This window comes from Bradyrhizobium sp. AUGA SZCCT0158 (assembly GCF_018130065.1).
Taxonomy (GTDB): Bacteria; Pseudomonadota; Alphaproteobacteria; order Rhizobiales; family Xanthobacteraceae; genus Bradyrhizobium.
Window position 1 is genome coordinate 1 of sequence record NZ_JAFCME010000028.1, and the last position, 54,799, is coordinate 54,799.

61 protein-coding genes (1 of these 61 cut by a window edge) are annotated in these 54,799 nt (G+C 61.7%); 21 read left to right on the forward strand and 40 right to left on the reverse strand.

Annotation, left to right across the window (positions count from 1 at the left end; all coding sequences use genetic code 11):
* Positions 1–574: 574 nt before the first annotated feature.
* Together JQ574_RS28900 and JQ574_RS28905 are read right to left on the reverse strand one after the other, a co-directional pair.
* Entirely contained in the window at positions 575–982 is a 408-nt protein-coding gene (locus JQ574_RS28900; protein WP_212206351.1) for a hypothetical protein, read from the reverse strand.
* 457 nt (positions 983–1,439) lie between these two features.
* A complete protein-coding gene (locus JQ574_RS28905; RefSeq protein ID WP_212384104.1) occupies positions 1,440–2,048 on the reverse strand; it encodes a hypothetical protein in 609 nt (202 codons plus the stop codon).
* Positions 2,049–2,443: 395 nt separating this feature from the next.
* On the opposite strand from JQ574_RS28905, the gene JQ574_RS28910 reads away from it, so the two are divergent.
* Genes JQ574_RS28910 through JQ574_RS28920 form a run of 3 tightly spaced genes read left to right on the forward strand, consistent with a single transcriptional unit; the run spans position 2,444 to position 5,208 of the window.
* The gene (locus JQ574_RS28910) at positions 2,444–3,175 is read left to right on the forward strand and encodes a hypothetical protein (protein ID WP_212384105.1); all 732 of its coding nucleotides are present in this window, start codon (positions 2,444–2,446) and stop codon (positions 3,173–3,175) included.
* On the forward strand, positions 3,165–4,268 hold the full coding sequence (locus tag JQ574_RS28915) for a pentapeptide repeat-containing protein (RefSeq protein WP_212384106.1): 1,104 nt from the start codon (positions 3,165–3,167) through the stop codon (positions 4,266–4,268). The genes JQ574_RS28910 and JQ574_RS28915 overlap by 11 nt, the downstream gene beginning before the upstream one ends.
* A 37-nt stretch (positions 4,269–4,305) precedes the next feature.
* Positions 4,306–5,208 (forward strand): hypothetical protein, encoded by a 903-nt coding sequence (locus JQ574_RS28920; RefSeq protein ID WP_212384107.1) that lies wholly within the window; start codon positions 4,306–4,308, stop codon positions 5,206–5,208.
* A gap of 13 nt (positions 5,209–5,221) precedes the next feature.
* On the opposite strand, the gene JQ574_RS28925 is transcribed toward JQ574_RS28920, so the two are convergent.
* From JQ574_RS28925 to JQ574_RS28990, 14 genes are all read right to left on the reverse strand, one after another.
* Positions 5,222–5,458 carry a hypothetical protein gene (locus JQ574_RS28925; protein WP_212384108.1) on the reverse strand — a complete coding sequence of 79 codons (237 nt, stop codon included), beginning with the start codon at positions 5,456–5,458 and terminating at the stop codon, positions 5,222–5,224.
* A gap of 513 nt (positions 5,459–5,971) precedes the next feature.
* On the reverse strand, positions 5,972–6,169 hold the full coding sequence (locus tag JQ574_RS28930) for a hypothetical protein (protein ID WP_212384109.1): 198 nt from the start codon (positions 6,167–6,169) through the stop codon (positions 5,972–5,974).
* A gap of 973 nt (positions 6,170–7,142) precedes the next feature.
* Positions 7,143–9,689 carry a bifunctional DNA primase/polymerase gene (locus tag JQ574_RS28935; RefSeq protein WP_212384110.1) on the reverse strand — a complete coding sequence of 849 codons (2,547 nt, stop codon included), beginning with the start codon at positions 9,687–9,689 and terminating at the stop codon, positions 7,143–7,145.
* 98 nt (positions 9,690–9,787) lie between these two features.
* Entirely contained in the window at positions 9,788–10,093 is a 306-nt protein-coding gene (locus tag JQ574_RS28940; RefSeq protein ID WP_212384111.1) for a hypothetical protein, read from the reverse strand.
* Positions 10,094–10,105: 12 nt separating this feature from the next.
* Positions 10,106–10,303 carry a hypothetical protein gene (locus JQ574_RS28945; RefSeq protein ID WP_212384112.1) on the reverse strand — a complete coding sequence of 66 codons (198 nt, stop codon included), beginning with the start codon at positions 10,301–10,303 and terminating at the stop codon, positions 10,106–10,108.
* Positions 10,304–10,362: 59 nt separating this feature from the next.
* On the reverse strand, positions 10,363–10,659 hold the full coding sequence (locus JQ574_RS28950; RefSeq protein WP_212384113.1) for a hypothetical protein: 297 nt from the start codon (positions 10,657–10,659) through the stop codon (positions 10,363–10,365).
* The gene (locus tag JQ574_RS28955) at positions 10,659–11,009 is read right to left on the reverse strand and encodes a hypothetical protein (RefSeq protein ID WP_212384114.1); all 351 of its coding nucleotides are present in this window, start codon (positions 11,007–11,009) and stop codon (positions 10,659–10,661) included. Before JQ574_RS28955 ends, JQ574_RS28950 begins: the two co-directional genes overlap by 1 nt.
* Positions 11,006–11,362, reverse strand: a complete 357-nt coding sequence (locus JQ574_RS28960; protein ID WP_212384115.1) for a hypothetical protein — start codon at positions 11,360–11,362, stop codon at positions 11,006–11,008. Before JQ574_RS28960 ends, JQ574_RS28955 begins: the two co-directional genes overlap by 4 nt.
* A 49-nt stretch (positions 11,363–11,411) precedes the next feature.
* Positions 11,412–11,795: a hypothetical protein gene (locus JQ574_RS28965; protein WP_212384116.1), complete on the reverse strand. Its 384-nt coding sequence runs from the start codon at positions 11,793–11,795 to the stop codon at positions 11,412–11,414.
* A 257-nt stretch (positions 11,796–12,052) separates the two neighbouring features.
* The gene (locus JQ574_RS28970; protein WP_212384117.1) at positions 12,053–13,003 is read right to left on the reverse strand and encodes a hypothetical protein; all 951 of its coding nucleotides are present in this window, start codon (positions 13,001–13,003) and stop codon (positions 12,053–12,055) included.
* A gap of 83 nt (positions 13,004–13,086) precedes the next feature.
* A complete protein-coding gene (locus tag JQ574_RS28975; RefSeq protein ID WP_212384118.1) occupies positions 13,087–13,521 on the reverse strand; it encodes a hypothetical protein in 435 nt (144 codons plus the stop codon).
* Between the two features lie 4 nt (positions 13,522–13,525).
* Positions 13,526–13,666, reverse strand: coding sequence for a hypothetical protein (locus tag JQ574_RS28980; protein ID WP_212384119.1), 141 nt, complete (start codon positions 13,664–13,666; stop codon positions 13,526–13,528).
* A complete protein-coding gene (locus JQ574_RS28985) occupies positions 13,663–13,866 on the reverse strand; it encodes a helix-turn-helix domain-containing protein (protein WP_212384120.1) in 204 nt (67 codons plus the stop codon). Before JQ574_RS28985 ends, JQ574_RS28980 begins: the two co-directional genes overlap by 4 nt.
* 230 nt (positions 13,867–14,096) lie before the next feature.
* Positions 14,097–15,353, reverse strand: coding sequence for a site-specific integrase (locus JQ574_RS28990; protein ID WP_212384121.1), 1,257 nt, complete (start codon positions 15,351–15,353; stop codon positions 14,097–14,099).
* A 442-nt stretch (positions 15,354–15,795) separates the two neighbouring features.
* Here JQ574_RS28990 and JQ574_RS28995 point away from each other — a divergent pair, with 442 nt between their 5' ends.
* A complete protein-coding gene (locus JQ574_RS28995) occupies positions 15,796–15,963 on the forward strand; it encodes a hypothetical protein (RefSeq protein WP_212206349.1) in 168 nt (55 codons plus the stop codon).
* A gap of 234 nt (positions 15,964–16,197) precedes the next feature.
* On the forward strand, positions 16,198–17,244 hold the full coding sequence (locus JQ574_RS29000) for a low specificity L-threonine aldolase (RefSeq protein WP_212206348.1): 1,047 nt from the start codon (positions 16,198–16,200) through the stop codon (positions 17,242–17,244).
* A gap of 224 nt (positions 17,245–17,468) precedes the next feature.
* On the opposite strand, the gene JQ574_RS29005 is transcribed toward JQ574_RS29000, so the two are convergent.
* Positions 17,469–18,275 (reverse strand): response regulator, encoded by an 807-nt coding sequence (locus tag JQ574_RS29005; protein ID WP_212206346.1) that lies wholly within the window; start codon positions 18,273–18,275, stop codon positions 17,469–17,471.
* Positions 18,276–18,558: 283 nt separating this feature from the next.
* Here JQ574_RS29005 and JQ574_RS29010 point away from each other — a divergent pair, with 283 nt between their 5' ends.
* Both JQ574_RS29010 and JQ574_RS29015 read left to right on the forward strand, forming a co-directional pair.
* Positions 18,559–18,765: a NepR family anti-sigma factor gene (locus JQ574_RS29010; RefSeq protein WP_212384122.1), complete on the forward strand. Its 207-nt coding sequence runs from the start codon at positions 18,559–18,561 to the stop codon at positions 18,763–18,765.
* On the forward strand, positions 18,765–19,310 hold the full coding sequence (locus JQ574_RS29015) for a sigma-70 family RNA polymerase sigma factor (RefSeq protein WP_192737176.1): 546 nt from the start codon (positions 18,765–18,767) through the stop codon (positions 19,308–19,310). The genes JQ574_RS29010 and JQ574_RS29015 overlap by 1 nt, the downstream gene beginning before the upstream one ends.
* A gap of 367 nt (positions 19,311–19,677) precedes the next feature.
* Here JQ574_RS29015 and JQ574_RS29020 read toward each other — a convergent pair whose 3' ends face one another.
* From JQ574_RS29020 to urtA, 16 genes are all read right to left on the reverse strand, one after another.
* Positions 19,678–21,336: an HWE histidine kinase domain-containing protein gene (locus JQ574_RS29020; RefSeq protein ID WP_212206342.1), complete on the reverse strand. Its 1,659-nt coding sequence runs from the start codon at positions 21,334–21,336 to the stop codon at positions 19,678–19,680.
* A gap of 368 nt (positions 21,337–21,704) precedes the next feature.
* Positions 21,705–22,343 carry an urease accessory protein UreG gene (gene ureG / locus JQ574_RS29025; RefSeq protein WP_212206340.1) on the reverse strand — a complete coding sequence of 213 codons (639 nt, stop codon included), beginning with the start codon at positions 22,341–22,343 and terminating at the stop codon, positions 21,705–21,707.
* A 184-nt stretch (positions 22,344–22,527) separates the two neighbouring features.
* Positions 22,528–23,265, reverse strand: a complete 738-nt coding sequence (locus JQ574_RS29030) for an urease accessory protein UreF (protein ID WP_212384125.1) — start codon at positions 23,263–23,265, stop codon at positions 22,528–22,530.
* Positions 23,246–23,845: an urease accessory protein UreE gene (gene ureE, locus JQ574_RS29035; RefSeq protein WP_212206333.1), complete on the reverse strand. Its 600-nt coding sequence runs from the start codon at positions 23,843–23,845 to the stop codon at positions 23,246–23,248. Before ureE ends, JQ574_RS29030 begins: the two co-directional genes overlap by 20 nt.
* Before the next feature lie 5 nt (positions 23,846–23,850).
* Positions 23,851–24,150, reverse strand: a complete 300-nt coding sequence (locus JQ574_RS29040; RefSeq protein ID WP_212206325.1) for a putative quinol monooxygenase — start codon at positions 24,148–24,150, stop codon at positions 23,851–23,853.
* Positions 24,151–24,176: 26 nt separating this feature from the next.
* The gene (locus JQ574_RS29045; protein ID WP_192737171.1) at positions 24,177–24,476 is read right to left on the reverse strand and encodes a putative quinol monooxygenase; all 300 of its coding nucleotides are present in this window, start codon (positions 24,474–24,476) and stop codon (positions 24,177–24,179) included.
* A gap of 50 nt (positions 24,477–24,526) precedes the next feature.
* Positions 24,527–26,239, reverse strand: a complete 1,713-nt coding sequence (gene ureC, locus JQ574_RS29050; RefSeq protein WP_212206317.1) for an urease subunit alpha — start codon at positions 26,237–26,239, stop codon at positions 24,527–24,529.
* Between the two features lie 157 nt (positions 26,240–26,396).
* Positions 26,397–26,852 carry an endonuclease domain-containing protein gene (locus tag JQ574_RS29055; RefSeq protein WP_212206315.1) on the reverse strand — a complete coding sequence of 152 codons (456 nt, stop codon included), beginning with the start codon at positions 26,850–26,852 and terminating at the stop codon, positions 26,397–26,399.
* 83 nt (positions 26,853–26,935) lie between these two features.
* Positions 26,936–27,241, reverse strand: a complete 306-nt coding sequence (locus JQ574_RS29060) for an urease subunit beta (RefSeq protein WP_212206313.1) — start codon at positions 27,239–27,241, stop codon at positions 26,936–26,938.
* A gap of 173 nt (positions 27,242–27,414) precedes the next feature.
* Positions 27,415–27,717: an urease subunit gamma gene (locus JQ574_RS29065; protein WP_192737167.1), complete on the reverse strand. Its 303-nt coding sequence runs from the start codon at positions 27,715–27,717 to the stop codon at positions 27,415–27,417.
* 63 nt (positions 27,718–27,780) lie between these two features.
* Positions 27,781–28,617 (reverse strand): urease accessory protein UreD, encoded by an 837-nt coding sequence (locus JQ574_RS29070; protein WP_212206305.1) that lies wholly within the window; start codon positions 28,615–28,617, stop codon positions 27,781–27,783.
* A gap of 42 nt (positions 28,618–28,659) precedes the next feature.
* On the reverse strand, positions 28,660–29,355 hold the full coding sequence (gene urtE, locus JQ574_RS29075; protein WP_212206304.1) for an urea ABC transporter ATP-binding subunit UrtE: 696 nt from the start codon (positions 29,353–29,355) through the stop codon (positions 28,660–28,662).
* 87 nt (positions 29,356–29,442) lie between these two features.
* The gene (urtD, locus tag JQ574_RS29080; RefSeq protein ID WP_212206303.1) at positions 29,443–30,204 is read right to left on the reverse strand and encodes an urea ABC transporter ATP-binding protein UrtD; all 762 of its coding nucleotides are present in this window, start codon (positions 30,202–30,204) and stop codon (positions 29,443–29,445) included.
* Positions 30,205–30,208: 4 nt separating this feature from the next.
* Positions 30,209–31,372: an urea ABC transporter permease subunit UrtC gene (gene urtC, locus JQ574_RS29085; protein WP_212384123.1), complete on the reverse strand. Its 1,164-nt coding sequence runs from the start codon at positions 31,370–31,372 to the stop codon at positions 30,209–30,211.
* Between the two features lie 232 nt (positions 31,373–31,604).
* Positions 31,605–33,218: an urea ABC transporter permease subunit UrtB gene (gene urtB, locus JQ574_RS29090; RefSeq protein ID WP_212384126.1), complete on the reverse strand. Its 1,614-nt coding sequence runs from the start codon at positions 33,216–33,218 to the stop codon at positions 31,605–31,607.
* Positions 33,219–33,329: 111 nt separating this feature from the next.
* Entirely contained in the window at positions 33,330–34,646 is a 1,317-nt protein-coding gene (urtA, locus tag JQ574_RS29095; protein ID WP_212206297.1) for an urea ABC transporter substrate-binding protein, read from the reverse strand.
* 561 nt (positions 34,647–35,207) lie between these two features.
* On the opposite strand from urtA, the gene JQ574_RS29100 reads away from it, so the two are divergent.
* The 3 genes from JQ574_RS29100 (at position 35,208) to JQ574_RS29110 (ending at position 37,426) form a co-directional block, all read left to right on the forward strand.
* Entirely contained in the window at positions 35,208–36,638 is a 1,431-nt protein-coding gene (locus JQ574_RS29100; RefSeq protein ID WP_212206296.1) for a DEAD/DEAH box helicase, read from the forward strand.
* Between the two features lie 23 nt (positions 36,639–36,661).
* Positions 36,662–36,946 carry a translation initiation factor IF-1 gene (infA, locus tag JQ574_RS29105; protein ID WP_211999774.1) on the forward strand — a complete coding sequence of 95 codons (285 nt, stop codon included), beginning with the start codon at positions 36,662–36,664 and terminating at the stop codon, positions 36,944–36,946.
* Positions 36,947–37,213: 267 nt separating this feature from the next.
* Positions 37,214–37,426: a cold-shock protein gene (locus JQ574_RS29110; RefSeq protein ID WP_002714433.1), complete on the forward strand. Its 213-nt coding sequence runs from the start codon at positions 37,214–37,216 to the stop codon at positions 37,424–37,426.
* Between the two features lie 124 nt (positions 37,427–37,550).
* Here the strand turns inward: JQ574_RS29110 and JQ574_RS29115 are convergent, their stop codons facing one another.
* The 5 genes from JQ574_RS29115 to JQ574_RS29135 form a co-directional block, all read right to left on the reverse strand.
* Entirely contained in the window at positions 37,551–38,129 is a 579-nt protein-coding gene (locus JQ574_RS29115; RefSeq protein WP_409363377.1) for a TadE/TadG family type IV pilus assembly protein, read from the reverse strand.
* Between the two features lie 63 nt (positions 38,130–38,192).
* Positions 38,193–38,726, reverse strand: coding sequence for a TadE/TadG family type IV pilus assembly protein (locus tag JQ574_RS29120; protein WP_212206292.1), 534 nt, complete (start codon positions 38,724–38,726; stop codon positions 38,193–38,195).
* 115 nt (positions 38,727–38,841) lie between these two features.
* Positions 38,842–39,657, reverse strand: coding sequence for a Flp pilus assembly protein CpaB (gene cpaB, locus JQ574_RS29125; RefSeq protein ID WP_212206290.1), 816 nt, complete (start codon positions 39,655–39,657; stop codon positions 38,842–38,844).
* Positions 39,658–39,813: 156 nt separating this feature from the next.
* The gene (locus JQ574_RS29130) at positions 39,814–40,641 is read right to left on the reverse strand and encodes a sterol desaturase family protein (protein WP_192737156.1); all 828 of its coding nucleotides are present in this window, start codon (positions 40,639–40,641) and stop codon (positions 39,814–39,816) included.
* A gap of 205 nt (positions 40,642–40,846) precedes the next feature.
* Positions 40,847–41,677: a sterol desaturase family protein gene (locus JQ574_RS29135; RefSeq protein ID WP_212206282.1), complete on the reverse strand. Its 831-nt coding sequence runs from the start codon at positions 41,675–41,677 to the stop codon at positions 40,847–40,849.
* A 308-nt stretch (positions 41,678–41,985) separates the two neighbouring features.
* Between JQ574_RS29135 and JQ574_RS29140 the strand changes: the two genes are divergently transcribed.
* The 9 genes from JQ574_RS29140 to JQ574_RS29180 all read left to right on the forward strand — a co-directional run bounded on the left by JQ574_RS29140 (position 41,986) and on the right by JQ574_RS29180 (position 50,340).
* Positions 41,986–42,150: a Flp family type IVb pilin gene (locus tag JQ574_RS29140; protein WP_192737154.1), complete on the forward strand. Its 165-nt coding sequence runs from the start codon at positions 41,986–41,988 to the stop codon at positions 42,148–42,150.
* A gap of 220 nt (positions 42,151–42,370) precedes the next feature.
* Positions 42,371–42,895 carry a prepilin peptidase gene (locus JQ574_RS29145; RefSeq protein WP_212206280.1) on the forward strand — a complete coding sequence of 175 codons (525 nt, stop codon included), beginning with the start codon at positions 42,371–42,373 and terminating at the stop codon, positions 42,893–42,895.
* Positions 42,896–43,022: 127 nt separating this feature from the next.
* Positions 43,023–43,352 carry a hypothetical protein gene (locus tag JQ574_RS29150; protein WP_212206278.1) on the forward strand — a complete coding sequence of 110 codons (330 nt, stop codon included), beginning with the start codon at positions 43,023–43,025 and terminating at the stop codon, positions 43,350–43,352.
* A 17-nt stretch (positions 43,353–43,369) separates the two neighbouring features.
* Positions 43,370–44,854, forward strand: coding sequence for a type II and III secretion system protein family protein (locus JQ574_RS29155; RefSeq protein ID WP_212206276.1), 1,485 nt, complete (start codon positions 43,370–43,372; stop codon positions 44,852–44,854).
* Between the two features lie 9 nt (positions 44,855–44,863).
* Positions 44,864–45,613 carry a CpaD family pilus assembly protein gene (locus JQ574_RS29160; protein WP_212206274.1) on the forward strand — a complete coding sequence of 250 codons (750 nt, stop codon included), beginning with the start codon at positions 44,864–44,866 and terminating at the stop codon, positions 45,611–45,613.
* Complete coding sequence (locus JQ574_RS29165; protein WP_212206272.1) at positions 45,610–46,881, forward strand: AAA family ATPase; 1,272 nt, start codon at positions 45,610–45,612, stop codon at positions 46,879–46,881. Before JQ574_RS29160 ends, JQ574_RS29165 begins: the two co-directional genes overlap by 4 nt.
* A 22-nt stretch (positions 46,882–46,903) precedes the next feature.
* Complete coding sequence (locus JQ574_RS29170; protein ID WP_212206270.1) at positions 46,904–48,373, forward strand: CpaF family protein; 1,470 nt, start codon at positions 46,904–46,906, stop codon at positions 48,371–48,373.
* Positions 48,373–49,350, forward strand: a complete 978-nt coding sequence (locus JQ574_RS29175; RefSeq protein ID WP_212206268.1) for a type II secretion system F family protein — start codon at positions 48,373–48,375, stop codon at positions 49,348–49,350. The genes JQ574_RS29170 and JQ574_RS29175 overlap by 1 nt, the downstream gene beginning before the upstream one ends.
* 9 nt (positions 49,351–49,359) lie before the next feature.
* Positions 49,360–50,340, forward strand: a complete 981-nt coding sequence (locus JQ574_RS29180; protein ID WP_212206265.1) for a type II secretion system F family protein — start codon at positions 49,360–49,362, stop codon at positions 50,338–50,340.
* A 219-nt stretch (positions 50,341–50,559) separates the two neighbouring features.
* Here the strand turns inward: JQ574_RS29180 and JQ574_RS29185 are convergent, their stop codons facing one another.
* The gene (locus JQ574_RS29185; RefSeq protein ID WP_212206256.1) at positions 50,560–51,387 is read right to left on the reverse strand and encodes a tetratricopeptide repeat protein; all 828 of its coding nucleotides are present in this window, start codon (positions 51,385–51,387) and stop codon (positions 50,560–50,562) included.
* 213 nt (positions 51,388–51,600) lie between these two features.
* Between JQ574_RS29185 and JQ574_RS29190 the strand changes: the two genes are divergently transcribed.
* Together JQ574_RS29190 and JQ574_RS29195 are read left to right on the forward strand one after the other, a co-directional pair.
* The gene (locus JQ574_RS29190) at positions 51,601–52,983 is read left to right on the forward strand and encodes a M17 family metallopeptidase (protein WP_212206254.1); all 1,383 of its coding nucleotides are present in this window, start codon (positions 51,601–51,603) and stop codon (positions 52,981–52,983) included.
* Positions 52,976–53,818 (forward strand): NlpC/P60 family protein, encoded by an 843-nt coding sequence (locus JQ574_RS29195; RefSeq protein ID WP_212206252.1) that lies wholly within the window; start codon positions 52,976–52,978, stop codon positions 53,816–53,818. The genes JQ574_RS29190 and JQ574_RS29195 overlap by 8 nt, the downstream gene beginning before the upstream one ends.
* 56 nt (positions 53,819–53,874) lie before the next feature.
* Here the strand turns inward: JQ574_RS29195 and JQ574_RS29200 are convergent, their stop codons facing one another.
* Positions 53,875–54,799 carry the 3' portion of an ABC transporter ATP-binding protein gene (locus JQ574_RS29200; protein WP_212206250.1) on the reverse strand. 701 nt of this gene lie beyond the right edge of the window, so 925 of the gene's 1,626 nt are visible here — the last part of the coding sequence; its start codon lies beyond the right edge, outside the window — the gene reads right to left on this strand; the stop codon is at positions 53,875–53,877.

A 54,799-nucleotide genomic window follows, 5' to 3' on the forward strand; every position in this document is an offset into this window, starting at 1 on the left:
TGAGAGGGCGCAGGGAAGACCGGGTGCGCGCTGCACCCGCGGTCTCGTGTGCGAATAGTGCAAAGAAAGCTGCACACGAGCATACAGGGCAGCGGAGAACACCCGGCCTTCCCTGCGCAATGGCTTTACGGCTTATGCCGTGCTCTCCCCGGAGACGAGTTCTTGGTTTGACTCCGTCGCTGCCGTTCCCGCTTGCGCTTCTCCGACAGCTTGACACCTGCAACGGGTGCCAGGACCACACGGTTTTGCCGTACGCTCATCCACGCCGTCGTCGAGGCGTAAACCAGCGTCCACCGCAACCCGCCCAACGTCCGTGACGACGGCCGACGCCCTTCTGACCAGGACGGGATGGCGATAGATGCGCACTGATTTGGGTCGGCCGACAACAGAAATATTTTTGATTTACGGAAATTTTCTACTTGACACGATTTCTGAAACTCAGAACTGATTTGCCCGTCGGGTTGTTTTGTCGCACTCAACCGTCATTGCGAGGCTCGTGCCAAGCGGCGCGCCCTCAGATGCGCAATCGCGCATCGGGGAATGACGACGCAAGAGAGATGGCGACCAACACCGCTTACGTCACGCACCGCCCGGGCTGGAGCAGCTTGGCTACATCGGTCAAGACGCTGACCGGCGGCTCGCAGGCGATGGCGATTTTTCTGGGCGGGGGCTTGGTCACCGGCGGTGTCGGGGCCGGGTTGCGCGTTTCGTTGCGCGCCGCTTTGGCGACAGGCATGCGGACCAGCACCGAGGTATCGGCGACGCCGTCGTGCCGCAGCGTAATGGTCTGGGTTTGCCCGGGCGAGGCGGGAACCGATGCGCGATCGGACTTGCCGGCGCGATTGACGCCGGTTTCGGGCGCCGCAGCCGTAACCTGGCGACTGCCGATCAGGTCGTGGGCGAAGGCGAGCTGGACCGCGCCCGCGCCTAGGGTCAGGGCGATCGCGAGCGAACCGAAAATTCCCTTATGAATCTGTGACATGTTGGTGTGTCCCTCGCCCCATGGCGATCATGAACACAACACGAACCAGGCCGTGCGGGTTCGGCGGACAACCGATCACTTAACCGTGTACGAAAATATTTGAAAGCGCCTGGAACGACTCTCTGGCTTGTGAGTCTTTCCAAAAGCCGGTCATTCCCCCTGCCCCATAGACCGGTGATGTGGGGCGCGACCGTGGTGATGCCGGTCGCGCCCCGCTTTTTATCTATTTGATATTTAAGTCTTTTTGCTTGATCGCAATCCCTATCGGTTGACTTTTGGTCCCCCGGCACCCGATGGACCGTTCTAAGCCCCGTACAGCGGCCATTCGTTCGACCCATCCAACCCCTGCGCCATGACGCCGCCAGCGCATGGACGGGGCTCGCGCCACTGTGCATCGTGACGAAAAAGGCGGCCCGTTCTGGACCGCCTTTCGCCGCCATGGCCGGGGGAGTGCAAATCAACCCGGTCGGTCAGCCCGGAACGCCTTCAGCCATTCGCCCGGCTTATAGTCGTGAAGCTCAATGTCTGCGTTGGGGTCATCGGTCCAGTTTCGAATCACCATCACGCTGCGGCCGACAGCTTCGATAGTCAGCGACGGCCGCCGGTCGGCGTTCACGTCGCATAAGAACACGCCGTCATCGCTGACAAGCGGCAACATTTGCCCCCGTTCGGAATAGTCGATGCGCAAGCCGTGGTGTCTCGCCGTCACGTCACCGGGCGCATTGACCGGATTCGATTTGCCGCGCTCGCGCAAAATCTGCATCGCACGGCTGCCGGTAGAACGAACCTGATTCCATTCGTCGTCCGACATTTTGTCCGGGACCGACATTGGCGCAATCTTCGCTGTTCGTATCATCGCTTCGACTCCATCGTTGGGGTCCGCCGATATACGCCACGACCCGCACGAGCCGAACCGATATCTCACGCGGGCATCATCGCTCCGCATGACGATTCGCTTGTTAACCTTTCCACAGCCGCCGCCGGTCGCGGCGCGATGCTGTTCCGGGCGCAAGGGATGGTGTGATTCGCGAGTCTGGCGCGGCTGCGGTTTGATGGCCCATGCCATGGCGGAAAAAACCGAACTCGCGACTCCGGTATTGGTCCGGCGGGACGCCGACGACCGCGAAGGCGGCTGGCTTCAAATCTATTCTTGTCTATTGCGTCGGCCCGCCTGTCGGCGACCCTCGCGAACGTTGCTGGCATTCGTCGGTCGTGAAATTGGACGACCTGCCGGAATGGGATTGGGCTGACATACTGGCGCACCTGAAATGTACGAAGTGCGGAAGCGTCGGCTGGATCGATCCGCGTCCGAACTGGGGCGAGGTCATCGACTATGATCGCGGTGTGAGGGGGTGAACTGGGATTCCGTGTTGACCGCCGGACTGTCTAACGCAATCATAACGTGTTGAACGCTTCGCGAGTCGCGCGTTCCGCAGCCGTGTCAAGAACAAGAGAACCGCGATGGTAAAGACAGGCAATTCAATTCCCACTCTTGTGGATTTATCAGTGCGCATTCCGAAGAAACGGGAGGACGAAACCGAGGAGGAAGTTCGAGTCGAGCTTCGAGTCCACCCCGCTCAGCTTGACGGCCCCAACGATCTAGAATTTTCCGTTGGACTCAAGCGAATGACGCTCAGCATGGACCTAAGCGGAGTCGAGCCTGTGCCCGGTTCAAGATATGGCGAACCGACGAAGGATAACGTTGCCACTCACGAACGGACGCTCTCGACTGAAGTGTCAGTGGAAAGCACGGATGCAGGGGGAGGCAGCGTCAAACTGGCGATAAACCCAGAACTGACACTGAAGGCCGACACAAGTAGCGTGCTGAAAAAGAAGAGTAACGTGTCCACAACCGAACGCAAAGTTCACCATCGTGTCCGAGCGCGTGGGAATTTGCTTTGGGAGATAACTGAGCCCCCTTGGGAAGACCCGACCCTAGATTTGACATACATGAAGGACGAACCACTTTGCAAAATCGCTCCGATTGACCGCGCTAATTCCAAGTCTGTCGAAGTGAGTGCGTACGCGAAGCAAAAAGATCTTATTTTCGATTGCAAGAAATCTCCGATCCCGTTTCGAACCCCTAATCATAAAAAGCTTTTAAACATACTTCTGTCCAAAGCGCTTTCGCCTGATGAACCATTCGTCGGAGTCGTCACCTTTTCAAGATCGGCTTTGTCATTTGAAGACTGATGAATCCCTTGAAGAAAGAATTTCGGCGGCAACTCTAGAGTTGGCGGCCCGCTTCCTTTCGGTGGAGGAGACGAACTTCCATGAACAAATCAAGTTCTTAGGGCTCAATCCCAAGACCGATTTCCGACACGCGGACCTGTCCTATATGGACTTCTCGCATTCAGATTTGCGCGGATTTGATTTTACGGGCGCGGACCTGCGCGGGACCATTGGTGTCAACGTCAGGTGGGACTCGACGACCAAGCTGTTTGATGCCGAAACGGCTGACTCGTTGTTCGCGTACGCGATACAGAGGCAGGATTATTTTAGATCGAACGTTGAACAAGCTGAGCGAGTCGAGCGCCTTGCAACAGACTATTGGGCGAACACAATTATAACTATCGCCACAATGCTCGAGTCCGAAAAGGATAAAGCCGCATCGCTGCAAATTGCAAAGGCCGTCTTTGAAGACACGAAGAATTCAACTGTACGCTTTAGCATCCTTATGCATATGGGGGCCGTGACGGATTCCAGAGAAGAGCAAAAAGCTTTTATCTATAATCTACTCGCCAAGTTCGGAGACGATCCATCCGTACTGCGGCCCGCACTAAGCACGCTTCGATACCAATACTTTAATGATCTTGATGCCTTCAACATGATGGTAAAATTTCTAGACCATTCCGATAGCCAGGTTAGGTCGGCCGCAGTTTCTGGCGTGTTGTCATCATCTCACTTTTTCTCTTCGTTGAAAGAAGTATGGGACCCAATTGTGACTTCCACAAATCCGATGGCGCGCCGCGCCTTAGTCGGTAGGGTCGCACGCAGAGAACTAAGAGATAGTGCGCTCCTGCTAGAGGATGATGGAGTCGTCAACTATGTGGATTATCGCGAACCCTTGACGGCACTAAGGCTAATGTCCATGGCGCGCAGGTCGTTCAACCGGGTGACCCGGCCCGAGGCTGATCGGTTAGGGCGCCGCCTCAATTTCGATTCGCAAGTCTATGACTCTGACGAAGAGATCGAAAGAGCTAGACTCATTCGGCACTCTCTGAAGTTCATCCGCGACAAGTACAGCATTCCATTCCAAATCTACGACGGTGAATTCGTTAAGTAGCGCCGAATCGGCCGCGCTTGAACGAAACGAGGATGCAATGACGGGCGCGTGTGAACTCTGCGGTAAGACAGCGCCGTTAATGCAAAGCCATGTGCTGCCCGCCTTTGTGTTCAAATGGCTGAAAAAGAGCGGCCACATTAGATACGCCGAGACTCCAAATCGACGGACTCAAGATGGCATCAAGCAAGATTGGCTATGTCGAGATTGCGAAGATTTGTTCAATTCATTCGAAACCCCATTCGCAGGTCAAATTTTTCATCCGTATGACGCCAACCCTTCAATTCGAGTTCGGTACGGCGGATGGCTACTCAAATTCTGCGCCTCAGTATCTTGGCGCAGCCTGCTATATTTGAAGCGGGAAGGCCATCTAACTCAATTGAACGAACGCCAACTTGCGTCCGCTGATGATGCCCTTCTGACGTGGTCACGCCTCCTGCGCGGCGAGTACAAACATACGGGCGCATACGAAGTTCACTTGTTGCCACTCGGAGAGATCGAGGATAGTCGCGGCATCAATTTCCCGCCGAATATAAATCGTTACCTAGCGAGAACGGTCGATATAAACCTTGGAGCAAGCGAGTCGGTTTGTTTCACGTTTTCGAAGCTTGGCCCGTTTGCCATCTTTGGCTTCATCGAGTCGCTTTATCCGCAGCAGTGGAAGGGGACGAACGTTCTATACAAGGGTGGTTCGTTCGGGCCAGGAAAGTACACGCTTCCAATCCAGCTAGTTGATTATCTGATCGATAGGGCGGCACGCACCAAAAGCGCAATGGAAAAAATCTCGCCGATCCAACAGGAAAAAGTCGCAGAAAGTATTAGAGCCAACCCTGTCCGATTTCTGCAATCTGGACTCTTTAAGGCGATGCAGCGCGACGTTGAAATGTTCGGGTCTGACGCATTTGCAAAGTTCAATTCCGTTGATGTCGCGGATGATGAGTGAACGTTCTAACCGGCTAGCGCCAGTGTCGGCGGTCGGCCGGGTTCATCCATTCCGGCTTCGTCGCGCGCGGCTGTCCATACTCCCAAGCTTCGACGATGCGCGCGATGCGAGCGCGGCGGGGACACTCTTCCAAGTCCTTCACGACGATTTCGTTTTCATGATCCAGTTCGACCCCTGCAAACTGCGCCATGTAGTGAGCCTTGCGACACGCGCCGCCGCAATACTTCTGCCGACTGCTCTGCGCGTTCATCGGACTCGCGCATTGCATGCAGGTCAGTCGAGGCGGCTTCGGCGGCGGGCGGTCGGTGCGCGAGCGGGCAACAGCGCGATCTTTGCACAAGCGCGAGCAATAGATTTTTCTAATGTAGTTAGAATCATACAGGTCGCCACAATGCGCGCAGGTTCGTTGTCGCTTCGGCTGTTCCAGCCGCGCCGCTCGCTCGCGGCCGTTGCGCGCCTGTCGGCGTTTGGCCGACGAGTCATAAGTGCGCTGACGTTCGGTCCGACAGGCGTCCGAACACAACAGCCGGTTATGGTGCGGCGGCTCGAAGGGTATGCCGCATGTGACGCAGGGTCGGGCTGTCATCGTGCGATGCGCGCCCTTGCGACCTTGAGTCCCACGTCCAGAAGGTCGCGGATGATCGATGGACGACGGCCGGGAATGTATCCGCCCATGCGGTTTATCGCGGAAAATTGCCGACGCGTTAGTTTGGTCGTAACGTAAATTGAATCCGCGCCCAACACGTTAGGGCGTCCACCTTTGTTACGCTGCTTGCTGGACACGTTGGCCTCCTATGGTGGTTCGGGCGAGCCATGCCGCGAATGCGCCGACTTCGATTTCGTCACCATCGCAGGGCGCGCCGCGCTTGATGTACTGGCGCGTCGCGCCGGTCGTGAGTCCGAAGGCTGATGCGGCTTCGGCAAAGGGCAAGCGAACGGGGGACGGCTGACGCTTCGACATGTGAATTCCTCTCGGGTTTGATGACGGCCGCGAATGTATCGCAGTGGCGACCGGACTCAAAAGGAACGAATCAAATTGCGCGAGCGCGCATCATCGCGCCGTCGTCGCGCATCGCATCAGCGGAGTCGCGCATCATCGCGCGCCGCTCCATCGGGGAGTCCTTTCGGTTTTTGCGTTTCGGAAGCCGGGGCTTCCGAAACGCCGACGCCGCTTCATTGCGGTCGATACCAAAAGGCCGGTTCGCGAAGTTGTGGAAGCCGGGGCTTCCACAACTTAGGAAGCCAGTCGGCGTCGCCGACTATATCGACGCCGACGATTTCAGTATGGGGCGAAGCGCGGGAAAAATTCCTCTGGGTTAACGCTACACATTTCGCAGGGAAAATATTTCTCCTATGCTACGGGTCGCGTTCTGCGCTCCGTGTTTTCCCTCATAGCGTTTTTCTGCCCCCAAGGACCCGGAAATATTTCTTAACCTGCATGCCTAGAAGCTTTTTCGAATCTGCGTGCGTCGGAGATTCGATTCCTCATTATTGATTCAGTGAATCGATTCCGAGTCCGGCCATGCCTCTATGACTATGCGCTTGATGCTGGGACCACGGTGCAAGGGCATGCACTGCTAGCATCATTCGTTATTGATCGAAGTATCGTTGCGGACACTGGCCCCTAGTGCAGGGAGAGAATGAGAAATAAACCATTGGTCGATTAGGGGATATACGCAAGATTGCCCGATAGCCTGTCCAGCACGTCGGCCGGGCCATTTGTCACCAATAAGAGAACGCGCGAGCGCTCGAAGCGTCAGGCATGGGTCTGCGGGTATGCGGGGCTTGCGGGTACGATTCCAGCCTATGCGGGTATGTGATACATAATCATTCTAGATTCTATTTTGAGAAATAAAGACAGAATCACAGAGTGGAATCGAAAAGCCCGGTAGGCTGGAATCGTACCCGCAGGCCCCGCATACCCGCAAACCCTATCAGGACTCCCGGACCTGATATTTCCATGTCTTTAGGTGCGTGTCGTATCGGCCCATCAACCGCAGCCCCTCCAGTATCTTGCCGTTGCGGGCGTGCAGGTATTGGCCGAACGTCTTGGGCGTCGGTCGTCGAACCGCGTTCTCGATTGCGTCGGTCAACACGCTGTCCGAAGTGTCCTCCCCCATTTTGATTAGCTCGCTCGCCGTATGCTCTTCCCCGCCCGCATTGTCCCTGATCGCCGCCATCAACTGCCCAAGGTCGTTTTGCTCGGGGTCGTCGGTCGCGATGAACGACCGCGTCTTGCACGGGTCTGGCTCGCCTAGCCATACCAGCGCGCCGCGCACAAGGTTCGACCAATCTTCGAAGCGACCGAACGGCGTTAGCTTATCAAGGCCGGGGCGACCCGCGACGACGAACGCACGGAGCACGGTCAAGCCCGCGACGACCAAGGCAACCCGGTGTTTCGGAACCCACGTCTTCAGGTCAATCTTGAACCGGCGAGTCTCGGGCTTTTCCATCTTCGCATCCATGCGGCACAACAGCGAACGCGTTGTCATGTCGCCTTTGAACGTCAGGTTATTGCCGCTCGCCAGCATCAGCGCGTTAGTCGGGACTTCTACCTTTCGACTCTCGCCAAGGATTCGTGACTGCCACGTCGATTGCGTCAGCACGGTGCAGAGTGCGTCGCCTTCAATGGGGCGCTTCACGTTGTCGATTAACAGAATCAAATCGTTTTGCAGCAGCACGCTAAAGAGTCTCTTTTCGTCTTCCTCTTCGTTCGCGCCTTGGCTCATTGCCGTTGTTAGGCGGCCCGTGGCAATCAGCGACACAACGTCGATTGCCAGCGTCTTGCCCGTCCCCATGGTCGGCGCGCTAGTGCCATGCATCGGCGCGGAATGCAGGGTCCGCCGGACCAACGCAGTCAGCGCGGCCGACAACATAACCGACCGGCTGGCGCTTTGGCCTTTGGCATTGGTGACGAACGGAAAGCCCGCGAACGGCTCTTTAACCAGCGCGAGCGCTTCGAGCGCCTGCGCACGTGATGGCCGGTCCGGTATCTCCGGGAACTCAACGCCGCCCATGTCCAGCAGAAGTCCCGACTTCCCATCATATCCATCGCAATCAATAATGGTGCCATCCCGGCGCAGCGTCGGCGTTTCAATCACGCCGCTGATGTTGGGGACACGCCACTTGTCGCCGCGCGCCAGATAGTGCGCAGCGAACCCCATCGGCGCGGCGTATTTCGTTGGCTTGCCCTTTTTGTCCAGCTTGTGAAACGGCACATTGTCGATGACGTATTCACGCAAGCGATGCTGGTTCACTTCGCCGATTGTCAGCGACCCAGCCTTGCGCCGAATCGATTCATCGTCGGCCGAGTCTTTGTCGGCGCGGACGGGATGCACTAGACGGCCGCCCATCTGATACAGTTGCGCGCCCTGTTCAATCATGCAGGCTTCCGCGAAGTCCAGCAGAGCGGGAAGTTTCGTTTCCGTATAAGCGCGCGACTTCGGCGGCTCTTTCTCACCTTCAAGCCATCCGTCGTCGTCTTCCATCGCGTCGAATTCATCGGCCGCGCCCGGTTGGTCGTCCGGGAAGTCGTCAACGGCTTCCACCTTGTCGCGTTCGCCGAACACGGAATCAATCGCGCCCTGTCCGACTCCATGCGCCTTCAGTATGTAAATGAACGTCCCGACTCCTTTGCCGCCCGGCTTGTCGTTGCGGTAGGACTTCCAACGGGGGGCGGGGGATTTTTGAGACCCGTCGCGCGCCAGCCAATCCAGAATGTATGCTTCGGCGTCGGCGTCGGCGCAGGCTTTCTTAGCGGCCGGGGCGAAGTCTTCGAATGCGTCATTGTCCGGCACGACCTGCGCCGGGTCCAGCTTGTCAAGCAGACATGCAGCCCCTTCGGCAGTCATCTTACCGCCGCCGCTGTCGTCACCATCGCTAGGCATGTACTGGATCAACCGCAGCAACGCCTTCGGGGCTTTTCGGACTCCGTCCTCAATGCGTGGACGCCCTTCGCCATCGTCGAACGTGTAGGCTTTGCCGGTCGCATGATGCAGCGACCCGGCGGCGACGACCTGTCGGCCAATCGTCTTGAACTCAATGCCGGGGTAGTCGGGCAACGTCTCATGCGTTGGCATGTCGGCGGGTTTCTTCATGTACAGATGGAATCCACCATCGCCCCGGCCGGATATCACCTTCACGAACCTGGACTCGTCTAGCGGCGCGTCGTGGCATAGCTGCGCAAAGCTTTCGAGTCCGCCGTTGCGCGGATCAATATCCAAAACCAAATCTTCCCGGCCAAGCCGCCAGCCGACATTGGAGTTGTCTAGGACGCAGTTGTGAATCACGTTGGCGCTGACGTAGCTCTTTTCCGTCCAGCCCTTGCGGGGAAGCTTCCCGGTCGCGTTGCCCTCGCTGTCTTTAGCCAAGTAGTGGCGCAGGGGAATCAACGTCTGATCGGCCCCGTACCGTGCAAGGGTCTTGGCGTCGATTTTAGGTTCTGGCGTTCCTTTGCCTTTTCGGGCGGACCTGCTAGACATGTCGCTTCCTGACTTTGTTACTCGCCCCGACCGCGTTGACTGCGCGGCCGGGGCTTTTGTTTGCTTCATCGTCGGGGAGACGCTGCCGGTAGATTCCTTTAGCCGAACATTTCGAACAGTTCTTCGCGATCATCGCGCCGGGCGCGGTCCTGCGCGTCAGCACGACGCCAGTATTCCAGCGCGGCGGCGTTCCAATCGTCGGCATTGTCGTACAGGCGTGCGGCCTTCAGTTCTTCGAAGGTCATCAACCTGCAATGCGTCGGCGAGCCATCGACCCAACTGAAAAGCTGGACGGCGTAGCGGTCCCGTTCATCACGGCGGACGACTTCGAACTGCCAGTTGATCGCGCCACGCTTCAGCGTATGCCCGAACAGTCCAACGAATCCGGCGGCTGCGCTCTTCATCACGCGGACTCCTTACGCTGTTCTGCGCCGGTCGGTACGGTTCGCGAAATACCGCGCGACCTGACGCATGTCATAGACCTTGGCCTTACCAACGGTGTACAGCGGCGCGGGGAAGCCCGCTTCGGCGGCATACTGATAGACTCGGTTCTGGCTCAGGCCATCGCCGAATTTTTCAGTGATATCTTTGATGGTGCCTTCGTGCTTGTGCATCGTCCTGACTCCTGTCTGATAGTAGAAACACAATTCCAGAATAATCCCAAAGGAACGAATCAACGGCGGCGGATTCTGCGCTTCACGCGGTGAAGCGTCGCGACCGCTTCGCGCAGGTCGCGGCCGTTGTGAAGCACTTCCACCATGGCCGCGTTGACAAGCCCAACGATGTAGGGCGACAGGTCGGCGGGCCATCCCCATTGTTCGACCGCACGTTCAATTGAACCCATGAACATTCCCGCGTTCGCGACCATTGCCCGAATCGGATTCCCTGCGACGCTCGCACGATGGAGGGCCAACGCACGAATGGCGAGAGCTTCGATGTATTCGTTCGATGGTTGCGTACGAAGGGGCATCACGCAATCTCTTCATCGAAGGCTTGTTCCAGCGCCTCTTCCTGTTCGATGCGCAAAAATTCGAGTTCACAACGGCAAGAGTTCGCGAAGGTGGCGGCCGTATGTTCCAGTTCGCGCAACGCCTCGGCTTGCGACTCCGGCGAGATATCCTCGAAGAAGACCGCGCCAAAGTCGTCTCGGCAAATTGTGTCGAAGAGCCTTGCGCGGTCTTGATTGTGGTACTCAACAAGTTCGTCAAATGCCGCACGTTTGTCGGCCGGGACTCCCTCGGGCGTTTCAGAACCGTGAAGCATGCATAGCAACGTCAGTCTGTATTGGTTCATCGCAGTGAACGAATCTCGCGGAGTCATGACTCAATTCCCTCTTCTTTTTCGAATCCCGGATTCAAAAGCGTTGCGCGGATGCGGGCGCTGTTTCGTATAAGCGCAGGATACTGAAGGGCCTCGCGCGCATGCGATTCGAAGAATTCATAATCTTCGACGATGGCTTGCTGCGCGAAATGACCTTTTGCCGTCGCTTCAAAAGTTAGACGCCAGTGCTCGCGCTCGAATCGGATGCGCGCAAGGCAGCGTTGCCGGTCATGCGAGTTGGGGATTCCGTCTACTGTTTGGTTGTCGTCCGGCGCGCCGAATGCGACGGCGATGAAACGCACGCGCCAGTCGGAAATGGTCGGCGGGGGGAAGCTTGCTTTCGCTTTTGGCATTGTAGCACCTGTTCTGAATTGGGGGTTGGGAGCGCTGCCCCGCGTCGCGTTAGTCTTCGTTTGGCCGCTTGCTTGCATTCCAGCGCGAATAAATCTCGCGCGGGTTGATCTGCGCAACAGGCTTCGAGTCGTCGTCATCGTCTTCGTTAGCCCCGAACGCTTCGGCGCGGATGGCCCGAAACACTTCGTCCTGATCGGCGATCACGTCACGCTTCGGCCGCGCGTCGCCGTGCGCCGCCGCCTTCGCCATCGCCATCGAGATATGGCCTTCGCCGATCAGGACGCGATTCAGCGCGGCGGTCAGGCCATCGCGTCTCGAAATCGGCACGTCGTCAACGCCTGCGACTCCCCCGAACGCTCGCGCAATAGCTAAGGGTAGGTCGTTTCCGAACTTAGCGACGGCGGCTGCGTAGGTGTTTTGTAGTTTCGACATTTTACTCTCCAAGTGTTGCAACAGTTGAATTCAAACAGCGTCGGAGTCGCGTTGCGTTCGTGTTCATACCCGCAGGGCCGTGCCCCGACTTCACAAGCAACGCGACTCCTTCACTGCCCACGCGAGGATTGCGCGCAGTAGCCCGGCCACAAGGTCAAAGAATGCTTGCACCGGAATTTCTTGCGACGGGACGCCATCCCCGGAAAGCCTCCCGTCGCGTTCGTCCGCATGGGTTAGGATCACGCAGACGAAACTTGTTAGGCCAAATCGAGAATCGCGCGCGGGTCTTGCGTCCAGCGGGGGCCGCCTGCGATGTTCTTCGCCCGGCACACGCGAATCCAAAATTCGCCGCGCCGGTCGTTGGCGAGAATTTCCGCGTCCACGGCGTCAAGCGCGGCTTCGCGGTCGCCCCGATTCATTGCCCCGCTGTCGTCGCGTTCGCCGTTCATTGCGAGCGCGGTAAGGCGGTCCGTGATTTCTTCCGGGAAGAGCAGACAGAGCAGGCCCATGGCGTCGGGTATGGACAACGCTTTGCCAACGCCATCGAAGAGCGCGACGTTCGGCAATTTGAACGGCCGCTGTTCGAACTTGTCGCGGTCCAGATTGTAATCGAGGAATCGCACGCTCCGAACATTCAGAATGGTCTTCTGTCCCATGCGTTCGACTGCGGCGGCGATCACGGCTGCGGTTTCGGCGGTTGTCTGCGGTGTTTTGAGAATGGCGGCGCGCTTGGCTTTCAGCGGCTTGTCCAACTCGCGACACATGTCCACGACGCCGCGTTCGGTCATGCCCGCCGGAAGTTCTTCGAAGTAGTTGAACGCCGTCTGATGCGTCTTCAGGTCCAGCCGAATCCACGGTTCAAGGATGCCAACCGCCGAAGGCGTCGCGTTGTTCATGTAGTCTTTGTCGCGCGCCGCCTGTTCGGCATCTTCAGCGGCCCATCTGTCTTTGATTTCCTTAATTTGTGCTTCTAGGTCGCGCTCTATCGCGTTGTCGCGCTTCGGCGACTGAATCGCCGCTTGCAGCGATGTTTGCAAATGCTGAAGGTCGGGCAGTTCGGCTTGGCGAGCCTCGCTGCGTTGACGCCTTTCTTCACCTGTCGCGGCGGCGCGCTGGACTTCCTTCGCGAAAAACTTCTGCGAAGGGGGCGGCAAGAATCGTTTGATCTTCGCGCTATTGTCGGGGCTCTTCACTGAAACGTTTGCCATTGTCGTTACTCCGATGGGGTTAGTTTGAATTCGATGATTGATCTAAGTCAGGCTTTCGCGGCGTCGAAAACCCGGTTTGTTGGTCAAGCTTTCTTGACCCCGATAGCCGCGCGCAGAATTTCCAGACGCCGCGCCTTGCGTCGTGGACATGCGCAAATCAGGTTTTTGATTTCGAGCGCGCCCGCGTTGATTCCACGTTTGAGTCCTGTGCCGGTCGCGAGTCGGTACGCCTGCGCCGGAATTTTTCCGCCGTACTTTTCATCGTTGAAATAGAGCGTCGCGATGCAAGCCGCCTTCACTCGCGGGTCCGTCACGTTCATTTCAAGATGCATCAGCAGCGCATCGGCGCGGGCGCGAATGTGCATTTGCAATTGCGATGGTTCGCCGCCGAACGGCATGTCATGCAGCCGCTTGGCTCTTTCGGGATGCGTCGCGAACAGCAACGCGGCAACCGCTTCCATTGTGCAGCTGCATTCCGCTTCGTCGATGGCGTCGGCGAGTTGTTGGGGAGTGAGCATGGCGTCACCGCCTGCGCCGCTGTTCGTCTTCGAGCGTCAGGCGCAAGCGTCGGCGTTCGTTGACTGTCAGCTTCGCCAGTTCACGTTGAACCAACTCTTCAACGACGCGGCGACGCGCGATTTCGAGCGTGCGGAGCGTGGTCATGACGACACCCCGCGAAGCTCGTTGATGGCCTTGCCGGTAGCGCGGCGGGCGCGGCCAAGCTTGAACGTCTTCAGCTTGCCGGTCGCGATAAGCTCGAAGACCGTGGACTCGGCGCAGTCTAGAATCTCGGCGATGCGCTTAGGCGCAAAGCTTTGCTGTTCGAACGGGATGGGGACTTCGGGATCGGATACGGCGGACATGGGTCTGCGCTCCAATAGATGAAGCGCTGACGCTCTCGGCGTTGGTAAAACCTACGGACTAGGCGGGTCGTGGCCCGGCTTCGGGAGACGCCCTTAACAGCAAAAGGTCCGAACTGTCGTGGCAGGCGAACAACCTGTAAGCATCGGGTCGCCTGTCACCGAGGAACTAGTCCCGGCGCTGCTAGGATGGGTACAGCGCCGCCGGAATACAAGACGGGCCGGAAAAGTTCTTAACGATTGGTTAATGCGGCGATGAAGTCGCCCAATGACCGAGTCCCGGTGACGTAGTCGGCCCAATCGTTCATTAGGCTGCGGCGTTTGATGAAGGCGTCACGGCGACGGTATGCCCGTTCGACAGCGCCGCCGACGCGATGGCCTAGGACGTGTTCGGCTATCTCGCGCGGATGGTTCGTGTAGTCGCCAACCCAATCCCGAAGCGAGCTTCTGAATCCGTGAACTGTGATTCCTGGCCGGACACGGGCGAGCGCATGATTAAGCGCGTTCATACCAAGCGCCGACCCTGCGCCGTCGATACCCCGGAAGACGTACTTCGTGGCATAGTTGCGCCGTTTGTTGAGGATTTCCAGCGCTCGCGGCGACAGCGGGACTTTAAAGCTTCCGTCGTCTTCGGAGTCGTCTTCGACTTTGAGGGCTTCGCCCGGCACCGTCCACACGGCTTCGTCAAAATCGACTTCCACCATTCTCATGAACCGAACGCTTCCGGTGCGGACGCCGGTCAGGATTGTGAATTCGAGCGCTTCGCTAGTCAGGTCGAACGGCGACGGGTCCGCGCGAATCTCAGCGACGACGGCGGGCACGTCTTCAGGCTTGGCGGCCGGTAGCGGCCGAACCTTGCGCTTGCGGTCCGCCGATTTGAACTGCGGCAAGTGTTCCATATGCCCGGACCACGCGGCGGGATTCTGTTCGTCGGGTCGATGCTTCAGCACCTTCGCCGCGTCTAGCAAGGTCTTAATCCGGCCCCGGATTTCTCGCGCCGTCTTCGCCCGCGACTTCCATATCGGTTGCAGCACGGCAACGACATGGGGAGTCGTGATCGCATCGACCTTCAGCGGCATCAACGCCGGAGCGTGTATCTGTAGCGGGCGCATCCATTTTGTCCGGGCATCGTCGCCGCCCTTGAAGGTCATCAAGGCGACTTGTTCGCGCATGAAGTCGCCGAACGTCGGCACGTCGGACCCGGCCGTCTTGGCGGCCTTCTCCGCGAGCCGGACCGCCTTCGGGTCCATCCCATCCCGGCGGCCCTTGCGCAGCGCGTCAGCGGCATCGCGAGCGGCGTCTAGGGTCACGTCCATTCCGCCAAGGCCGACTTCCGTCACCTTTGCCCCTACCCGGTATTTGTACGACCACGACGCCGTACCTGACGGCCTGATGGTCAGATAAAGCCCCTTGCCGTCAGCGTGGCGGCCGGGGGTCTTGGCGGCGATGATCTTGGCGACGGCGGCGTCGGATAGAACGTGCATCGGCATGGGACGAACTCCGGTCAGGGCGCGAGCGGCAAAGGGCTTCCGGTCGCGCCCTCGCTTTAGTCCACTGCGCGAGCGGAGAACAGCGGAGCTTGGCAGAGTAGTTAAGGGCGAAGAAACGCCTGCGCCGCAGTGCTTTCCTAGTTGTGCGGTGAACGGCGGAGTTGGGCGGAGTTTACGCGTCGTCGGGGTGATGCCGGTCGCGCCCCGCTTTTTATTTTGCGCCTGACAACGAATTGTCCGGCTGGCATTCCGTTCCCCCTGATCGTTGCGGCAAACGCTGGCCGATCGATTTCCGCTTTGTACCCGGCCAAGTACTCAGCCAGGTCGGGCGCGGGGCTTGTTCCCCAGGTAACAGCTTTCCGGCTCGGCAGCGGGCATTCTCCAAATCGAGGGACAAGGGGACGCGGTGGTCGCGCCCCACCTCGCAAACAGGAGAACTGCCATGAACGTGCAGATCAACGACGCTTACGCAGCTCGCTTCGAAGACAGTGCGCTCTCGGACAACGAACTCGACATCGTGTCCGGTGGCGAACGCCATCAGGTATCAAAAGCCCAATACGAAATGCTTCTGGCGGTGCGGATGGTCGTCGCCGGGACGTACAAGGGTTGATCGGTGCTCGGAAGGTCGCGTAGGCCGCCACGGCCCGCGCGAGAGGTAATGCCAGGGAAGCCCGCCACTCAACCCGGCGGGTTTTTCGTTGAAAGCCATGCGAACACGGCCTGGTTTCGTCGCAAATGATGCCCCCCGTCGGCAAAGCCGCCTTGCAGCCTGATAAAAAACCTTGGCAAAAGGTGCCGAGCCGGCTGCCCGGTTGCAGATCTCCCGACGAAAGCGATCCCAGCGATGACCCCCAATCCCCAGCAGTTTGCGAGCGACAATTATGCCGGCATTTGCCCGGAAGCGTGGGCGGCGATGGCGGAGGCCAATCAGGGGCACGCGACCGCCTATGGCGACGATCCCTGGACCCAGCGCGCTTCTGATGCGTTCCGGGCGTTGTTCGAGAAGCCGGATGCCGAGGTGTTTTTCGCCTTCAACGGCACCGCCGCCAATTCGCTGGCGCTGGCGTCGCTGTGCCAGTCCTATCACAGCGTGATCTGCTCCTCGTCGGCGCATGTGGAGACCGACGAATGCGGCGCGCCGGAATTCTTCTCCAACGGCTCAAAACTTCTGATCGCGGCGAGCGAGGACGGCAAGCTGACGCCGGAGCAGGTGGTCGCCCTCGCCACCGGTCGATCCGACATTCATTTCCCAAAACCGCGCGTGGTCACGATCACGCAGCCGACCGAGACCGGCCAGGTGTATTCGCTGGCTGAAATCCGCGCGCTGTCAGCGACCTGCCGCGAAATCGGCCTGCGGCTGCACATGGACGGCGCCCGCTTTGCCAACGCCTGTGCGTCGCTGAATTGTTCGCCGGCGGAGATGACCTGGAAGGCCGGAGTCGATTTGCTGTGTTTCGGCGGCACCAAGAACGGCATGGCGGTCGGCGAAGCGATCCTGTTTTTCGATCCGCGTCTCGCCGAGGATTTTGACTATCGCTGCAAGCAGGCGGGGCAGCTTGCCTCGAAGATGCGCTTCCTTGCAGCCCCCTGGGTCGGCATGCTGCAGGATGGCGCGTGGCTGCGCAATGCGCAGCATGCCAACGCCGGCGCCGCCCGGCTCGCTGCCGCGGTCGCCGACCTGCCGGATTTCAAGCCGATGTTTCCGGTGGAGGCCAATGCGGTGTTCCTGCGCGCCTCCGCCGACCGGCTGGAAGCGCTGCGCCAGCGCGGCTGGCAATTTTATACTTTCATCGGCGGCGGCGCGCGTTTCATGTTCGCCTGGGACGCCGATCCGGACAGGGTCGATGCGCTGGCGCGGGATATCAGGGAGGTGTGTGGGGCGCGCAAGTGAGTGGCGCAGCTCAACTCTATCCTCCGTCGTCCCCGGCGAAGGCCGGGACCCATAACCAACCACCGGCGGCAATTGTTTGCGCGCTGGTCGTTATCTTTCTTTCCAACAATTCCGGCCGCGGCGTATGGGTCCCGGCCTTCGCCGGGACGACGAAAGAAAGCCGGAGCGACGACAAAGAAAAACGGCGCGCTGTGAAGCGCGCCGTTAAGCGATAGCCTTACGAACTAACCCGTCGCCGCCCGTGGGGCGCGATTGCGGGAGTTACGCTGGAAGAACAGCGCCTGGCTCGCCACCGCCGAGACCATCGCGGGCTGGAACGGTTTGGAGATCAGGAACGCCGGCTCCGGACGCTCGCCGGTGAGGAAGCGCTCGGGGTAGGCGGTGATGAACACCACGGGGACCTCGAACACCTTCAACAGCTCGTTGACCGCGTCCAGACCGGACGAGCCGTCGGCGAGCTGGATGTCGGCGAGGATCAGGCCCGGCTTCTTGTTCTTGGCGAGCGCGACCGCATCGGCATGGGTGCGGGCGACGCCAATGACGTTGTGGCCGAGGTTCTTCACGAGGCTTTCGAGGTCCATCGCAATGAAGGTCTCGTCCTCGATGATGAGAACGTCGGTGGCGATTTCCGCCGCCATCTCGCGGCCGGCGGCGTCCGCAAGCTTGCGGGTCTCGGCGATGTCGGTGCCGAGGATGAACGAGACTTCTTCTTCGGAAAAACCCTCTAGCGACAGCAGGAGGAAGGCCTGGCGCGGCAACGGCGTGATGTTCGAGAGCCGGCGCTCCGACGGCAGGGCCAGCGTCGCAACATCCGGGTTCTCGTTGACCGAGACTGAATTCCAGATCTGCGTGAACAGCCGGAACAGTCCGGCGCGCGGACCGTGCTTTTCGTCGAGCAGCGAGCCATCCTGCAGCAGGGCCTCCAGCATGGCCCCGACATAAGCGTCACCTGACGACTGGTTTCCGGTCAGCGCGCGGGCGTAGCGCCGCAACAGCGGCAAATGTTCAGCAACGAGCTGTGATCGGGACATCCCCACTCCATCCTTGTCTGAGGCCCGTGCGGGCCACATCTGGGTCGAACCTGAACGCCTGGTCCGGCGTAGCCTATCCTGAAACGGGGCGACCCGGTTCCCCTGTCATCCCCGAATACGCCTGAGCGGCGAAAAAGTTCCTTCAAACAGTTCCCCAATTTCGGAACTTTTCGGGACCCATCGCATTAGGATTTGACCAAGAGCGCGGGCGGCCAAGGCCTAATTTCGAGGAAAAGTCTTGAAATACAAGGTACTTAACACTCGGGGAAGCGTGGATGACATCATGAAAGAAGCAAAGAAGCAGGGCGGTCTCAATGCAGAGATCCAGTCTAGAATCGGCCACCAGCTGCGCGCCATGTATGACGACGTGGTGCGGCAAGGGGTGCCAGACCGCTTTGCGGAGCTGATCCGGAAGCTCGACGGGCCCGAAGCGGCGGTGGCTCAAACGGCCCAACCGGACCAAGCTGCAAAAACTGACGGGAGGGAGTAATGCCTCTCACAGATTCACTTCGCGACGACATCCTGGCGTCGGTACCGTCCTTGCGCGCGTTCGCGATCTCGCTCAGCGGCAATGGCGACCGTGCGGACGATCTGGTGCAGGAAACGTTGCTGCGCGCGATCGCCAACATCGACTCGTTCCAGCCCGGTTCGAACCTGCCGGCCTGGCTGTTCACGATCCTGCGCAACCTGTTCCGCTCCGACTATCGCAAGCGGCGGCGCGAGGTCGAGGACGCCGAGGGCAATTACGCCAAGACGCTGAAGACCCAGCCGGCGCAGAACGCGCATCTGGAGTTCGAGGAGTTTCGCGTCGCGCTCGACAAGCTGCCGCAGGACCAGCGCGAAGCCTTGATCCTGGTCGGCGCCTCCGGCTTCTCCTATGAGGACGCTGCCGCCATCTGCGGCTGCGCGGTCGGCACCATCAAGAGCCGCGTCAACCGCGCGCGCTCGAAGCTTTCCGCCCTGCTCTATGTCGACGGCGCCGAGGATTTCGGCCCCGACAACACGGTGCGCGCGGTGATCGGCGGCAACAACTGACATGCACCGGTTCGCATGACGAAAAGGCGGCCCGACCGGGCCGCCTTTTTTGTTGTCGGGAAGTTCTGGGTTTCTAGTTCAGGCCGCCGAAGGCGTAGATCAGCACGAGAATCGGCAGAGGTATGCCGAGCATCCATAACAGCAGATAGCGTCCCATGGTGTGTCTCCGTAATTGCGATGATACGGATAAATGCGCGGGGGTCGCGGGCGGTTCCGGATGGATCGACTCCCTCGCCCCGCTCTTGCGGGGAGAGGACTGGGGTGAGGGGCTCTCACCGCGAACGCTCGTGCCAATTGATAGACCTGTACCCCCTCACCCAGCGCTACGCGCCGACCCCTCCGCGCAAGCGGGGCGAGGTAAGCAAGATCACTTCACCGGCCGCACCGGGGCGGAGAGCTGTTCGGTGCGGTCGCGTTCGGTCATGTCGACGACGGTGACCATGGGCGCGGTCAGCTCATAGACGTAGCTGACGTCCGTGAAGAAGCGCTTGGCGGTGCCGCCGAGCGCTTCCGGCGCCACGCGGTCAAGCAGGATCAGGCCGAAATCACTGTCCTCGCGCCGCGTCGCCGCTGACGTGTTGAACTCCTCCCAGCGGAAATGGAAAACCGTATCCGGCTCCTCGCCCGATATTTCCCAGTTCGCAACGATATGCGGATGCTTGCCGACCAGCGACAGGCCCTCGTCGGAATGCGACGCCAGTTCGAAGAACAACAGCGACAGCGATTGCGCGGCGCGCGCGCTCACCGCGATGTCAGGACCGTTGACCGCGATGCGATCGGCATGCGGTATCGCGCGCGCCTCGAACAGCCCCTTCAGCTTGACGCCCTGCCACTGGCTCTCGCTCAGCAGCGTGACCACGTTCGACATCGCGTGAATGCGGCCGATCAAAAGCTCGCGCGAGACGTCGATGTCGGAGCCGTGGCGCAGCGTTCGCGTCACGATCGACTGGATCACCGCGAGGATGTTCTTGACCCGGTGGTTGAGCTCGTCGATCACGGCCGTCAGCCGCCGCTCGAAGCCGATCCGCACCTGGATCTCGCGGCTGAGCCTTAAGTTGTTGTAGGCGACATAGCCGAACAGGCCGCAGACGATGCCGGTCAGCGCCAGCCCGATCGCCGCCACGATCGCCGCCGTCTGCTGCGCCCGCACGGCCACGTTGGACTTGGCGTAATAGCCGAGCGACCAGTCGCGGCCGCCGAAGGTCACGGTGCGAACCATCGACGGCGCCGGACCCTCGGGCTTGACCGGCTGCAAGGTGACGACACCCTGGTCGTTGGCGACGAATTCGTCATTGACGTCAGTCGGGTCCTTCAGCACCACCGCAAACAGCGACTGGTCGTCATTGGTCAGCATCAGCGTCGCCAGTTCGTAGGAAAAGGTGACGAAGCCAGCGGCATCGCTGGAGCCTTCCTGATAGACCGGCGCGGCGAGCACGATTCCGACCGGACCATCCTTGCGCAACAGCGGGATCGGGTTCGACGCGACAGGCTTGCCGCCCTCCATCACCTGCGTCAGCACCGGCCCGATGATCGAGTGGCGGTCGTAAGCGCGGCCTGGAAAGCTCAGCGTATCCGCGCTGCGCGGCTCGAGGTCCATCAGCACGTTGATCGGCTTGTCGATCGCCTTCATGTCCAGCGGCTGGTCGTCGAAATCGCGAATCGTCGGATCGGTGAATCCCGAGCTCTTCAGCACCGCGCGCGCCGCTTCCAGTTCGTCCGGCTTGAGCCGCGCGATCCAGTTGGCGACCACGAAATCGGTCTTGAAGGCGTAGATCGACGCGCGCAGCGGCTGCAGCATGTTGGCCTTGAGCACCGACGGCGCGCGAAACAGGCCGGAGGCGACGCGCGCCAGCAGCTCGCGCTCGGTCAGCCGGTCCTGCACCAGACTGGCGTGGACGTCGATGGCGCGCGCCAGCGCGATGCCGTCAAGGGTCACTTCCTGTTCATGGACGCGATAGGCCGCAAGACCGGAGAGCAGAACTCCGATCAGCGCGATGAAGCCGATAATGAAACCCAGCCGGACCACTCGCTTACTCGGGAATAAAGTGTTGGCGCAGAGAAGAAAACATTCGAGGTCTGCCGGGACGGCAACAAATGTAAACCGGACGACGGCCGATCGCGGGCGAATATGAATGAGCGATCATCAGCACGCAACTAACGGGTTGGCAGCGGGCAACAAGTGGCCGCCGCTAACGCTGATTTCGCGGGGCCAGAAGATGCTAATGAAGCCGGACCCGTTTGGTTCCAGGCATCCCGGCAATATCTTGCGAAGCGACATCCTGTCAGCCTCGCGCCCCGGGATGGCGGATTTAAGAAAGCGCGCCGGCGCAGGGCGGTGGGCCGCGGCCGTTAACCACATCCGGCGGCGTTAACCAGCCTCTACCCAGCCTTGCTCTACCCAGCCTTGGCCTTCGGCGCCGGCCGCAGGCCGCCCTTGGTCTCGATGAAGCCGATGATGCGCTCGAGCCCCTCGCTCTTCTTCAGATTGGTCATCACGAAGGGGCGCTCGCCCCGCATCCTTTTTGCGTCGGTATCCATCTTTTCCAGCGACGCGCCGACATGCGGCGCGAGGTCGATCTTGTTGATGACCAAAAGGTCCGAGCGGGTGATGCCCGGCCCGCCCTTGGACGGGATCTTGTCGCCGGCGGCGACGTCGATGACGTAGATCGTGAGATCGGCGAGTTCGGGCGAGAAGGTGGCGGCCAGATTGTCGCCGCCCGACTCGATCAGCACCAGATCGAGATTGGGGAATTTGGCGCGCATGTCGGCGACGGCGGCGAGATTCATCGAGGCGTCCTCGCGGATCGCGGTATGCGGGCAGCCGCCGGTCTCGACGCCGGCGATGCGGTCCGCCGTCAGCGAGCCCGAGCGCACCAGGAACTCGGCGTCCCATTTGGTGTAGATGTCGTTGGTGATCGCGGCGATGTCGTAACGCTCGCGCATCGATTTGCAGAGCAGGTCCATCAGCGCGGTCTTGCCGGAGCCGACGGGACCGCCGACGCCGACACGCAGGGGGCCGTGAGATTTGGACATTTAAAACATTCCCTCGATTGTCGTCCCGGCGAACGCCGGGACCCATACCGCGTGATCTTTCAGTCGGGCACGATGGCCGACGCTCTTCCGCAACAACCATCGCCGGTGGCTATGGGTCCCCCGATGCGCAATTGCGCATCTGAGTTCGCCGGGACGACGTTTGGAGGGAGAAGTGCCCTGCACATCATGACCGGAACAGCCTCGTATACTGCGTCTCATGCCGAAGACTGGCGAGATCGGCGCGAAACGTTGCGCTGCCGAGATCGTCGAGCGAGGCCTGCAGCGCGCGCTGCGCGGTGGCGACCACCACCGGCTCCAGTGCGGCCAGGATGCGCTGGCTGTCGGTCTGCCCCAATGGCACCAGTCGCGCGCCTGCGGAAATCCAGTTCGAGACCACCGCATGCAGGAACGCATGCATCGCCGGCGCCAGCGGAATTTTGTGCGCGGCGCTGACGAGGCCGACCGCGACGGGATAGATGGTGACGCCGCCGCAAGCTGAAACCAGCTCGTCGAGGCCGTCGCAGGTCCAGGCCGCGCGCGCGATGTCGATGAAGGCGCGGCCCTGGGTCGAGGTTTCGAGCTGGCGCTCGCGCGACGGCACGAAGGCCGCGGCAAGCTCCGTGATCTCGCGCAGCACGGCTCTGTCGTTTGCAGTCGCCGCCCGGTGCGCCTGCGCCAGAAACACGCCGTCGCAAAAGCCCGAGCCGTCGGCCAGCATCGCCGTCAACCACGCGCGCAACGAGGCGGCATCGGTGATGTCACCGGCCTCCACCGCCCATTCGATGCCGCTGGAATAGGAGAACGCGCCCACCGGAAAGGCCGGCGACAGCCACGTCATCAGCCGGTACAGCGCCGCTCCCTCGTCTGCCGTCATCCCGTCCTGGACGTCAGCCGGGACGGGCTCACTTGTGGTCATGAGCATGGGAGTGATCGTGGTGGTGATGATCGTGGTCGCAATGCTCGTCATGATGATGGTGGTGGTCGTGATCGTGTGAATGACCGTGCGAGGCATGGTCATGCGAGGAATGGTCGTGGCCGGTATGCCCATGCGCGGCTTCCGGTGCGTGGGCATGACCGGCATAGGCGCCGCCTTCGGGATCGAACGGCGCCTCGATCTCGATGATGCGTGCGCCCAGCCCCTTCACCATCGCCTCGATAACGTGATCCCTGCGGATGCGCAGCCCCTTCGGCATGATCTGGGTCGGCAGATGGCGGTTGCCGAGATGCCAGGCGACGCGAACCAGATGCAGCGGATCCGTGCCGCGGATCTCGATCAGCGGCTCGGGAGCGGCGACCACCTCGATCAGGCGGCCGTCTTCCAGCACCAGCGCGTCGCCGCCGCGAAGCGCGATGGCGTTTTCCAGGTCGAGCAGGAATTCGAGCCCGCGTGTGCCCGTCATCGCCATGCGCCGCCGGTGCCGATCGTCGAAATCGAGCACCACGGTATCGGCGGCGGCTTCCGTCCAGCGATGCTGGCCCTGAACGCGAGTTGCGCGGATCATCTGAGTTACAGTTTCTCCACCTTGCCGTCGCTGATGATCTCGATCACGGTCGGCGCCGTCTTCATCTGCGACGAATATTCCCGCCACACCTTCATGTGCGGCGCCTTGCCGTGCGCATTGAGGTCGTCGCGGGTCTCCCAGCGCTCCACCACCACATAGAGATTGGGATTGTTGACGCTGACATGGCCTTCATAGGAGAGGCAGCCCTTCTCCTTGAGCGTCTCGGCGGTGCAGGCCTTGTGCCCCTTGATGAAGTCGTCCTTGTTTTCCGGCTTCATCGGCGTGGTGGCGATGACGTAGATCATGGATTTTCTCCCTTTACGTTTCTTGATTAGCGGGTTTCGACTTTTTCGGGGGTGATGTACTCGATCTTCGGCGGCGCGCTCATGCATTTGACCGCGACGCGGCCGAAGGTTTTCATGTGCTCGGCGGTCCGGTGCGGCCCCAGCGCTTCCATGTTTTCCCACTGCTCGACGAACACCATCTTGGAATGGTCGGTGACGCTTTCATGCAGATCATAGGCGATGTTGCCCGGCTCTTTCCGGGTTTCCATGATGCAGGCGGTGGCCGCCGCGATGAAATCGGCGCGCGTTTCAGGCTTGATGGTCAGCGTGGCAACGACGTAAATCACGAAGAATCCTCCCGGATTTTTGTTCTGGCTAAGACTGCCTGGGAGAAACCCTAGTACATGAAATAGCGCTGCGCCATGGGCAGTACCTCGGCCGGCGCGCAGGTCAGAAGCTCGCCGTCTGCGCGTACCTCATAGGTCTCGGCATCGACCTCGATCTTGGGCGTGGCGCCGTTATGGATCATGCTCTTCTTGGAGATGCCGTCCCGGGTATTTTTCACCGGATAGAGCTTTTTGGCGATGCCGAGCTTGCGCGCCAGCCCGCCTGTGATCGCGGCCCTGGAGGTGAACACCACGGATGAAGCGGTCAGCGCCTTGCCGTATGCCGCGAACATCGGCCGGTAATGCACGGGCTGCGGCGTCGGGATCGACGCGTTGGGATCGCCCATCGGAGCTGCCACGATCGAGCCGCCCTTGATGATGCAATCCGGCTTGACGCCAAAGAACGCCGGCGACCACAGCACGAGGTCGGCCATCTTGCCCTTCTCCACCGAGCCGATCAGCTTCGACACGCCATGCGCGATCGCGGGATTGATGGTGTATTTGGCGATGTAGCGCTTGACGCGGAAATTGTCGTTGTTGCCCTTGTCCTCGGGCAGCGAGCCGCGCTGCTTCTTCATCTTGTCCGCAGTCTGCCAGGTGCGGATGATGACCTCGCCGAGCCGGCCCATGGCCTGCGAGTCCGACGACATCATCGAGAGCGCGCCGAGATCGTGCAGAATGTCTTCCGCCGCGATGGTTTCTTTCCGGATGCGGCTTTCGGCGAACGCGAGATCTTCCGCGATCGACGGGTCGAGATGGTGGCACACCATCAGCATGTCGAGATGCTCGTCGATGGTATTGCGCGTGAACGGCCGCGTCGGGTTGGTCGAGGACGGCAGCACGTTCTTCAGGCCGGCAATTTTTATGATATCCGGCGCGTGGCCGCCGCCGGCGCCTTCGGTGTGGAAGGCGTGGATGGTGCGGCCCTTGAAGGCCTTCACTGTGTCTTCGACAAAGCCGGACTCGTTCAGCGTGTCGGAATGCAGCATCACCTGGACGTCGTAATCGTCGGCCACCGACAGGCAGTTGTCGATCGCCGCCGGCGTGGTGCCCCAATCCTCGTGCAGCTTGAGCGCACAGGCGCCGCCCTTGATCATCTCCACCAGCGCCGCCGGGCGCGCCGCGTTGCCCTTGCCGGAAATGCCGAGATTGACCGGAAATGCGTCGAACGACTGGATCATCCGCCCCATGTGCCAGGGGCCGGGCGTACAGGTGGTGGCAAAGGTGCCGTGCGACGGGCCCGTGCCGCCACCCAGCATCGAGGTGACGCCACTCATCAGCGCGTGTTCGATCTGCTGCGGGCAGATGAAATGGATGTGGCTGTCGAAACCGCCGGCGGTGAGAATCTTGCCTTCGCCCGCGATGATGTCGGTACCGGGACCGATCACGATGGTCACGCCGGGCTGGATGTCGGGATTGCCGGCCTTGCCGATCGCGGCGATCATCCCCTCCTTGATCGCGACGTCGGCTTTGACGATGCCCCAGTGGTCGACGATCAGCGCGTTGGTGATGACGGTGTCCGCCGCGCCCTGCCGGTTGGTGACCTGCGACTGGCCCATGCCGTCGCGGATCACCTTGCCGCCGCCGAATTTCACCTCCTCGCCATAGATCGTAAAATCCTTTTCGACCTCGATGATGAGATCGGTATCGGCCAGCCGCACCCGGTCGCCGGTGGTGGGCCCGAACATGTCGGCATAGACGGAACGTTTGATTTTTACGGACATGTTATTGCTCCACCAAATGCAAATAGTTCAGCGCTAGCTCGCGCACTCTCTTCCGCCTGTGTGTGCGGCTTACCCCTCTCCCCAACCCTCCCCCGCAAGGGGGGAGGGAGCCCGGGCACCGTGCTCACCTCACGTCGCGCAACTCCTGCACGAAGCATCACGGCTCCTCCCGGAGGTCGTTCGCATCTGTCAGGGACGCATTAGCGGAAGGGTTCCCTCCCCCCTTGCGGGGGAGGGTTAGAGAGAGGGGTGACGCTTGCTCCGCTGCTTCCGCGATCGTGAGGACAACACCCTCAAGATTTTTCATGACGTCGTCATTGGTGAACCGCAGCACGCGATAACCGCGCGAAGCAAACCACTCATCCCGCCTGGCGTCGTAACGGATACGTTCTTCGAAATCATGGCTCTCGCCGTCGAGTTCAACGACAAGCTTGCAGGAATGGGCGACGAAGTCCGCGATGTAGTGCCCCATCGGGCTCTGTCGGCGAAATCCGAGTCCGGCGAGTCGATTTGCTTTCAAGTGACGCCATAACAATGTTTCGGCACGTGTCATCTCGCGCCTCAATTGCTTGGCGCGGGTACGCTGAATCTTGCTGACCTCGTCGTGTGGCATCCCCCTCTCCCCGACCCTCCCCCGCAAGGGGGGAGGGAGCGCAGTCAGTGTGCTCACCTCACATTTGATGGCGATACCAGCGATCACAGCTTGCCCTGTACCTCGCCGCGAAAGCCGTAGACCACACGCTTGCCCGCAAGCGCGACGAGCTGCACGTCGCGGGTCTGGCCGGGTTCGAAGCGGACCGCGGTGCCGGCGGCGATGTCGAGGCGCATGCCGCGGGCTTTCTTGCGGTCGAACTTCAGCGCCGGATTGGTTTCGAAGAAATGGTAGTGCGAGCCGACCTGGATCGGCCGGTCGCCGGTATTGGCGACCGTCAGCGTCACGGTCTTGCGGCCGGCATTGAGTTCGATCTCGCCGTCCTGGATGAAGCGTTCACCGGGGATCATGATTTGCTACCTCGTAACATTTTGCAGCGTCATGGCCGGGCATAGCCGTCTGAAGGACGGCGTCGCTTCCGCTCGCCTATGTCCCGGCCATCCACGTCTTACTTTCTGTTTCAAGAAAGACGTGGATGCCCGGCACAAGGCCGGGCATGACGAAATGAAAGATCTCGCACTACTCACCTTATCGGCTCATGCACGGTGACGAGTTTGGTGCCGTCGGGAAACGTCGCCTCGACCTGGATGTCGTGAATCATCTCGGGAATCCCATCCATGCACTGCGCCCGCGTAATCACCTGCGCGCCGGCCTGCATCAGATCGGCCACTGTGCGGCCGTCACGTGCGCCCTCGACGATGAAATCGGAAATGATCGCGATCGCTTCGGGATGGTTGAGCTTGACGCCGCGCTCCAGCCTGCGGCGCGCCACCATGGCGGCCATTGAGATCAGGAGCTTGTCTTTTTCGCGGGGGGAGAGATTCATGCGGGCACTCGAGTAATTGGATCGATCTTAGTTGAGCCAGAGACGTTAGTTGAGCCAGAGACGTTAATTAAGCCAGAGTCTTGGCAGCGGCACGCCGGAGGCGCGGCCGAGCACGGTCATCATGTCGGCGCGGAGCCGCGCCGCATCTTGGGCACAGAAGCGCGCCATTGCAAATCCATTCCACGCGGAGATTCCGACCTCGCCGCCGAACGTGTCAGCAGCTTCGCGGATCCGCTCCACTACGGCTTCATCGCCGGGCACGATCAGCGCGGTGCCGATTGCAACGCCGCCTTTGGCGATGGCGGGTTGCGCGAGCTTTGCGCCGATATCGCCGGCGAGCCGGATGGTTTCGGCAAACACCAGCCGGCCACCGCGGCGCAGCCGCCAGCGATCGACGAACTCGCCATGCAGCATCCGCTCGCCCATCGCGGCGCGGCCGAACACCACGATTTCGCACAGCAAAAGCGAGGCGTCATCCGCTAGGTCGATATCGATACGCCGCAAGATCCGCGCACGGTCGAACAGGATGGTCTCCTGTGGCAACCAGGAAAGGTGCGCCCCCGCCTCGGCCCTGAGCGCAATGTTGAGCTGGGCCGCAGGTCCCGGCGCGCGATAGACCTTCTCGGCCGCCGCGGTCGTCAGCGTCAGCCGCGCGCCCTCACCGGCCGCAATGTCGATGTCGAAGCGGTCGCCGCCGGCGATGCCGCCCGCCGTGTTGACGAACACGCCGGACAGGCCGTCGTCTTCGGGCGAGGGAAACCGCACGCGCAGCGAGCCGGATTCATGCAAAGTCCCGCGGCGGGTGACACCATCCTGCAGCCGCACGTCGAATTTGACCGCGCCCCGGGCCCGGTTGTCAGCGAAAGTCGATGAAGCTGCGCCCGTCGTTTCGGTCCGCATCCGTTCCCCAAACCGGCCGCCGCGGCTCAATCCGTTTTAAAGTTACAGCGCCATCTGGCGGCTGATCTCGGCGGGATCCATCGCGCTCCGCTCGCACGCAAATTTCACCGCGCCCCGGTCCATGACCGCGAAATTGTCGCCGAGCTCGCAGGCAAAGTCGAGATATTGTTCGACCAGCACGATCGCCATGGTGCCGAGGCTCCGCAGATAGGAGATGGCGCGGCCGATATCCTTGATGATCGAGGGCTGGATCCCCTCGGTCGGCTCGTCGAGCAGCAGCAGTTTCGGCCGCATCACCAGCGCCCGGCCGATCGCGAGCTGCTGCTGCTGGCCGCCGGAGAGGTCGCCGCCGCGCCGGCCGAGCATCGAGTTCAGAACCGGAAACAGCGAGAACACGTCGTCGGGAATATTGCGGTCGTCACGCTTCAGCGGGCCAAAGCCGGTCTTGAGATTTTCCTCCACCGTCAGCAGCGGAAAAATCTCGCGGCCCTGCGGCACGAAGCCGATGCCTTTTCGGGCCCGCTCATACGGCTTGAGGCCGGTGATATCGTCGCCGTTGAGCGTGATCGAACCCGAGGCAATCGGATATTGGCCAACCATCGCGCGCAGCAGCGAGGTCTTGCCGACGCCGTTGCGGCCGAGCACGCAGGTCACCTTGCCGGGCTCGGCCTTGATCGAGACGCCGCGCAGCGCCTGCGCCGCGCCGTAATAGAGGCTGATGTTGTCAACGTTTAACATGCGATGCCCTTTTCGGGCGAATGGCGCGTAGCGAATGGCGAATAGTAAAAAGAACCCATTCGCTATTCGCCATTCGCTACTCGCCCTCTACCTTCCCAGATACACTTCGACCACGCGATCATTGCGCGAAACCTGGTCGATGGTTCCCTCCGCCAACACGGTGCCTTCGTGCAGGCAGGTCACCTTGACGCCGAGTTCGCGTACGAAGGTCATGTCGTGCTCGACCACCATGATGGTCTTGTCCTTGTTGATTTCCTTGAGCAGCTCGGCGGTCTGATGGGTCTCGACGTCGGTCATGCCGGCAACGGGCTCGTCGACCAGCAGCAGTTTCGGATCCTGCGCCAGCAGCATGCCGATCTCGAGCCATTGTTTCTGGCCGTGCGACAGGCTCCCGGCGAGCTTGGTCCGCGAATCCTTCAAGCGGATGGTTTCCAGCACGCGCTCGATGCGCTCGGCGTCGGGCTTGCTGCCGCGCCAGAACAGCGTGCCCTTGACGCTGTGATCGACATTGAGCGCCAGCAGCAGATTGTCCTCGATGGTCTGGCTCTCGAACACCGTCGGCTTCTGGAATTTGCGGCCGATGCCGAGTTCGGCGATGCGGGTTTCATCGAGGCGCGTCAGGTCGGTGACGCCGTCGAACAGCACCACCCCCTCGTCCGGCTTGGTCTTGCCGGTGATGATGTCCATCATCGTGGTCTTGCCGGCGCCGTTGGGGCCGATGATGGCGCGCATCTCGCCCGGCTCCAGCGTCAGCGACAGATTGTTGATGGCGTGGAAGCCGTCGAACGAGACGTGCACGCCGTCGAGATAGAGCAGCGCGGACGTCGTCCTGGTATTCATCGCGTTCATGCGCTCACTCCGCCGGCTTCGGTGCGCTGATGCCGTCTTCGCGCGCGGCACTTTCGGCGTTGAGGCGCCTTGCGCTCCACGGCTCATACCAGGCATTGAAGGTGCCGATGATGCCCTTCGGCAGCAACAACGTCACCAGGATGAACAGCGCGCCCAGCATGAACAGCCAATACGGCGCCAGCGGACCCGAGGTGAACACGGTTTTCGCGTAATTGACCACGATGGCGCCGAGCGCAGCCCCGATCAGCGTGCCGCGGCCGCCGACCGCCACCCAAATCACCGCCTCGATCGAATTGCCCGGCGCGAATTCGCCGGGGTTAATGATGCCGATCTGCGGCACATACAGCGCGCCGGCGACGCCGGCCATGCAGGCCGACAGCGTGAACACGAACAGCTTGTAGGATTCGACGCGGTAGCCCAGAAATCGCGTGCGCGACTCGGCGTCGCGGATCGCGATCAGCACCTTGCCGAGTTTCGACGTCACCACCGCGCGGCAGATCAGGAAAGCGATGATGAGCGCCAGGCAGCTCAGGATGAACAAAGCGGCGCGGGTGCCGTCGGCCTGGACGTTGAAGCCCAGAATGTCCTTGAAGTCGGTCAGGCCGTTATTGCCGCCGAAGCCGAAATCGTTGCGGAAGAACGCCAGCAGCAGCGCGTAGGTCATCGCCTGCGTGATGATCGACAGATAGACGCCGGTGACGCGGGAGCGGAACGCCAGCCAGCCGAAGCAGAAGGCGAGCAGGCCCGGCACGACCAAGACCATCAGCGCCGCGAACCAGAACATATCAAAACCGTACCAGTACCAGGGCAGCGACGGATAGTTCAGGAACACCATGAAGTCCGGCAGGATCGGATTGCCGTAGACGCCGCGGCTGCCGATCTGTCGCATCAGGTACATGCCCATCGCGTAACCGCCGAGCGCGAAGAACGCGCCATGGCCAAGCGAGAGAATGCCGCAATAGCCCCAGATCAGATCAATCGAGAGCGCCAGAATGGCGTAGCAGACATATTTGCCGAACAGCGCCACCAGATAGGTCGGCACCTGGAACATCGAACCTGACGGCAGCAGCAAGTTCGACAGCGGGATCAGCACGCCGAGACCGGCGACGATCAGCAGGAAGACGGTCGCGCTGCGATCTAGCGAGCGGGTAAGGACATGCGGCGTCATAGGTGGTCACCTCTCCCGCTTGCGGGGGAGCATAGGTCGCCTACGGCGACCGTTCTTAGCCGAGAACGCCGAAGCGAAGCTTCGGCTATGGCGCTCGTCAGAGCGCGGCGGGTGGGGGTGTCTCCACTAGGCGACGGCGCTCGTGGAGAGACCCCCACCCCAGCCCTCCCCCGCAAGCGGGAGAGGGAGTCAGAGCGCAGCGCGGTGAAGCATCCCATTGCAACATGCGGCGTCATGCTTCGATCGCCCGTCCCTTGAGCGCGAACAGGCCGCGCGGCCGCTTCTGGATGAACAGGATGATCAGCACCAGGATCGCGATCTTGCCGAGCACGGCCCCCGCCACCGGCTCCAGGAACTTGTTGGCGATGCCGAGCGTGAAGGCCCCCACCAGCGTGCCCCAGAGATTGCCGACGCCGCCGAACACCACCACCATGAAGCTGTCGATGATGTAGCTCTGGCCGAGGTTGGGGCTTACATTGTCGATCTGCGACAGCGCCACGCCGGCGATCCCGGCGATGCCGGAGCCGAGGCCGAAGGTAAGCGCGTCGACGCGCGAGGTGGCGATGCCCATCGACGCCGCCATGCGGCGGTTCTGCGTCACCGCGCGCATCTCGAGCCCGAGCGCCGTGTAGCGCAGCATCGCGAGCAGGATGGCGAACACCGCCAGCGTGAAACAGAGGATCCAGAGCCGGTTGTAGGTGATGGTGATCTGGCCGAGTTCGAACGCGCCGCTCATCCAGGAGGGATTGCCGACTTCGCGGTTGGTGGGGCCGAACGCGGTGCGCACCGCCTGCTGCAGCACCAGCGAGAGACCCCAGGTCGCGAGCAGGGTTTCCAGCGGGCGGCCGTAGAGGAAGCGGATGATGCTGCGCTCGATCAGGACGCCGATCGCGCCCGCAACAAGGAAGGCCGATGGCACCGCGATCAGCAGCGAATAGTCGAACAGGCCGGGATAGCTGGTGCGGATGACCTCCTGCACCACGAAGGTGGTGTAGGCGCCCAGCATCACCATTTCGCCGTGGGCCATGTTGATGACGCCCATCACGCCGAAGGTGATCGCAAGCCCGATCGCCGCCAGCAGCAGCACCGAGCCGAGCGACAGGCCGTACCAGGCGTTCTGCACCATCGACCACATGGCAAGATTGCTCTGGATCGCGGAGATCGCACCGGCCGCGGCCTGCGCCACCGGCGGCGACGCATCGCTGCCGAGGCCCGTCAACAGCGCGAGGGCTTCCTGATCGCCGCGCGCCTTGATGATGGCGATGGACTCCAGCTTCTCCGCGTCTGACGCATCCGACTTGTAGAGCAGGATGGCAGCGCGGGCCTCGGCAAAGGCCGCCTTCACCGCCTTGTTGGTCTCTTTGGCCAGCGCGCCGTCGATGACCGGAAGCGCGGCCTCCTCATGGCTCTTGAAGACCGATTGGGCGGCCGTCAGCCGCTTGGCCGGATCTGGCGACAGCAGCGTCAGACCGCCGAGGGCGGCCTCCACGGTGCGGCGCAGGCGGTTGTTGAGGCGGACAGCAACGGCACCCGCGGGCAGGCTGGCCACCGCAGCCCCGGTCGCCGCATCGATGATCTTGCCGTCGGCCCCCGTGACGAAAACTTTCTTGGATTCCGGATCAGCCGACAGCCGGCCATCCTGCAGCGCGCTGATGATCGGAAAAGCCAGCGGATTGCCCGAGGTCGCGACCGCGCCGATCGCCTCGTCGGTGTCGGAGAACTCGTCATTGGCGAATTTGGCGACCGCATCCTCGAACGGTCCCGCCAGCGCCGGCACAGCGAACGCTGCGATCAGGAAAAATGACAGAACAATAGCGCGAAGACGGTCAAAGAAATTGGCAGGCACGTTACAACCCCGGCAGGAGTAAGTGGAAGGCGGCGACATCGCCGCCTTCCGGGTCTTCTCTTGGAAGTTTCTTCTTGCAGTCAGACCATGATCCTTCGGATCATATCGGGGTCAGGAACCCTGACCGCCGCACTTGTTGGTCTTGGTGTTGTAGTTGCCGCACTTCTTGCCAACCCAGTCGCCGATCAGGTCCTTGGAGCCATCGAGCTCCTTCGACCATGCATCGCCGGCCACCAGGCCCGGGGTCTTCCACACCACGTCGAACTGGCCATTGGCTTTGATTTCGCCAATGAACACCGGCTTGGTGATGTGATGGTTCGGAAGCATCTTCGAGGTGCCGCCGGTCAGGTTCTTGGCTTCGATGCCGGGCAGCGCGTCGATCACCTTGTCCGGATCGGTCGACTTCACCTTCTCGACCGCCTTGACCCACATCTCGAAACCGATGACGTGTGCTTCCATCGGGTCGTTGGTCACGCGCTTCGGGTTCTTGGTGTAGGCCTGCCAGGCCTTGATGAACTTCTCGTTGGCCGGATCCTTGATCGACTGGAAGTAGTTCCAGGCGGCCAGATGACCGAGCAGCGGCTTGGTGTCGATGCCGGCGAGCTCTTCTTCGCCGACCGAGAACGCGACAACCGGAATGTCGGTCGCCTTGATGCCCTGGTTGCCGAGCTCCTTGTAGAAGGGAACGTTGGCGTCGCCGTTGATGGTGGAGACGACGGCGGTCTTCTTGCCGGCCGAACCGAACTTCTTGATGTCGGCCACGATCGTCTGCCAGTCACTGTGACCGAACGGCGTGTAGTTGATCATGATGTCTTCCTGCTTGACGCCCTTCGACTTCAAGTAGGCTTCGAGGATCTTGTTGGTGGTGCGCGGATAGACGTAGTCGGTGCCGGCCAGCACCCAGCGCTTCACCTTCTCGTCCTTCATCAGATAGTCGACGGCCGGGATCGCCTGCTGGTTCGGCGCCGCCCCGGTGTAGAACACGTTGCGCTCGCTCTCCTCGCCCTCGTACTGCACGGGGTAGAACAGGATCGAGTTCAGCTCCTTGAACACCGGGAGCACGGATTTGCGCGACACCGAGGTCCAGCAGCCGAACACGACAGAGACCTTGTCCTTGGTGATCAGCTCGCGGGCCTTTTCCGCGAACAGCGGCCAGTTCGACGCCGGGTCGACCACGACGGCCTCGAGCTTCTTGCCGAGTATGCCGCCCTTCTTGTTCTGCTCGTCGATCAGGAAGAGGACGGTGTCCTTCAGCGTGGTTTCGCTGATCGCCATGGTGCCGGAAAGCGAATGCAGCACGCCGACCTTGATGGTCTCCTGCGCCTGCGCGCTGCCGAATGCGGCCAGGCCCAAAACCAGGCCCGCGGTCGCCGCCAGCCAGCGGCGGCGGCTCAGCGTCGCTATATCGTGGGTAAGTTGTGTAAGCATGAAATGTCATCTCCCTGACGCAGGCGTGAAACGCTGCGAAACGGCCCCAACGGCCGCCTGCGTTAACGGAATCGCAAGAAGCGTGCCACGGCCTGAGCACAGGGTAAGTCTATAGAATCGCAGTATAATCTTCCGCTTGCGGGGAAATCGCCGAGAAGTCCGCCTATTTTTTGGGCCAACAAAATGTATTCTTTTACGGCAAACAGTCTATTTTTTAGGCAAAATAGGCCATTTGTCTAATTTTACGGCACGAAAATTTGGCGATGCAGGCCAACGAGAGTGCACCGGAACTTGCGAATTTCCGGCTGTTTCTTAACCGCGCCAAGCATATCCGGCGATTTACCTTGAAAGCGCCGCGTTCATGTTCCATATGAGCCCCGTGACCTAGAGAATCATCAGGTCCTTGCGAGCCGCGTGTTCTGATCCCGTTCAACGGTTTCTGGCTTGCCCCTTCAGCCTAGCAAAACCGACGCCCCAAACACGCGGGTGTCTCAGACACCCCTCGCGCGCTCCTGGCTGTATCGGCCGGGCGCCTGCCTTTTTAATGGAAAGAACCCTCTTTTGACCTCCTTTCAGGATTTCGGCCTTGCCGATCCCATTTCGCGTGCCCTCAAGGAAGAAAATTACCTCACCCCGACGCCCATCCAGGCCCAGACCGTCCCCCTCGCAATGACCGGCCGTGACGTGGTCGGCATCGCCCAGACCGGCACCGGCAAGACCGCAGCCTTCGCGCTGCCGATCCTGCACCGCATTCTGGAGAACCGCATCCGGGTGCAGCCCAAGAGCTGCCGCGTGCTGGTGCTCTCGCCGACCCGCGAATTGTCGGGTCAGATCCTCGACAGCTTCAACGCCTATGGCCGCCACATCCGCCTCTCCTCGGCACTCGCGATCGGCGGCGTGCCGATGGGCCGTCAGGTCCGTTCCGTGATGCAGGGCGTCGAAGTCATGGTGGCCACCCCCGGCCGCCTGCTCGATCTGGTGCAGAGCAACGGCCTCAAGCTGGGCCAGGTCGAGTTCCTGGTGCTCGACGAAGCGGACCGCATGCTCGACATGGGCTTCATCAACGACATCCGAAAAATCGTCGGCAAACTGCCGATCAAGCGGCAGACGCTGTTCTTCTCGGCGACCATGCCCAAGGACATCGCCGAGCTCGCCGAAGCGATGCTGCGCGACCCCGCCCGCGTGGCGGTGACGCCGGTGGCCTCCACCGTGGAACGCATCACCCAGCGCATCATCCAGGTCGATTTCGCGGCCAAGCAGGGCATACTGGCCCAACTCCTGAAGCAGGAACCGGTCGACCGCGCGCTGATCTTCACCCGCACCAAGCATGGCGCCGACAAGGTGGTGAAGGCGCTTGCCAAGTCCGGCATCAACGCCAACGCCATCCATGGCAACAAGTCGCAGAACCACCGCGAGCGCGTGCTGGCGGCGTTCCGCACCGGCGAGATCCGCACCCTGGTCGCCACCGACATCGCCGCCCGCGGCATCGACGTCGACGGCATCAGCCATGTGGTGAATTTCGATCTGCCGAACGTACCGGAAACCTACGTCCACCGGATCGGCCGCACCGCGCGCGCCGGCGCCGAAGGCGTTGCGATCTCGCTGATCGCAGGCGCCGAGGAAATGGGTTATCTGCGCGACATCGAGCGGCTGATCCGCGTGGCGCTGCCCCGCGAAGACCGCCGCACACCGGGCACCCGGGATGCAGCTCCCGCGCCGTCCCAGAACCGGGGCGGCCGGTCCGCACCGCGCGGCCATTCCGCCCACGGCCATGGCCATGGCGGCCGTTCCCATGAGCAATCGCCGGGCTCAAAAGGCCCTCGCCGTCCCCGCCGCGGTGGTGGTAATAATGCCGCGTCGCAGCCGACCCGGCATGAGTCGCCGCGTCCGGCGCAGGGTGGCAACAGCGAAAGCATTCAAGGCGTCGCCTTCTTGCATCGCGAGAGCCGCCCGAATACCCAACCCAACCGTACCCATCGGCCGCAGCGCTAGCCTCGATCGATCTGGAGACAAATATGGCTAAAGAAGAGCTGATCCAGTTCGAAGGACTGGTGACCGAAATCCTCCCCGACGCGCGCTACCGCGTGCAGCTCGACGCAGGACACGAAATTGTTGCCTACACCGCCGGTAAAATGAAGAAGAACCGGATCAAGACGCTGGCAGGCGATCGGGTCACGATCGAAATGTCGCCCTATGATCTGGAGAAGGGCCGGCTGATTTTCCGTCACAAGGATGAGCGCCCCTCGAGCGGTCCCCCGCGTGGTGCACCGCCGCGTGGCGGCCAGTTCCGCCGCCGGTAACGGGCTTCCAGCGACTGATTGCCATCGTGCCCGACAGATGATGTCGGCGCGCGATGGACCGGGCTTGCCCTGATCAAAAAATCGTGCACGTCAGGATTGTTTTGGACCCCTTGATCGAATAATATTGGGCATCGATTTTCGGCCGGACGACATTAGCTATCCACCGGTACAGCCGGTTTAGACGCTGACGACCCTTCCAAAAATTCGATCTCACCAGCCCATCGAGAGGTGGGCTACGACTAGTATATCTGAGAAGGGACTACCCCCGTGAGCATGGGAACCGTGAAGTGGTTTAACGCAACCAAGGGCTATGGCTTCATCCAGCCGGATGACGGCGGCAATGACGTGTTCGTGCACATCAGCGCTGTCGAACGTGCCGGTCTTGGTACGCTGCGTGAAGGCCAGAAGATCAGCTACGAAATCGTGGCCGATCGTCGCTCTGGCAAATCTTCGGCCGACAATCTGCGCGCCGCTGGATGAGTGATTTTTCAGGACGCCCGGCGCGCCCTTGAAAATTGCTTCGAAATAACGAAAGGCCGCGCCCAAGGCGCGGCCTTTTTTCGTACCTCAGATTTATCCCGCGCCATTGATCTGCGCGACGGCGTTACGACTTCGTGCAAACCGTGGTGTTGTACATCACGCACAGCGATTGGCGCGGGCGCGTATAGGTGAAGTCGGTCAAATTGATCCCCGCCTTCGCCATCACATAGCCGATGGCCGGGACGTATTTGTAGCTGACCTCGCTGTAAATCAGATAGGTGTCGCCGACCTGCAGCGCGCTCGGAATCGCCACCGTGCTTCCGGTCCCGCGCGGCACCGCGCCCTTGCTCCACTGCACCCGGGCGATCTTGGTAGTGGGATCGACATACAGTTCCGTGATCGTGGAATTGAGCGGCGCGGCCGAATAGGGCGTCATGATGCCGGTGGAGGCGTTGAAGATGTTGGTCAGCTGGGCGTCGGTGACCGAGACGTTCTGCGACGTCAGATCCGACAGCGTCCGCGCCATCAGCGTCACCTTGCGGTCGACCGCGACGCCGGACGAGAACTCGACCGTGCCGAAAAACAGCACCAACATCAGAGGTACGACCATGGCGAATTCGACGGCGGCCAGACCCCTGGTATCGCCGGACAGATCGAGCGCCGAGCGCCGCATGCGAAGCCAGATTCCACTCATCAGACTCATCGCCTTGCCTATCTTGTCTTGACGCGTTTTCTCAACGCAAACCGGGTCGCTTGAAAAATGCTTCTAGAAAGGTTCATTCTGGAACGCCGCGGTCGCGCTCAACAGCCGCTTGCTGCCGCTGAGATTCGAGATGTCATAGCCGAACTTGGTGACCAGTATCGGCCATTGATAGAACAGCCGCACCACGACGATGTCGCCGGGGCCGCCGGGGCTGTAATTGTTCGTCGGCACGAAATTCTTGCTGGCGTCGATCGGGTTGCTGACGTTGACGCTGCTGAACTGGGGATAGCTCTGCACGTCGACGGAGATTCCGTTGCAATCGAACAGCGCGGCGACCTTGCTGCAGACATAGGTCTTGAACTGCGCCTGGGTGTAGGCGGCGTTCTGCGCCTGACCGGTCATGATCATGCGCGCCGAATCCTGCGTCACGGTCTCGAGCACCTGGCTGGCAAAGAACATGAACGCCGTCTCGATGATCGCGAACAGCAGCGCAAAGAACATCGGCGCGACCAGCGCAAACTCGACCACGGTGGAGCCACCGCGATTGCGGCAAAAACGGCGCAACAACTGGCTGAAGGAGCGGATATGCGACGGCATCGAAGCGACCTCAGGCGCAAGCGGAACTGCCGTCATGAGTAGCCGAAACAGATTGTCGAAGTGTTTCGCCGGATAGAAGCAGAACGACCCGCGCCGTTAAGCGGACGTTAACCCTCTAGCGCCGGGCACAAAGTGGCGTGCAGCTCAGCACGTCGGCGCTGGTGCTTCCGCGGTAAACCGTGACCAGTTTGCTGTTGCCGGTTGAAGCAACGGCGGTCGTTTTGCTGTCTGCGATGCTGCGCAGCGCCAGTGACAAACTCCCGCTCAGGCGTGCTTTTCCCAGAACCTCGACTTCATCAGGCGTCATTTCCAGCGTCGCCGTTTTTCCCAGCACCGCGTTTTGGCCCTCTTTTTCCTTGGGGGCCTGGTCGATGGCGAGAACGCGGACATTGGTCAGAACGGTCTGGGAGGAGATGATATCGGGCGGCTGCCCCGCGCCATCGATACTCTGCTGCTTCTCGCGCTTCGACAGAATCACGTCGACGCGGTCGTTCGGCAGAATGAAGCCGCCCGCCCCGGTTTCGGCCGAGATTTCAGTCGAGACGGCCCGCATTCCCGTCGGCAGGATCGCCGCCATGAACCCTGACCCGTTCGCCTTGACCAATTTCTGCTCGCGAATCGGTTCTCCCGCGATGAACGGCATGCGGGCGATGGAGCCAACGATTTGGGTGATGGCCTCGGGCCGGTCCTTCTTGCGAATGAAGCTGCCGCTTGAAGACGACTCGGTCCAGGTCTGCCACTGCAGGTTTTCGGCGGCGACAGTCTGGCCAAGGCCGATGTCATCCTTGGCCACGAGCACATCCACCGTCGGCAGTTGCGGTACTGCTGCGACCGGTGCGGGAGCTTCTTTGTCGATACCGCTCGCAAGGTATGCGGCAACACCGCCAGCACTGATTGCGATGGCCAGAACGATAATTCGGGCGGTGTTCATACGCTTTTACTCATACATGACGCAGCGACGCTTCCGGCGCTGAAGCGAGTCTAGCCAGACATAGGTCAAAGCAAGGTTAAGGGAGCGCATCGAAGTCGCGTTAACAAGCCTCGTAGTCGGGAACCGGACTGACGCCCGACGGTTCGCGTTCCGAGCCTATTTCCGGAATGGATAGGCCAGTTGCCCGGCGATCTCGCGCGGGAAGGTCGACTGATCGTCGACACCGTAATTGTCCGGCAAACGGTCTTTGGGCATCCGGAAGGTTCCGAACAGGATGTCCCAGAGCGGAAAGGTGCCCGCGAAGTTGGTATTGCCGCCCTCTTCCTGCGCGGTGTGATGCCAGCGGTGGAAGACCGGGGTGGCAAGCACGTATTTGAACGGGCCGAGCGTCCAGTTCAGATTGGCGTGAACGAACGCCGAATGGAAAATGTTGAAAGGGCCAAGCCACAGCATCACGTTCGGCGAAATACCCGCCATCAGCAACGCGACGTCGATCCCGATGGTGCCGAGCAACAGGTTGACGGGGTGAAAGCGCGCCGCCGAAATCCAGTCCACATCCTCGGAGGAATGATGGATGGCGTGGTATTTCCAGAAGCCGCCGCCATGGAACATGCGGTGCAGCCAGTACATCATGAAATCAGCGAGCACCAAAAACAGCACCGCCTGCAGCCACAGCGGCAGCGTCGACAGCGGCCCATGGCCATTGTCATAGAAGGCGATCAGTTCGTCGGCGTCATGAATTTGGAACACCAGGGCGGCGCCGAGCACCAATAGCCCGATCCGGAACACGCGGGCGAACAGCGGCACCAGGAACCAGTAGGCGAGATCGGTCACGAGTTCGCGCTTGCGCCACCACGGCCGGCCGGGATTGCAGGCCCAGAAATGCGCCAGCACCGAAAACACCAGCGCCAGCGCGATCGTCACCGGCACCACAATGGCCATCGTCTGGCCAAGCATCTCGACGATTTCCAGGCCCAGGAACATTGCCGCTTCTTAGCACCTTGCGCGATCTGGCGTCTCGGCAGAACCGGATTTCTGCAAGACTCAAGGCGCGCAGCGTGCCGCGATCGGATTGGGCGGTCAATTCGGTCGTGACGAAAACTTCCGGCGGGAGGACCTCCAGGTCCCCGCTCTGGATACTTGACGCGTCTTGCTTGCGCGAAGCGGGTCGTGCTGGCTCGAAAAGGCGCTACTGGCGAAACGGATAGGCTAACTGCCCACCGATTTCGTTCGGCACCGACTGATCGGCGTCGACGCCGTAATTATCCGGCAGCTGGTTTTCCGGCATCCGGAACGTTCCGAACAGAATATCCCAGAGCGGGAAGGTGCCGGCAAAATTGGTGTTGCCGCCCTCTTCCTGCGAGGTGTGATGCCAGCGGTGGAACACCGGCGTCGCCAGTACATATTTGAACGGGCCGAGCGTCCAGTTCAGATTGGCGTGGACGAAGGCCGAGTGGAAGGTCGTGAACGGCCCGACCCAGAGCATGATGTTGGGCGATATGCCCGCCATCAACAGAATGACGTCCACCATGATCGTTCCGATGAACAGGTTGACGGGGTGAAACCGCGCCGCGGAAATCCACTCGAGATCTTCCGAAGAATGATGGATCGCGTGGTACTTCCAGAAGCCGCCGCTGTGAAACATGCGGTGCAGCCAATACAGCATGAAGTCGGAGGCAACCAGGAACAGCAGTGCCTGCACCCAGAGCGGAAGCGCGGCCAGCGGCCCGTGGCCATTGTCGTAGAATGCGACCAGCTCGTCGACATCATGAATGTTGAAGACAACACCGGCGCCGAGCACCAACAGCCCGATGCGGAGCACACGGGCGAAAACGGGAACGAAGAACCAGTAGCAGATGTCGGTGATGAGTTCGCGCTTGCGCCACCACGGCTTGCCGGGATTGCAGGCCCAGAAATGCGAGAGCACCGTGAACACCAGGGCGAGGCCGATCGTAACCGGCACCACCTTCGCCATGGTCTGGCCCATCATCTCGATGACTTCCAACGGCATACCCGACATGACGGCCTCGCTTGATGGGGAGATCCAAGGGGGTATCACCCTCGCGCTTAAGGAGCGGTGAATCCGGCACTGACCCGGGCCTGCGCGGCTGCGACAACAAGGCCCGCAATACTAAGCGCATTTTATCAATTGGCTTAATTCCGCGTTTACTCTGAGTGAGAACAGCGAGTTCCCCCCGGTTTTGCGCAATCGAATTAACTGCGCCGCAATGGTCCGGTTTTAGGGTGGCGTCATGGTCACGGTGCTGAGAACGCCGGCGAGACCAAATGATAGTTCGACCAGCCACGTGTACACAGGAGTTATCTATTATGAAGAATCTCGTTTCGCGTTTCGTCAAGGATGAGTCCGGCGCGACTGCCATCGAATACGGCCTGATTGCCGCCGGTATTGCGATCGCGATCATCACCGCCGTTCAGGGCGTCGGCGGCAAGCTGTCGACCAACTTCGGCACGATCTCGACCTCGCTGAAATAAGCGATCGTCGCAATCTGCTTCAAAGGCCCCGGGGTCACCCGGGGCCTTTGTCGTTTGCGCGACTTGAGGGTCGTTTTCGAGACCCGGGGTTTTTGCGGGTCCGTCTCGTGCGGGCCGTTTTCCGATTGTTCACTTCTCGTCGATAGGTTCGCCGGATGCTGGAACGTCTTCTTTCAGGTCTTCCCGGCCTTCGCGTTGGCAGCACGGGCTGTGTGAATCCATGATCCTCGATATTGCCCGCCTCATGCTGTTTCCGGCCCTGATGGCGTTCGCGGCCGCGAGCGACCTTTTCACTATGACGATTTCGAACCGGATATCGCTGGCCCTGGTGGCCGGCTTTCTGGTTCTGGCGCCGCTGGGCGGAATGGGCCTGCACGATTTCCTGATGCATCTCGGCGCCGGCGCCGTTGTCCTCGTCGTGGCCTTTGGCTGTTTCGCGATGGGCTGGGTCGGCGGCGGCGACGCCAAGGTCGCGGCCGGGGTGGCGCTCTGGTTCGGCTTCGATCACCTGCTCAACTATCTGCTCTATGCCTCGCTGCTCGGCGGCGCCCTGACGCTGCTGCTGCTCTATGCCAGGCAATGGCCGCTACCCCGGCCGCTCACAGGCCAGGCCTGGCTGCTCCGCCTCCACGACAAACAGACCGGAATCCCCTACGGCATCGCGCTCGCGATCGGCGCGTTGATGGTCTATCCGGAGACCGAGTGGATCAAGTCGATCGACGTCACGCACCTCGCAATGCACTGATCCTTCGAACGGTAACGCACCGTTAAGGCAATTTACTCACGCCTCATTAACCATGCTTTGACGAATAGCTGGTCAACTCCCATCACGGCGGCGGAAGCGTCGCGGCGTTATGTGGAAAGTGAAGCGTATGAATACCGCTCGCATTGTCGTTTTGACCATCGCCATCGGCGCTGGCGGCATTGCCGCAGGTCTGGCCAGCGGATCCGACCACCAGCCTGTCGCGCCGGATCCGGTCGCGGAGCTGCAGACCATCGATATTCTGGTCGCCAACGGCGACATCGGCCTCGGCCAGTCGCTCAAGGCCAAGGATATGCAATGGCAGACCTGGCCGGCCGCGAGCGCCAGCGACAGTTTCATCAGCAACGCCAACGCGATGACACTGGCCCGTGCGCGCCAGAGCGGCGCGCCGTCGCTCGTCGGATACGGCTTGGTCAGCCAGCAGTCGGTGCAGACGTGACCGAAAGGACGCTCGTTATGAAGTGCAGGGGAAATCAGCCGATGCTGCGGACATTCATCGTCCGCGCCCTGTCGTTCTCGGCGGTCGCAGCCCTGACGCTCAATCCGGCCCTGACGCCGGTCAAGGCAAGCGACTATCGCGCCGCGGCGCCGGCGGCCATGGACGGGCAGATGAACGCGCGCACGGTTTCGCTCGGGATCGGAAAGTCGATCGTGATCGACCTGCCGCGCGACATCAAGGACGTGTTGGTGGCCGATCCGAAGATCGCCAACGCCGTCGTCCGCTCCTCCCAGCGTGCCTACATCATCGGCGCGGCGGTGGGCCAGACCAACATCGTATTCTTCGACTCGGCAGGCCAGCAGATCGCGGCCTATGACATCGCGGTCAAGCGCGACCTCAACGGCGTGCGTGCGGCGCTGAAGCAGACGCTGCCGAACTCGGACATCCATATCGACGGCGTCGGCGACGGCGTGGTGCTGACCGGCACGGCGGCAAGCCCGATCGACGCGCAGCAGGCCTTCGATCTGGCCTCCCGCCTCGCCGGCGGCACCGACAAGGTCGTCAATTCGATCGCCGTCCGCGGCCGCGACCAGGTGATGCTGAAGGTGACGGTTGCCGAAGTCGCGCGCAACATCATCAAGCAGATGGGCATCGACCTCACGGCCAGCATGACCTACGGCACGGCGGTGGTGAACTTCAGCAACGCCAACCCGTTTACCGCCTATGGCCGTCCGCTGGTCCCAGGCAACGTCGCATCGGGAACGTTCGGCGGCGGCAACGTCCCGTCGGTGACGGCTACCCTTCGCGCCATGGAAAGCGCCGGCGTGGTGCGGACGCTGGCCGAACCCAATTTGACCGCTATTTCCGGTGAGTCCGCCACCTTCATCGCCGGCGGCGAGTTTCCAGTTCCCGCAGGCTATTCCTGCGACCCGATCACGCGCGTTTGTACGACCCAGATCCAGTTCAAGAAGTTCGGCATTTCGCTCAATTTCACGCCGGTCGTGCTGACCGAAGGCCGCATCAGCCTGCGCGTGATGACCGAAGTATCCGAACTGTCCAACGACAACTCGATCACGTTGACCCAGTCGCTCAGCTCCGCGGGCACCAACTCGCTGACCATTCCCTCGATCAAGACCCGCCGTGCGGAGACGACGTTGGAAATCCCGTCGGGCGGCGCGATGGCGATGGCCGGCCTGATCCAGGAGCAGACCAAGCAGGCCATCAATGGCTTCCCGGGTCTGGCGCAATTGCCGGTGCTCGGCACGCTGTTCCGCAGCCGCGACTTCGTCAACAGCCAGACCGAGCTGATGGTCCTGGTCACCCCCTACGTGGTTCGCGCGGTGGCGCAGAAGGATCTTTCGCGCCCCGATGACGGGTTCGCCAACGCTTCCGATCCGCAGACCGATCTGCTCGGCAGCATCAATCGCGTCTACGGCGTTCCGGGCCGCAGCAATGAGCCGGGACGGAAATATCGCGGCACCTACGGCTTTATTACGGACTGAGGCGGGACGATGACACGACAAAGCACATCCGCAATAACCGCCGACCGCAAGCGCGCTCTCCGCCTCGCGGGAGCGCTGATCGGTCTTGCCGTAGTGCTGGGCGCCTGCAAGCACACCGACCCGGTGGCGACGGCAAGCGTGCCGGACGATTATCGCCTGCGTCATCCGATCGCGATTCAGGAAGCCGATCGCACGGTGATCGTATTCGTCGGCCGTGGCCGCGGCGGACTTTCCGCGAACCAGCGCTCCGATGTGATGGGAATGGCGCAGACCTGGCTCAAGGAGGGCACCGGCGGCATCACCATCGACATGCCCACCGATACGCCGAACGCGCGAGCTGCCAGCGAATCATTGCGCGAGATCCAGGCGACGTTCGCCGCTGCCGGCGTCCCGCCGCGCGCGGTCGCCATACGCCAGTATCGTCCCGAGGACCCCCGGCACATGGCGGCGATCCGGCTGACTTATCCGAAGATCTCAGCCACCGCCGGGCCCTGCGGCCTGTGGCCCGACGACCTCGGACCGTCCGTCAACAACCGGGGCTATTTCGAAAACAAGCCCTATTACAATCTCGGTTGCTCCAATCAGCGCAATCTTGCCGCGATGGTCGATAATCCGTCGGATCTCGTGCAGCCGCGCGAGGAGACACCCGCCTATACGCCGCGGCGCAACATCGCCTTCGACAAATATCGCAAGGGTACGTCAACCACGACCGCTTATCCCGAAGCCGACAAGGCCAAACTCAGCGATACAGGCAAATGATCAGCTACTCGCGCCAGACCCCCGAACAGCAGCCGGACGGCCCGCCGCCGTCGACGGAAGATCATATCGCGCCGGCGCCGCGGGTGTCCGTCCAGGCATTCTGCGAGACGGTGGAAACCGCCGCGGCTGTGCAATCGGCCGGCGAAGACCGCCGTCTCGGCAAGGCTCATTTGAAGATCCAGATGGGCGGCATGGCCGCCGCCATCGAGGCCTATCGCTCCGCGCCGACACCGAACGTGATCATCCTGGAAACCGAGGGCCGCAACGATATCCTGCTCGGTCTCGATCAGTTGGCCACCGTGTGCGACGCCGGAACCCGCGTGATCGTGATCGGCCGCATCAACGACGTCACGCTGTACCGCGAGCTGGTGCGCCGCGGCGTCAGCGATTACGTGATCGCCCCCGTCACCGCCATCGACGTCGTCCGCGCGGTCTGCAACCTGTTCTCGGCGCCCGAAGCCAAGGCGGTCGGCCGCATCATTGCCGTGGTTGGCGCCAAGGGCGGCGTCGGCTCGTCCACCGTCGCGCATAACGTCGCCTGGGCGATCGCCCGCGATCTGGCGCTGGATTCGGTGGTCGCCGACCTCGACCTCGCCTTCGGCACCGCCGGCCTCGACTACAATCAGGACCCGCCGCAGGGCATCGCCGACGCCGTGTTCTCGCCCGACCGGGTCGATACCGCCTTCATCGACCGTCTGCTGTCGAAATGTACCGACCATCTCAGCCTGCTCGCGGCGCCAGCGACGCTCGACCGGGTCTATGATTTTGGCGCTGACGCTTTCGATGCGATCTTCGACACGCTTCGCACCACGATGCCCTGCATCGTGCTCGACGTCCCCCATCAGTGGTCGGGATGGACCAAGCGCGCGCTGATCGCAGCCGACGATATTCTGATCGTGGCGGCGCCCGATCTGGCCAATTTGCGCAACACCAAGAACATCTACGACCTCTTGAAGGCGTCGCGGCCGAACGACCGCGCGCCGCTCTACTGCCTCAACCAGGTCGGCATTCCGAAGCGCCCCGAGATCCCCGCCAGCGAATTCGCCAAGGCCATGGAGAGCCAGCCGATCGCCACGATCCCGTTCGAGCCGCAGATGTTCGGCTCGGCCGCCAATAACGGCCAGATGATTGCGGAAATTTCCGCCAATCACCGGACCACCGAGATGTTCCTGCAGATTGCGCAGCGGTTGACAGGCCGCGGCGAGACCAAGAAGCCGAAGGGGTCGTTCCTGTCGCCCCTGATCGAGAAGTTGCGGGCCAAGAAGTAAGCCGTCCGCGTGGAGTACGATCGTGTTTGGTAAGCGTAGCGGAGACAACGACACGCGGGCGCCGAAGCCCGCCATTCACGCGCCGGAGCCATCCGGCATGGCGGCCGCTTCGCGTGAAATGGCCGCGCCGACCGTATCTTCACCGCCGATCGCGCCCTCGAAACCGCCGCCGGCGCCCGCCATGGAAGCGCGGCGCTCCGACAATTATTACCAGGTCAAGGCCACGATCTTCGGCGCCCTGATCGAGGCGATCGACCTTGCCCAGCTCGCCAAACTCGACGGCGAGTCGGCGCGCGAGGAAATTCGCGACATCGTCAACGAGATCATCGCGATCAAGAACATCGTGATGTCGATTGCCGAGCAGGAAGAGCTGCTCGACGACATCTGCAACGACGTGCTCGGTTACGGTCCGCTGGAGCCGCTATTGTCGCGCGACGACATCGCCGACATCATGGTCAATGGCGCCGGCACGGTGTTCATCGAAGTCGCCGGCAAGATCCAGAAGACCGGCATCCGGTTTCGCGACAACCAGCAGCTGCTCAACATCTGCCAGCGCATCGTCAGCCAGGTCGGCCGGCGCGTCGACGAATCATCGCCGATCTGCGACGCGCGTCTCGCCGACGGCTCCCGCGTCAACGCCATCGTGCCGCCGCTGGCGATCGACGGGCCCGCGCTCACCATCCGAAAATTCAAAAAGGACAAGCTGACCCTCGAGCAGCTGGTCAAGTTCGGCGCCATCTCGCCGGAAGGCGCGGAAATCCTCCAGATCATCGGCCGCGTCCGCTGCAACGTGCTGATCTCCGGCGGCACCGGCTCCGGCAAGACCACGCTCTTGAACTGCCTGACCCAGTTCATCGAGCATGACGAGCGCGTCATCACCTGCGAAGACGCCGCCGAACTCCAGCTGCAGCAACCGCACGTGGTGCGGCTGGAAACCCGGCCGCCCAACATCGAAGGCGAAGGCCAGGTCACGATGCGCGAACTGGTCCGCAACTGCCTGCGTATGCGGCCCGAACGCATCATCGTCGGCGAAGTCCGCGGACCCGAGGCATTCGACCTGCTGCAGGCGATGAACACCGGCCATGACGGCTCGATGGGAACGCTGCATGCCAACAACCCGCGCGAAGCTTTATCGCGCTGCGAATCGATGATCACGATGGGCGGATTTTCGCTGCCGTCCCGCACCATTCGCGAGATGATCTGCGCCTCGATCGACGTCATCGTGCAGGCCGCGCGTCTGCGCGACGGCTCGCGGCGCATCACCCACATTACCGAGGTGATGGGCATGGAAGGCGATACCATCATCACCCAGGACCTGTTCCTGTATGACATGATCGGCGAAGACGCCAACGGCAAGATCATCGGCAAGCATCGCTCGACCGGCATCGGACGCCCGCGGTTCTGGGAACGCGCACGATATTACGGCGAGGAGAAGCGGCTCGCGGCTGCGCTTGATGCCGCCGAAGTCACAGCTGAACCCGGAGCACGCTGATGTCCATGCAAGCGCTCGCACTGGCCTTTCTTGCATTCACCGCGATTGGCGGCATTGCCTGGGTTTTCGTCTACCCATTGCTGTCCGGCGAGAAGAAAGCGGAATCGCGCCGCGCCTCGATCGCGCGGTCCGAACCGACGGCGGCGCGTCAGGCCGACAAGAACCAGCGTTCACGCCGCGAACAGGTCGAGGGGTCGCTGAAGGATCTCGAGTCGCGCCGGCTGAAGGAAAAATCGGTTCCCCTGAGCACCCGCATCACCCAGGCCGGACTTTCCTGGTCGACGCAGAAATTCTGGATCATCTCCGGCGTCCTGGCTGCGGTCGCCGGTTTCGCCGCGTTCAGCGCCGGAGGCGGAGTTTTGGGCGCCCTCGGCATGGCCTTCGGCGCGGGCTTCGGGCTGCCGCGCTGGCTGCTGGGTTACCTCAAGACGAAGCGCGAAAAGGCATTTTTGAAAGCGCTGCCGGACGCGGTCGACGTCATCGTCCGTGGCATCAAGGCCGGACTGCCGCTGTTCGAATCGATCAAGGTGGTCGCGGCCGACTCGCCGGAGCCGCTGAGGAGCGAGTTCCTGGCCATCATCGAAACCCAAACCATCGGGATGCCGCTCGGCGAAGCCTGCGCGCGCCTTTATGAAAGGATGCCGGTGCCGGAAGCCAACTTCTTCGGCATCGTGATCGCGATCCAGCAGAAATCGGGCGGCAATCTGTCGGAAGCGCTCGGCAACCTTTCGAAGGTGCTGCGCGACCGCAAGAAGATGGCAGAGAAAATTCAGGCGATGTCGATGGAAGCCAAGGCCTCCGCCGCCATCATCGGCTCTCTTCCGCCGGTCGTGATGGTGCTGGTCTGGATTACAACGCCCGACTACATCTCGCTGCTGTGGACCGACCGGCTCGGCCAATTCATGCTTGTGTGCTGCGTTGGCTGGATGACGATCGGCGTTCTCGTGATGAAGAAAATGATCAACTTCGACTTCTGACGGTGTAACATGGTTGAGTTCCTCATAAACAAGATGCACGACGCCCGGTTCATGACCATGTTCCTGGCCGCCATTGCCGCGACCCTGACCGCCTACACGCTGGTCACGCCGCTGTTCGCCGGCGAAGGCCTCGCCAAGCGCATGAAAGCAGTCGCCAGCGAGCGGGAACGGATCCGGCAGCGCGAGCGCGACCGTCTTGCCAAAACGGAGAAGGTATCGCTGCGCCAGAGCCCGAAGCAGCTGGTTTCCAAGGTGGTGGAAGACTTCAACCTGACCAAATGGCTGGCGCAGGAAGCCGCACGCGACAAGCTGATCATGGCCGGCTACCGCGGCCATGCGCCCTACGTCACGTTCCTGTTCGCCCGCGCGGTGACGCCGATCGTGCTTTTGATCGGCGCGGTGCTCTACGTCTTCGTCATCACGCACATGGACAAATCGATGCCGGTCAAGATCGGCATCTGCCTCGGCGCGGCCTATTTCGGGCTGCAGGCGCCGATGCTGTTCCTGCAGAACGCGATCACCAAGCGCCAGCTTTCGATCAAGCGTGCGTTCCCCGACGCGCTCGACCTGCTCTTGATCTGTATCGAGTCCGGCATGTCGGTCGAAGTCGCCTTTCGCAAGGTCTCCACCGAAATCGTCTCGCAATCGGTGGCGCTGTCGGAAGAATTCGCGCTGACCACGGCCGAACTGTCCTATCTGCAGGACCGCAAGGTGGCCTATGAGAACCTGGCGAAGCGTACCGGCCTCGACGGCGTCAAATCGGTCTGCCTGGCCTTGCAGCAGTCCGAACGCTACGGAACGCCGCTCGGCCAGAGCTTGCGCGTGATGGCGCAGGAAAACCGCGACATGCGCATGAACGAGGCCGAGAAGAAGGCGGCCGCCTTGCCGCCGAAGCTGACCGTGCCGATGATCCTGTTCTTCCTGCCGTGCCTGTTCATCGTCATTCTCGGGCCGACCTACATCAAGCTGCAGACGACGACGATCCTCTAAAGCATCATCGATTCTGATTGAATCAGAACCGATAGCCGCTTTGGCGCGGTTTCTACCGCAGACGGGCCTACGCAAGCTGCGTAAACTCGATTGCTGTGCAAACCGGTAGCCACCCCCGGATCAAGTCCGAGGGCACGCTTCGCTCGAAAACGTTCTGAATCGGAATCCACCAGAAAATCTGGATTGAGCGGTCCGGCCGATCGATCCGCCGCGCAGCTATCAGTCGGGCCGGTTGAGCGCGGCCACCGGAACGGTCTTGCCGCCGCGCGGATCCTTGCGGCTCAGCATTTCCCGCAGATAGGCCACGTTCGCCGCGGCCTCCTCGGACGGCAGATCGCCCTTGGCGATGGTCTCGGCCTCAGTGAAACGGCCCTGCAAGCCGACCACCAGCGCCAGATTCTGCCGCACCCGCGCGTCCGCCCGCGGATTGCCATAGGCACGCCGCAGCGCCGCCTCGGCGTCGGGCAGTTCGCGCGTCAGCATGTAGGAGAGGCCGAGATTGGACAGCACCGACGGTTCTTCCGGCGCGATCTTCAGCGCGCTGGCATAATAGCGGCGAGCTTCGTCGTGCTTGGCGAGCTTGTCGAGCACGGTGCCCTGCACCGAGAGGATGCGCCAGTCGGGATTGTCGGGCGAATGGGCGCGGCTGAGAACGTCGAAGGCGGCTTGCGAATTGCCGTTGTCGGCGAGCGCGCGGCCATAGCCGGCGAGCAGCGCCTTGTTGCCGGGATGGGCGATGGTGGCCTGTTCGAGAACGGCGGCGGCCTGCGAACGCTGGCCTGTGGCACGCAGCGCCTGGCCATAGGCCAGGGCGGCGTTGGCATCCTTGGGATTGGCGCGATAGCGCTCGCCATAGACTTCAACGGCACGACGCGGATCATCGGGAATGGCGGGAGCGGCGGCGCTGCTGGACTTCTGGGTCAGCGCGCCCGTCACATCGGACATGGTCTGGCAGCCGCCAAGGCTTGCGGCCAAAATCGCCGTCACGGCCGCGGAGGCGAGAAACCGGGCCACATTGGGCCGGACAAGGCTGGATGATGGACGCATGGCACTTCAACTCACGATTTCGGGTGGAGCCGAACACGCCAGCAATAGACTGTTAACCCTAACGGCTGGTTAATCGGCAGGCGGGAGCTCCGGCTCTGCGTTGGGCCCCCGACGGGGTTTTGACGTACAATTTTGCAGCTTCACCATTGAAGTCACACGAATATCCTGCAAGCTCGGCAGCTGACCGAGCCGCCCTATTTCCGCGAGACAAGCATGCAATCCCCGTTCGAGACCGCGCCCGCCGCCTCCAGCATTCCGATTTATTTTGCCACAAAGGCGACATGGGCCACGGTCAGCAAGGAGCTTCCTCCACACGCCCAGCAATTTGCTCTCGCCAACGATTTTGCCGCCAAGCCCGGCAAGTGCCTGACGCTCCCCTCGCCCGATGGACGGATCGCGCAGGTCATCTTCGGTCTCGAAGAGGAAGGCAGCAAATCCCGTGACCTGTTCCGGCCCGGCGCGCTGCCGGGGCTGCTGCCGCCTGGCGTCTATCGCTTCGCCAATGCGCCGCACGACACGCGTCTGGCCACGCTCGCCTTTGCTCTCGGCAGCTACCGATTCGGCCGCTATCGCAAGACCGACAAACCCGATGTGCGCCTGGTGCCACCCGATGGCGTGGACATATCGGACGTCGCGCGGATGGCAGAAGCGGCCTCGCTGGCGCGCGACCTCATCAATACGCCGTCGAACGACATGGGCCCGGAAGAGCTGGCGGCGGCCGCCGGGCAACTCGCGGCGCGCTTCGGCGCCAGCTTCAAGACAATTGTCGGCGACGAACTGATTCAGCAGAATTTCCCGCTGATCCACGCGGTCGGCATGGCCTCGACGCGCGCGCCGCGGCTGATCGATATGAGCTGGGGCGACCTTGATCATCCCAAGGTGACGCTGGTCGGCAAGGGCGTTTGCTTCGACACCGGCGGGCTCGACCTAAAACCCTCCAGCGGCATGCTGATCATGAAGAAAGACATGGGCGGTGCGGCCAATGTGCTGGCGCTGGCCCAGATGGTCATGGATGCCAAGCTGAATGTCCGGCTGCGGGTGCTGATCCCCGCCGTCGAGAACGCGGTGGCCGGCAACGCCTTCCGCCCGCTCGACATCTTCAAGTCGCGCAAGGGACTTAACGTCGAGATCGGCAACACCGACGCCGAGGGCCGGCTGGTGCTGGCCGACGCGCTGGCGTTTGCCTGCGAAGAGAAGCCCGATCTGCTGGTCGATCTGGGAACCCTGACCGGTGCGGCGCGTGTTGCATTGGGGCCGGATTTACCGCCCTTTTACACCAATGATGAGACGCTGGCGCAGGATGTTGCGCGTTTCGCAACCGGGGAGCAGGATCCGTTGTGGCGCATGCCGCTGTGGCCGGCCTACGATTCCTGGCTGGATTCGAAAGTCGCCGATATCAACAACGCGCCGTCGGGCGGTTTTGCCGGTTCGATCACCTGCGCGCTGTTCCTGCAGCGCTTCGTCTCCGACGCCCAAAGCTGGCTGCATGTCGATATCTACGGCTGGACTCCGTCGGCCAAACCCGCGCGCCCCGAGGGCGGCGAATGCCAGGCCGCGCGCGCGATCTATAAACTATTGAGCGAACGCTATGGATGATCCACGCCTGACCCCGGCCCGTCCGGACCTCGCCGCCAAATATCTCGAAGGCAAGGTCACGGCGGCGCGCTTTGTGACCGGCGAGGAATTCTGTGTGGTCGATGCGATCGCGCCGCTGCGCGAGGCGCCGGCCGCCGACGCCGCGTTGCTGACGCAGGCGCTGAAAGGCGAACGCGTCACGATCTACGACCGCAACGGCGAAGGCTTTGCCTGGGGCCAATTGAACAGCGACGGCTATGTCGGCTGGATTCCCGATGCCGCGCTCGGCAAACCATCTGCCGCGCCGACTCACAAGGTCACGGTGCTACGGACCTTTGCGTTTCCGGCCGCGTCGATCAAGCTGCCGCCGGTGGATACGCTGTCGCTGGGGACGCTGATCACGGTGGCGCGCGAGGACGGCGCGTTCGCCGTCACGCGCGAAGGCTGGTACCTGCCGCGCCGGCATGTCGGTGGTCTGGAGGCGATGGAAAAGGACTTTGTTGCGGTCGCGGAAAAATTCGTCGGCACGCCCTATCTGTGGGGCGGCAAGAGCAGCCTCGGCATCGACTGCTCCGGGCTCGTGCAGGTTTCGCTTAGCGCCGCCGGCACCGGCTGCCCGCGCGACAGCGACATGCAGCAGGACGGCCTCGGCCGCGCCTTGAATCCCTCCGAAACCAAGAAGCTGCAACGCGGCGACCTGATCTTCTGGAAGGGCCATGTCGCGATCGTGCGCGACGCCGACACCATCGTCCACGCCAACGCGCATCACATGGCAACGGTAGTTGAAAATACGGCCGAGGCCATCGCCCGCATCAGGGCGGCAGGCAGCGAAGTGACGTCGATCAAGCGGCTTTAGTTCTCTGACGCGTTTTCTTTACGCGAACCGGTGTCCACTTCGCTCGAAAACGCTATCTAGACCTCTACCGTCCCATCCGGCACGGCTTCGATCCGGAACGCGGCGGCGAACAGCGCGCGGGTGTAGTCGCTCTGCGGATTCTTGAACAGCTCGGCGGCTGGCCCCTTCTCCACCACCTTGCCGTGACGCATCACGATCAGATGGCTGGCGAGCGACGCGACCACGCGCAGATCATGCGAGATGAACATGTAGGTGAGGTCGCGCTTGCGCTGCAGCTCGCGCAAGAGATCCACCATCTGGGCCTGGAACAGCATGTCGAGCGCGCTGGTCGGCTCGTCCAGCACGACGAAATCGGGCTCCAGCACCACGGCGCGCGCGATGGAGATGCGCTGGCGCTGGCCGCCCGAGAATTCATGCGGATAGCGAAACCGGGTCTTGGGGTCGAGGCCGACATCCGTCAGCGCCTTGATGACGCGCGCCTCGCGCTCCTCATATGTCAGCTTGGGCTGATGCACGCTCAGGCCCTCGGCGACGATATCGCCGACCGACATGCGCGGTGAGAGCGCGCCGAACGGATCCTGAAACACGATCTGCATGTCGCGGCGGAACGGCAGCATCGCCTTGAAACGCAGGCCCTGGATGTTGTTGCCGAGGAACACGATCGGCCCGTCCGACGAGATCAGCCGCAGCAGCGCGAGGCCGAGCGTGGTCTTGCCGGAACCGGACTCGCCGACAACGCCGAGCGTCTCACCCTTGCGCACCGCAAGGCTGACGCCGTCAACCGCCTTGATGTGATCGACGGTTCGGCGCAGCAGGCCGCGCTTGACCGGAAACCAGACCTTCAAATTATCCGCCGACATCACCACCGGTGAATCGGGCCGCGGCGGCGCCGGGTCGGGCTTTGGTTCGGCCGCAAGCAGGTCCCGTGTGTATGAATGCTTAGGCGCCGTAAAAACCTGTTCCACCGGCCCCTGCTCGACA

Excerpts from the sequence above, each read along its gene's own strand:
- JQ574_RS29150 (WP_212206278.1), top strand. The coding sequence starts at position 43,023 with ATGAATACCGCTCGCATTGTCGTTTTGACCATCGCCATCGGCGCTGGC.
- JQ574_RS29190 (WP_212206254.1), top strand. The coding sequence starts at position 51,601 with ATGCAATCCCCGTTCGAGACCGCGCCCGCCGCCTCCAGCATTCCGATT.
- JQ574_RS28970 (WP_212384117.1), bottom strand. The coding sequence starts at position 13,003 with ATGGCAAACGTTTCAGTGAAGAGCCCCGACAATAGCGCGAAGATCAAA.
- JQ574_RS28920 (WP_212384107.1), top strand. The coding sequence starts at position 4,306 with ATGACGGGCGCGTGTGAACTCTGCGGTAAGACAGCGCCGTTAATGCAA.
- JQ574_RS29065 (WP_192737167.1), bottom strand. The coding sequence starts at position 27,717 with ATGAATCTCTCCCCCCGCGAAAAAGACAAGCTCCTGATCTCAATGGCC.
- JQ574_RS29030 (WP_212384125.1), bottom strand. The coding sequence starts at position 23,265 with ATGCTCATGACCACAAGTGAGCCCGTCCCGGCTGACGTCCAGGACGGG.
- ureE (WP_212206333.1), bottom strand. The coding sequence starts at position 23,845 with ATGATCCGCGCAACTCGCGTTCAGGGCCAGCATCGCTGGACGGAAGCC.
- JQ574_RS28980 (WP_212384119.1), bottom strand. The coding sequence starts at position 13,666 with ATGACCACGCTCCGCACGCTCGAAATCGCGCGTCGCCGCGTCGTTGAA.
- JQ574_RS28975 (WP_212384118.1), bottom strand. The coding sequence starts at position 13,521 with ATGCTCACTCCCCAACAACTCGCCGACGCCATCGACGAAGCGGAATGC.
- JQ574_RS28985 (WP_212384120.1), bottom strand. The coding sequence starts at position 13,866 with ATGTCCGCCGTATCCGATCCCGAAGTCCCCATCCCGTTCGAACAGCAA.
- JQ574_RS29055 (WP_212206315.1), bottom strand. The coding sequence starts at position 26,852 with ATGCCACACGACGAGGTCAGCAAGATTCAGCGTACCCGCGCCAAGCAA.
- JQ574_RS28960 (WP_212384115.1), bottom strand. The coding sequence starts at position 11,362 with ATGCCAAAAGCGAAAGCAAGCTTCCCCCCGCCGACCATTTCCGACTGG.
- JQ574_RS29175 (WP_212206268.1), top strand. The coding sequence starts at position 48,373 with ATGTCCATGCAAGCGCTCGCACTGGCCTTTCTTGCATTCACCGCGATT.
- JQ574_RS29000 (WP_212206348.1), top strand. The coding sequence starts at position 16,198 with ATGACCCCCAATCCCCAGCAGTTTGCGAGCGACAATTATGCCGGCATT.
- JQ574_RS28955 (WP_212384114.1), bottom strand. The coding sequence starts at position 11,009 with ATGACTCCGCGAGATTCGTTCACTGCGATGAACCAATACAGACTGACG.
- JQ574_RS28930 (WP_212384109.1), bottom strand. The coding sequence starts at position 6,169 with ATGTCGAAGCGTCAGCCGTCCCCCGTTCGCTTGCCCTTTGCCGAAGCC.
- JQ574_RS28905 (WP_212384104.1), bottom strand. The coding sequence starts at position 2,048 with ATGGCATGGGCCATCAAACCGCAGCCGCGCCAGACTCGCGAATCACAC.
- JQ574_RS29130 (WP_192737156.1), bottom strand. The coding sequence starts at position 40,641 with ATGTTCCTGGGCCTGGAAATCGTCGAGATGCTTGGCCAGACGATGGCC.
- JQ574_RS28900 (WP_212206351.1), bottom strand. The coding sequence starts at position 982 with ATGTCACAGATTCATAAGGGAATTTTCGGTTCGCTCGCGATCGCCCTG.
- JQ574_RS29195 (WP_212206252.1), top strand. The coding sequence starts at position 52,976 with ATGGATGATCCACGCCTGACCCCGGCCCGTCCGGACCTCGCCGCCAAA.
- JQ574_RS29135 (WP_212206282.1), bottom strand. The coding sequence starts at position 41,677 with ATGTCGGGTATGCCGTTGGAAGTCATCGAGATGATGGGCCAGACCATG.
- JQ574_RS28965 (WP_212384116.1), bottom strand. The coding sequence starts at position 11,795 with ATGTCGAAACTACAAAACACCTACGCAGCCGCCGTCGCTAAGTTCGGA.
- JQ574_RS29060 (WP_212206313.1), bottom strand. The coding sequence starts at position 27,241 with ATGATCCCCGGTGAACGCTTCATCCAGGACGGCGAGATCGAACTCAAT.
- JQ574_RS28945 (WP_212384112.1), bottom strand. The coding sequence starts at position 10,303 with ATGCACAAGCACGAAGGCACCATCAAAGATATCACTGAAAAATTCGGC.
- urtE (WP_212206304.1), bottom strand. The coding sequence starts at position 29,355 with ATGTTAAACGTTGACAACATCAGCCTCTATTACGGCGCGGCGCAGGCG.
- JQ574_RS29115 (WP_409363377.1), bottom strand. The coding sequence starts at position 38,129 with ATGAGTCTGATGAGTGGAATCTGGCTTCGCATGCGGCGCTCGGCGCTC.
- JQ574_RS29180 (WP_212206265.1), top strand. The coding sequence starts at position 49,360 with ATGGTTGAGTTCCTCATAAACAAGATGCACGACGCCCGGTTCATGACC.
- JQ574_RS29040 (WP_212206325.1), bottom strand. The coding sequence starts at position 24,150 with ATGATCTACGTCATCGCCACCACGCCGATGAAGCCGGAAAACAAGGAC.
- JQ574_RS28995 (WP_212206349.1), top strand. The coding sequence starts at position 15,796 with ATGAACGTGCAGATCAACGACGCTTACGCAGCTCGCTTCGAAGACAGT.
- JQ574_RS29015 (WP_192737176.1), top strand. The coding sequence starts at position 18,765 with ATGCCTCTCACAGATTCACTTCGCGACGACATCCTGGCGTCGGTACCG.
- JQ574_RS28940 (WP_212384111.1), bottom strand. The coding sequence starts at position 10,093 with ATGAAGAGCGCAGCCGCCGGATTCGTTGGACTGTTCGGGCATACGCTG.
- JQ574_RS28925 (WP_212384108.1), bottom strand. The coding sequence starts at position 5,458 with ATGAACGCGCAGAGCAGTCGGCAGAAGTATTGCGGCGGCGCGTGTCGC.
- JQ574_RS28935 (WP_212384110.1), bottom strand. The coding sequence starts at position 9,689 with ATGTCTAGCAGGTCCGCCCGAAAAGGCAAAGGAACGCCAGAACCTAAA.
- ureC (WP_212206317.1), bottom strand. The coding sequence starts at position 26,239 with ATGTCCGTAAAAATCAAACGTTCCGTCTATGCCGACATGTTCGGGCCC.
- JQ574_RS29145 (WP_212206280.1), top strand. The coding sequence starts at position 42,371 with ATGATCCTCGATATTGCCCGCCTCATGCTGTTTCCGGCCCTGATGGCG.
- JQ574_RS29005 (WP_212206346.1), bottom strand. The coding sequence starts at position 18,275 with ATGTCCCGATCACAGCTCGTTGCTGAACATTTGCCGCTGTTGCGGCGC.
- JQ574_RS29185 (WP_212206256.1), bottom strand. The coding sequence starts at position 51,387 with ATGCGTCCATCATCCAGCCTTGTCCGGCCCAATGTGGCCCGGTTTCTC.
- JQ574_RS29165 (WP_212206272.1), top strand. The coding sequence starts at position 45,610 with ATGATCAGCTACTCGCGCCAGACCCCCGAACAGCAGCCGGACGGCCCG.
- ureG (WP_212206340.1), bottom strand. The coding sequence starts at position 22,343 with ATGTCCAAATCTCACGGCCCCCTGCGTGTCGGCGTCGGCGGTCCCGTC.
- urtC (WP_212384123.1), bottom strand. The coding sequence starts at position 31,372 with ATGACGCCGCATGTCCTTACCCGCTCGCTAGATCGCAGCGCGACCGTC.
- cpaB (WP_212206290.1), bottom strand. The coding sequence starts at position 39,657 with ATGAACACCGCCCGAATTATCGTTCTGGCCATCGCAATCAGTGCTGGC.
- JQ574_RS29120 (WP_212206292.1), bottom strand. The coding sequence starts at position 38,726 with ATGCCGTCGCATATCCGCTCCTTCAGCCAGTTGTTGCGCCGTTTTTGC.
- JQ574_RS29010 (WP_212384122.1), top strand. The coding sequence starts at position 18,559 with ATGAAAGAAGCAAAGAAGCAGGGCGGTCTCAATGCAGAGATCCAGTCT.
- JQ574_RS28990 (WP_212384121.1), bottom strand. The coding sequence starts at position 15,353 with ATGCCGATGCACGTTCTATCCGACGCCGCCGTCGCCAAGATCATCGCC.
- JQ574_RS29140 (WP_192737154.1), top strand. The coding sequence starts at position 41,986 with ATGAAGAATCTCGTTTCGCGTTTCGTCAAGGATGAGTCCGGCGCGACT.
- infA (WP_211999774.1), top strand. The coding sequence starts at position 36,662 with ATGGCTAAAGAAGAGCTGATCCAGTTCGAAGGACTGGTGACCGAAATC.
- JQ574_RS29155 (WP_212206276.1), top strand. The coding sequence starts at position 43,370 with ATGAAGTGCAGGGGAAATCAGCCGATGCTGCGGACATTCATCGTCCGC.
- JQ574_RS28910 (WP_212384105.1), top strand. The coding sequence starts at position 2,444 with ATGGTAAAGACAGGCAATTCAATTCCCACTCTTGTGGATTTATCAGTG.
- urtA (WP_212206297.1), bottom strand. The coding sequence starts at position 34,646 with ATGCTTACACAACTTACCCACGATATAGCGACGCTGAGCCGCCGCCGC.
- JQ574_RS28950 (WP_212384113.1), bottom strand. The coding sequence starts at position 10,659 with ATGCCCCTTCGTACGCAACCATCGAACGAATACATCGAAGCTCTCGCC.
- urtD (WP_212206303.1), bottom strand. The coding sequence starts at position 30,204 with ATGAACGCGATGAATACCAGGACGACGTCCGCGCTGCTCTATCTCGAC.
- JQ574_RS29160 (WP_212206274.1), top strand. The coding sequence starts at position 44,864 with ATGACACGACAAAGCACATCCGCAATAACCGCCGACCGCAAGCGCGCT.
- JQ574_RS29070 (WP_212206305.1), bottom strand. The coding sequence starts at position 28,617 with ATGCGGACCGAAACGACGGGCGCAGCTTCATCGACTTTCGCTGACAAC.